The sequence below is a fragment of the Clostridioides sp. ZZV15-6598 genome, assembly GCF_020657705.1.
Taxonomy (GTDB): domain Bacteria; phylum Bacillota; class Clostridia; order Peptostreptococcales; family Peptostreptococcaceae; genus Clostridioides; species Clostridioides difficile_F.
The window spans coordinates 1-57,671 of record NZ_JAGWCS010000004.1; the positions used below are offsets into that span (position 1 = coordinate 1).

General features: G+C 28.9%; 42 protein-coding genes (1 of these 42 running past the window's edge). 4 read left to right on the forward strand and 38 right to left on the reverse strand.

The window, feature by feature from the left end:
• From KGF50_RS01215 to uppS, 5 genes are all read right to left on the reverse strand, one after another.
• On the reverse strand, positions 1 to 1,426 hold a 1,426-nt coding region (locus tag KGF50_RS01215; protein ID WP_227846448.1), incomplete at its 3' end, for an Eco57I restriction-modification methylase domain-containing protein.
• Between the two features lie 39 nt (positions 1,427 to 1,465).
• Positions 1,466 to 1,864 (reverse strand): RrF2 family transcriptional regulator, encoded by a 399-nt coding sequence (locus KGF50_RS01220; RefSeq protein WP_227434474.1) that lies wholly within the window; start codon positions 1,862 to 1,864, stop codon positions 1,466 to 1,468.
• On the reverse strand, positions 1,864 to 3,414 hold the full coding sequence (locus KGF50_RS01225; RefSeq protein ID WP_227846449.1) for a GGDEF domain-containing phosphodiesterase: 1,551 nt from the start codon (positions 3,412 to 3,414) through the stop codon (positions 1,864 to 1,866). The genes KGF50_RS01220 and KGF50_RS01225 overlap by 1 nt, the downstream gene beginning before the upstream one ends.
• A 351-nt stretch (positions 3,415 to 3,765) precedes the next feature.
• Entirely contained in the window at positions 3,766 to 4,590 is an 825-nt protein-coding gene (locus KGF50_RS01230; protein WP_227846450.1) for an N-acetylmuramoyl-L-alanine amidase, read from the reverse strand.
• 123 nt (positions 4,591 to 4,713) lie between these two features.
• Positions 4,714 to 5,358, reverse strand: a complete 645-nt coding sequence (gene uppS / locus KGF50_RS01235) for a polyprenyl diphosphate synthase (protein WP_227846451.1) — start codon at positions 5,356 to 5,358, stop codon at positions 4,714 to 4,716.
• Positions 5,359 to 5,496: 138 nt separating this feature from the next.
• Between uppS and KGF50_RS01240 the strand changes: the two genes are divergently transcribed.
• Positions 5,497 to 5,967, forward strand: coding sequence for a DUF4358 domain-containing protein (locus KGF50_RS01240; RefSeq protein WP_227846452.1), 471 nt, complete (start codon positions 5,497 to 5,499; stop codon positions 5,965 to 5,967).
• Between the two features lie 105 nt (positions 5,968 to 6,072).
• On the opposite strand, the gene KGF50_RS01245 is transcribed toward KGF50_RS01240, so the two are convergent.
• The 4 genes from KGF50_RS01245 to KGF50_RS01260 all read right to left on the reverse strand — a co-directional run bounded on the left by KGF50_RS01245 (position 6,073) and on the right by KGF50_RS01260 (position 11,942).
• Positions 6,073 to 7,335, reverse strand: coding sequence for an MFS transporter (locus tag KGF50_RS01245; protein ID WP_227846453.1), 1,263 nt, complete (start codon positions 7,333 to 7,335; stop codon positions 6,073 to 6,075).
• Positions 7,336 to 7,409: 74 nt separating this feature from the next.
• Positions 7,410 to 8,783 carry a M20 family metallopeptidase gene (locus KGF50_RS01250; RefSeq protein ID WP_227846454.1) on the reverse strand — a complete coding sequence of 458 codons (1,374 nt, stop codon included), beginning with the start codon at positions 8,781 to 8,783 and terminating at the stop codon, positions 7,410 to 7,412.
• A gap of 192 nt (positions 8,784 to 8,975) precedes the next feature.
• Positions 8,976 to 11,132 carry a sigma 54-interacting transcriptional regulator gene (locus tag KGF50_RS01255; protein ID WP_227846455.1) on the reverse strand — a complete coding sequence of 719 codons (2,157 nt, stop codon included), beginning with the start codon at positions 11,130 to 11,132 and terminating at the stop codon, positions 8,976 to 8,978.
• Positions 11,133 to 11,153: 21 nt separating this feature from the next.
• On the reverse strand, positions 11,154 to 11,942 hold the full coding sequence (locus tag KGF50_RS01260) for an HAD family hydrolase (RefSeq protein WP_227846456.1): 789 nt from the start codon (positions 11,940 to 11,942) through the stop codon (positions 11,154 to 11,156).
• A gap of 368 nt (positions 11,943 to 12,310) precedes the next feature.
• Here KGF50_RS01260 and KGF50_RS01265 point away from each other — a divergent pair, with 368 nt between their 5' ends.
• Positions 12,311 to 13,267, forward strand: a complete 957-nt coding sequence (locus tag KGF50_RS01265) for an LCP family protein (RefSeq protein WP_227846457.1) — start codon at positions 12,311 to 12,313, stop codon at positions 13,265 to 13,267.
• A gap of 338 nt (positions 13,268 to 13,605) precedes the next feature.
• Complete coding sequence (locus tag KGF50_RS01270; RefSeq protein ID WP_227846458.1) at positions 13,606 to 14,571, forward strand: LCP family protein; 966 nt, start codon at positions 13,606 to 13,608, stop codon at positions 14,569 to 14,571.
• Between the two features lie 229 nt (positions 14,572 to 14,800).
• Here the strand turns inward: KGF50_RS01270 and KGF50_RS01275 are convergent, their stop codons facing one another.
• The 21 genes from KGF50_RS01275 to KGF50_RS01375 all read right to left on the reverse strand — a co-directional run bounded on the left by KGF50_RS01275 (position 14,801) and on the right by KGF50_RS01375 (position 43,291).
• The gene (locus KGF50_RS01275) at positions 14,801 to 16,915 is read right to left on the reverse strand and encodes a cell wall-binding glycosyl-hydrolase Cwp19 (RefSeq protein WP_227846459.1); all 2,115 of its coding nucleotides are present in this window, start codon (positions 16,913 to 16,915) and stop codon (positions 14,801 to 14,803) included.
• Between the two features lie 299 nt (positions 16,916 to 17,214).
• On the reverse strand, positions 17,215 to 17,922 hold the full coding sequence (locus KGF50_RS01280) for an SH3 domain-containing C40 family peptidase (RefSeq protein WP_227846460.1): 708 nt from the start codon (positions 17,920 to 17,922) through the stop codon (positions 17,215 to 17,217).
• Positions 17,923 to 18,120: 198 nt separating this feature from the next.
• Positions 18,121 to 20,034 carry a nucleoside-diphosphate sugar epimerase/dehydratase gene (locus KGF50_RS01285; protein WP_227846461.1) on the reverse strand — a complete coding sequence of 638 codons (1,914 nt, stop codon included), beginning with the start codon at positions 20,032 to 20,034 and terminating at the stop codon, positions 18,121 to 18,123.
• Between the two features lie 84 nt (positions 20,035 to 20,118).
• Positions 20,119 to 21,210, reverse strand: coding sequence for a glycosyltransferase family 4 protein (locus KGF50_RS01290; protein WP_227846462.1), 1,092 nt, complete (start codon positions 21,208 to 21,210; stop codon positions 20,119 to 20,121).
• A gap of 5 nt (positions 21,211 to 21,215) precedes the next feature.
• Positions 21,216 to 22,583 carry a UDP-glucose dehydrogenase family protein gene (locus tag KGF50_RS01295; RefSeq protein ID WP_413926773.1) on the reverse strand — a complete coding sequence of 456 codons (1,368 nt, stop codon included), beginning with the start codon at positions 22,581 to 22,583 and terminating at the stop codon, positions 21,216 to 21,218.
• Positions 22,537 to 23,289, reverse strand: coding sequence for a glycosyltransferase family 2 protein (locus KGF50_RS01300; protein WP_227846463.1), 753 nt, complete (start codon positions 23,287 to 23,289; stop codon positions 22,537 to 22,539). Before KGF50_RS01300 ends, KGF50_RS01295 begins: the two co-directional genes overlap by 47 nt.
• Before the next feature lie 47 nt (positions 23,290 to 23,336).
• The gene (locus KGF50_RS01305; protein ID WP_227827544.1) at positions 23,337 to 24,245 is read right to left on the reverse strand and encodes a glycosyltransferase family A protein; all 909 of its coding nucleotides are present in this window, start codon (positions 24,243 to 24,245) and stop codon (positions 23,337 to 23,339) included.
• A 21-nt stretch (positions 24,246 to 24,266) separates the two neighbouring features.
• Positions 24,267 to 25,016, reverse strand: coding sequence for a glycosyltransferase family 2 protein (locus tag KGF50_RS01310; protein ID WP_227827545.1), 750 nt, complete (start codon positions 25,014 to 25,016; stop codon positions 24,267 to 24,269).
• 28 nt (positions 25,017 to 25,044) lie between these two features.
• Positions 25,045 to 26,220: a CDP-glycerol glycerophosphotransferase family protein gene (locus tag KGF50_RS01315; protein WP_227846464.1), complete on the reverse strand. Its 1,176-nt coding sequence runs from the start codon at positions 26,218 to 26,220 to the stop codon at positions 25,045 to 25,047.
• A 14-nt stretch (positions 26,221 to 26,234) separates the two neighbouring features.
• Positions 26,235 to 27,074: a glycosyltransferase family 2 protein gene (locus tag KGF50_RS01320; RefSeq protein ID WP_227846465.1), complete on the reverse strand. Its 840-nt coding sequence runs from the start codon at positions 27,072 to 27,074 to the stop codon at positions 26,235 to 26,237.
• A 2-nt stretch (positions 27,075 to 27,076) separates the two neighbouring features.
• Positions 27,077 to 28,234: a polysaccharide polymerase gene (locus KGF50_RS01325; protein WP_227846466.1), complete on the reverse strand. Its 1,158-nt coding sequence runs from the start codon at positions 28,232 to 28,234 to the stop codon at positions 27,077 to 27,079.
• 15 nt (positions 28,235 to 28,249) lie between these two features.
• Positions 28,250 to 28,972 (reverse strand): glycosyltransferase, encoded by a 723-nt coding sequence (locus KGF50_RS01330; protein ID WP_227827549.1) that lies wholly within the window; start codon positions 28,970 to 28,972, stop codon positions 28,250 to 28,252.
• A gap of 11 nt (positions 28,973 to 28,983) precedes the next feature.
• The gene (locus KGF50_RS01335; RefSeq protein ID WP_227846467.1) at positions 28,984 to 30,057 is read right to left on the reverse strand and encodes a mannose-1-phosphate guanylyltransferase; all 1,074 of its coding nucleotides are present in this window, start codon (positions 30,055 to 30,057) and stop codon (positions 28,984 to 28,986) included.
• Between the two features lie 21 nt (positions 30,058 to 30,078).
• Positions 30,079 to 31,785 carry a phospho-sugar mutase gene (locus KGF50_RS01340; protein ID WP_227846468.1) on the reverse strand — a complete coding sequence of 569 codons (1,707 nt, stop codon included), beginning with the start codon at positions 31,783 to 31,785 and terminating at the stop codon, positions 30,079 to 30,081.
• A 45-nt stretch (positions 31,786 to 31,830) separates the two neighbouring features.
• Entirely contained in the window at positions 31,831 to 33,387 is a 1,557-nt protein-coding gene (gene murJ / locus KGF50_RS01345; protein WP_227846469.1) for a murein biosynthesis integral membrane protein MurJ, read from the reverse strand.
• 114 nt (positions 33,388 to 33,501) lie between these two features.
• Entirely contained in the window at positions 33,502 to 34,557 is a 1,056-nt protein-coding gene (locus KGF50_RS01350) for a cell wall-binding repeat-containing protein (RefSeq protein ID WP_227846470.1), read from the reverse strand.
• Between the two features lie 94 nt (positions 34,558 to 34,651).
• On the reverse strand, positions 34,652 to 35,338 hold the full coding sequence (locus KGF50_RS01355; protein WP_227827554.1) for a sugar transferase: 687 nt from the start codon (positions 35,336 to 35,338) through the stop codon (positions 34,652 to 34,654).
• A 219-nt stretch (positions 35,339 to 35,557) separates the two neighbouring features.
• A complete protein-coding gene (locus KGF50_RS01360; RefSeq protein WP_227846471.1) occupies positions 35,558 to 37,582 on the reverse strand; it encodes an N-acetylmuramoyl-L-alanine amidase in 2,025 nt (674 codons plus the stop codon).
• Positions 37,583 to 37,831: 249 nt separating this feature from the next.
• Positions 37,832 to 38,983: a DUF5009 domain-containing protein gene (locus KGF50_RS01365; protein ID WP_227846472.1), complete on the reverse strand. Its 1,152-nt coding sequence runs from the start codon at positions 38,981 to 38,983 to the stop codon at positions 37,832 to 37,834.
• 109 nt (positions 38,984 to 39,092) lie between these two features.
• Positions 39,093 to 40,670 (reverse strand): cell wall-binding repeat-containing protein, encoded by a 1,578-nt coding sequence (locus KGF50_RS01370; RefSeq protein ID WP_227846473.1) that lies wholly within the window; start codon positions 40,668 to 40,670, stop codon positions 39,093 to 39,095.
• Positions 40,671 to 40,879: 209 nt separating this feature from the next.
• Positions 40,880 to 43,291, reverse strand: coding sequence for a cell wall-binding cysteine protease Cwp84 (locus KGF50_RS01375; protein ID WP_227846474.1), 2,412 nt, complete (start codon positions 43,289 to 43,291; stop codon positions 40,880 to 40,882).
• A 232-nt stretch (positions 43,292 to 43,523) separates the two neighbouring features.
• Between KGF50_RS01375 and KGF50_RS01380 the strand changes: the two genes are divergently transcribed.
• Positions 43,524 to 43,919 (forward strand): GtrA family protein, encoded by a 396-nt coding sequence (locus KGF50_RS01380; RefSeq protein ID WP_227846475.1) that lies wholly within the window; start codon positions 43,524 to 43,526, stop codon positions 43,917 to 43,919.
• A 50-nt stretch (positions 43,920 to 43,969) separates the two neighbouring features.
• Here KGF50_RS01380 and KGF50_RS01385 read toward each other — a convergent pair whose 3' ends face one another.
• From KGF50_RS01385 to KGF50_RS01420, 8 genes are all read right to left on the reverse strand, one after another.
• A complete protein-coding gene (locus KGF50_RS01385) occupies positions 43,970 to 45,802 on the reverse strand; it encodes a cell wall-binding repeat-containing protein (RefSeq protein WP_227846476.1) in 1,833 nt (610 codons plus the stop codon).
• A 32-nt stretch (positions 45,803 to 45,834) separates the two neighbouring features.
• Positions 45,835 to 46,542: a PIG-L family deacetylase gene (locus KGF50_RS01390; RefSeq protein ID WP_227846477.1), complete on the reverse strand. Its 708-nt coding sequence runs from the start codon at positions 46,540 to 46,542 to the stop codon at positions 45,835 to 45,837.
• A 106-nt stretch (positions 46,543 to 46,648) separates the two neighbouring features.
• Positions 46,649 to 48,520 carry a cell wall-binding protein Cwp2 gene (locus KGF50_RS01395; protein WP_227846478.1) on the reverse strand — a complete coding sequence of 624 codons (1,872 nt, stop codon included), beginning with the start codon at positions 48,518 to 48,520 and terminating at the stop codon, positions 46,649 to 46,651.
• Between the two features lie 420 nt (positions 48,521 to 48,940).
• Entirely contained in the window at positions 48,941 to 51,286 is a 2,346-nt protein-coding gene (gene secA / locus KGF50_RS01400; protein WP_227846479.1) for a preprotein translocase subunit SecA, read from the reverse strand.
• A 254-nt stretch (positions 51,287 to 51,540) separates the two neighbouring features.
• The gene (slpA, locus tag KGF50_RS01405; protein WP_227846480.1) at positions 51,541 to 53,694 is read right to left on the reverse strand and encodes an S-layer protein SlpA; all 2,154 of its coding nucleotides are present in this window, start codon (positions 53,692 to 53,694) and stop codon (positions 51,541 to 51,543) included.
• Positions 53,695 to 53,903: 209 nt separating this feature from the next.
• Positions 53,904 to 55,490, reverse strand: coding sequence for a cell wall-binding repeat-containing protein (locus tag KGF50_RS01410; protein WP_227846481.1), 1,587 nt, complete (start codon positions 55,488 to 55,490; stop codon positions 53,904 to 53,906).
• A 217-nt stretch (positions 55,491 to 55,707) separates the two neighbouring features.
• A complete protein-coding gene (locus KGF50_RS01415; protein ID WP_227846482.1) occupies positions 55,708 to 57,309 on the reverse strand; it encodes a cell wall-binding repeat-containing protein in 1,602 nt (533 codons plus the stop codon).
• Positions 57,310 to 57,664: 355 nt separating this feature from the next.
• Positions 57,665 to 57,671 carry the 3' end of a cell wall-binding repeat-containing protein gene (locus tag KGF50_RS01420; protein WP_227846483.1) on the reverse strand. 1,874 nt of this gene lie beyond the right edge of the window, so the window shows 7 of its 1,881 coding nt (coding positions 1,875-1,881); its start codon lies beyond the right edge, outside the window; its stop codon occupies positions 57,665 to 57,667.

Genomic DNA, 57,671 nt, shown 5'->3' on the forward strand with positions numbered 1-57,671 from the left:
ATACATCTGCACTTGAAAAATTATTATCATAATCTATAGCAAACCTATTTTCTTTAGATTTATATGGATACATTATCTTTTTTCTTTCGAAAAAAAGCTTTTCTCTACCCCATTGAAGTTCATACCACTTTCTTATTCCGCTTTTACATTCTCTTCTATTTTCTAATTTTGTCTTATATACACCTATAATTTCATCAAGTATTTTATTATTTTTAACCTCATCATCTATATCATTTGAGTATATTAGTTTATATTCACTTTTCTCTACTACATACTTGTTTATATTTTTGCTTTTTATCCAATCTTTTAAAAGCTTCTCATCTACAAGATTTAATTTTGAATCCCCTTCACTTAAAATAAATGCTTTATCACATCCTGTAATTATACCCTGAAAGCTTACAGCTATGTCTTCTAGGCTATATTTACATTTTTCTTGTATTTTATTATAAAAAGATTCATTGTCCTTATTTACAATTATCCATTCATCAGAAAGCAAGTTTTGATTTATATTAAAATATTCAAATTTACTACTGTTTAAAAGTTCTTCTAATGTTTCAAATTTATTTATAGATACATCTTCATTCTTTATTCTAAATATATCTATAGGCGTATCATTTAATTTTTTTTTATTAAAAGTAAGGATGCAACTAGAAACACCTATGTTTTTAAATATATTTGCACCTAAAAAATCTACTATTTCCATAATATTAACATTTGACTTAATATACTCTCTCAAATCTTTTCCTGACAAACTTTCTAAGAAATATCTTGGAGTTATAACACTTCCTGTTCCTCCACATTTTAAGATATCTATAATCTTTTTATAGAAACAAAAATATAAGTCAGCTTTATCTTTATAAACTTCACTGTATTTTTCTAAAAGAAATTTTTTATATTTCTTTTCAAGTTTTTTATGTCCAATATATGGAGGATTACCGACTATGTAATCAAACTTATATCGCCAGTTTTTCTTTAGACTATCACAACAAAATAGGTTAATTTTAATATCTTCATCTTTTAAATCATTTGTTGTCTTTTTGTTTTTTAAGCTATCTTTTAGTATATTTATAGCGTTTTCATCAATATCAGCACCATATATACAATGGTTTAATATATGATTGTGTATATTATCAATCTTCCAATAATTTTCATCGTATTTATTTTTTAATTCATAAATATTTTTTTCAAATAAGTCATATAAAATATCATATACTTCTAAAAGAAAGTTTCCACATCCACAAGATATGTCAAGAATTCTCGGATATGGATTTTTAATTATATCGTGATTTCTCAAGGTTTTTTTAACAATATAATCGACAATGATTTTAGGTGTATAGTATATTCCACCTGCTTTTTTAGTATCTACATCTAAGCTATTCTCATACTCTTTAGATAATAGAAAGTTATCTTGAGATATATCATCCATAACTGAAAACCTCCAACTATTAGCTAAGCTAAAAATTTATTATTCTAATATCTGTCTTATAGATTTTCTTGATAAAAGTTTATAGATTTCTTTTTCTATCTCTAGTAATTCCTGATTTACCTTGCAACCTTTTAAACAATTACTACAATTAGATACATACCTAGTACATTTATTTATATATATTTTCCCATCAATTATTTCTACAATCGTTCTCAAACTTATTGTATCCAATGATACATTTAACATGTATTTCTTTCCATCTTCTTTATTAAAAGTAAGTAAATTATTTGCACAAAGTTTTCTAAGTAGTTTATATAATGTTAATATTGGTATATCTTCATTTTTTAATATTGTTTTGACATCTATTGGATTATTTTCTCCATTATTAAATATAGCTCTTACAATTCTTATTGCATAATCTACGTCTTCTGAAATCATTATTCCACCTCCTCAACTGCCATATATTCTTTCAAAAGACTCTCTTCTAAACTTATATTACTTCTTTCAGTAAGAAGTTCCTTGTAACTACATTCATCTATTGGTTTAGAAAATACATAACCTTGTATAAAATTACACCCCATATTATTTAAAACTTTAACTTGTTCCATATCCTCTACACCTTCACATATAACAGTTAAATTTAAATCGTGCGAAAGATTCACAATGGCTTTTATCATAACCTTTGTTTTTGAGTTAGTCACTATGTCTAGTATAAGTGACCTATCAATTTTTATAACATCTACTGGTATCCCCTTAAGGTTGATAAAATTTGAGTTGCCTATGCCAAAGTCATCCAATGATATATTCATACCTAAAGATTTAATTTCATAAAGTCTCTCACTAATAAATTTTACATCATTTAAAGCTGTTGTTTCTGTTATTTCTATTTCTACAAGTTTTCTAGGAACATTGTATGTATCAAACATCAACTTAAAAAAATCTACTAAATCATTCTTATAAAGTTCTACTCTAGATAAATTTATTGAAACTGGTAAAACATTTATCCCTTCTGAAATCCATTTATCAATAGTAATAAAAACTTCTTCAATCACCCATCTACCAATATTATTTATCAAACCACTTTTCTCAGCTATAGGTATAAAATTATTTGGAGCAACCATACCTAAAGTTGGATGAATCCATCTTATTAATGCTTCTGAACCTATAATTTTATTTGTACTTGAATCAAATTTAGGCTGGTAGTGAATTATGAACTCTTTGTTTTTAATAGCTAAAAATAAATCTTGTTCTATTTTCATAAGTGATTTTATTTCTTTTTCCATAGCAACATCAAATTCCACATATTCTATATGCTTTAATCCTTTTGATTTAATTCTTGCCATATCAGCATTATCTATAGCTTTTTTTATGTCAATTTCATCATTATTAAATTTATAAATACCAATAGAGGCTTCAATGTTTATATTCATTTTAAAACTGTCAATTTGGCTTAATGTCACAATTTTATTTTTAATAAGGTTTGCCAAGTTAGGAATCTTTTCATCTCTATCTTCAAGTTTTATTATTAATACAAAGACATCGCTTTTTAACTTTCCATAAATAGCTTCATTTCCAAAATAATTTTTTAAGTTATTTGAGATATTGTCTAATACTTCATCCCCTAGCTTATAACCATATACCTCATTTATAAGTTTAAGTCTACATAAATCGAAACATACTAACACGCAATCTTCTCTCTTATTAGAAAATATATAACTTTGAATATGTTCTAAAAAGTTTTCATCCTTAGTAATAGTTATGAATTTATCTGTATTATTTGTGATATCTAAATTAATTTCATCTTCGTATATCCTAACTCTAAGATATGAAATAAACATACTTATAGCAAACAATATTAACAAAAGTAAAATTTGACTCTTAATATCTATTCCAATATGTTTTGTAAGTAAAACGATTCCCAAAACTCCAATTATAATAAAAACTATTTTATTTAACCAACAAATTTTCATTATACTTTTTTTATTCATATAAATTCCCCTATATTATTTTTAAATTATTTTACGAGCAAACTTTTTCTATATTAATTATAAATCACAATTGCTAGTAAATCAATGTAACTTAAAATTACATATAAATAAGTCTATTCTTACGATTTTATTTTTCTATATTTTACAAATATCAATTAATTTAGACAAAAAAAACCATGAAATCAGACATACATGAAATAGTCTGTAATTTCATAGTTTTTGAATCTAAATAGTATTTTTAGTATAAAGTCACACTTTTTTTAGTATAAAGCAATACTTTTAATATAATTCTCACATTTACAATTTAATTTTTACATTAATATAATAATTAAATTATAATAATTATATTATTTACTTATTTCCCTTAGAATCCAAATATGAAAGTATACCTTGAACAATTCCCTCTGTAAGTTGCTCTTGATATTTCTCATTTATTATTTTTTGCTCTTCTGAAGGCGTTGTTAAAAAACCACACTCTATTAATATAGCTGGCATATTTGATTCTCTAAGTACTTCAAAATTATTTTCAATTATTCCTCTATCCCTTACTTTAACATAAGATGCTATTGTACTTTGAACTGTTTGTGCAAGTTCTTTTGATCCATCTGTAGCTTTATTTCTATACCATGTTTCAATGCCTGTTGCTGTATTTCCATTTTTTTCTGCATTTAAGTGTATAGAGACAAGTACATCCGCAGAGCTATTTTTTGCTAAGTTTACTCTATCCATTAATGATACATATGTATCATCAGTTCTAGATACAACTACTTGAATGTCCTTTTGCTTAGCTAATTTATTTGCTAATTTCTTTGAAATTTGTAAAGTGAGGTCTTTTTCATATCTGTTACTAGTTTTACTTTGAGTTCCTTTATCATTTCCTCCATGACCTGGGTCTATAAATACAGTATATTTTTTGTTTTTATTTTCGTTTTCATCACCAAGGTCAAATTGTTCTGAATCAACTTTTTGTTGTTGATTTGTTTTATTATTTTTATCCATCCCTTTGACCAAAGCTACTACACCTTGAGTAGCCTTAAATGCAATAAATAAAAATAACACTGTAAAGCAAATCAGTAGTACTAACTTTTTTTTATTTATTTTTCTTTTTTTTCTGTTCAGATGGTTGGTATTTTTAGATTTGTTTCTTGAATTATTGTTATTATTGCTTTTCGACATTTCTTCACCCTTCTTGGTATAGATTTTTACATTTTTTCATATTATTAGTGTTATTTTACCACCAAGAAGTTTTTTTTTCAATAATTTAAAATACTCTACAATCTAAAAACTGAAATTTCTTAATTATCCGCCTAAAGTAACATCTTGTGTATCATACCAGCTAAAGGCATCTTTTATATCATTACCTTTGAAATCTGGCCAATAATTATCTATAACATAAAAGTCTGCATAAATTGATTGCACAGGCAAAAAACCGCTTAATCTACGTCTTCCACCCCATCTAATTATCAAATCCAGCCTTGACACATCAAATGACTGTATGTAATCCTGTATGTTATTCTTATTTACGTTTTCTACTCCTGATATATTGTTTAAATCCCAATACCATCCATAATTTACCAGTAAATTTGCTCTTATCTGCCCATCTTTAGCTTGAATTCGATTTGTATATGGTAATAATTCTTTTGGGAACATTGGAGATTTTGTGTTTCCAACAACTAGTAAAGCTGCACCTTCTTCTATTAGTATATTTGCTGCATCAATACATGCTTTTGTAAACGCTTTCGTCTGCACTGATGGACGTCTTGTATTATCAGTTGTAAATCCATAAAAAGTTACTTCTTCACAACCTAAATCTCTACATAATCTATAAGATTCTAGTCCAGGATCTATTCCACTCTCATATCCTCTATCCTTTGTCATTCCATTTTGACTTGCCCACCTTCTGTTTCCATCTGGGATAATTCCTACATGTTTTGGTACTCTCATTTCTAATCACCTCTTAATAGGTATTATTATCAAATTCTTACATTATTAATCAAAACTGTAACATTAAATACATTTATTTTTATATAATTATGTAGTAAACTAAATTAAGATAGAGTTAAAAAAACTTGGAGGTTTCTCATGAAAAAAATTTTAATGTTGTTTTTTTCAATAATCTTATCCTTTGGAATGGTTAGTTGTTCTTCAAGTAGCGATTATAAAAACGTTTCCACATCAAAAATTGAAAAAGCATTAAAATCTTCTGATTTGCTTATAAAAGAATCAAAAATTTTTGATGCAAAAGAATTTAATTATTTTAATGATGTGGAAGAAGACATTACACAAGGTTTTGTAATCAATTCTTCTGAAAAATTATATCTAGAAGATATCATTGTCATAAAAACTGATGATGTAAATAAAATCTATAAAACTCTAGAAAATTATAAAAGAGACATGATTCAAGCACCTTTTGGAGAAGGACATGGAGAAAAAGGCAATTCTGAAATAGCAAACAATACTATCGTTGAAAAAGCAGGTAAATATGTTTATTTGATTTCCGCTGAAAATGCATCTCAAATAGAGGACAAAATATTGAGCATCATAAAAAAATAAATATCTTTTATTGATGTTTATTAAATATCAATGTAATTTTTATATAAATAAATTTATTTTATTAAAAATTACATTGATATTTTTTGTTTATTCAATTAGTATCATTTAACTCTCTTTTATATTTTTCTTTTTTCCTAAAACTAAACTTATTAATATCAAACTGACCATAATTACAGTCAATACCAAATATGTCATCCATGCTAACGTATATCCACCAGACATATCATATAGTTTTCCTGTAACAGCTGAACCTAAAGCTGCTCCCAATAAAACCACTGCATTTACTACACCAACTATTGTTGAATAATCTTTCTTGCCAAATATCTCTGATGTGATAAGAGCAGGTACAATAGTTCCCATGCAGTTTCCAATTCCCCAACATATAATAAATACTATTATAGCTGGATACTTACTAGCAAATAATAGAGCCAATACCCCTAAAAATACCTGCAACCCAACAAATATAACACCTTTCTCACATCCAATTTTATCAAATATATAACCCAGAAGTATTTTACCTAATATAACTACTCCCATGTTTATAGAGATAACACTCGCTGCAAAAGTTGGAGAATACCCTATATCAGTTAAATAGGATGCAATATGCATTTGTACTCCCATAGCTATTATTGTAATCAGAATTAACCCTACAACCATAATCCAAAATATTTTAGTTTTTATAGCTTCTCCAAGCATAACTCCTTTTGCAGAAGTATCTAAAACACTTTTAGAAGAATTCTCATATCCATATGGCAACAAACCTTTATCACTTGGTTTTTCAGACATAAATATCAAAACTATCGGTATAGTAGTTACTAATATTATTATCCCTAATACTAGATATGATTGTCTCCAACCATAATTTAAGATTATATAATTAGCCACAGGATTGAATATCATACCTCCTACTCCACTTCCCATAAAAGTTAGACCTAGTGCTAGACCTCTTTTTTCTACAAACCAATTACTTATTATTATTGATAGAGGAGTTAGAGTTGTCATACCTAGCCCCAATCCTGAAAATACACTCATCAAATAAAAAACATATATACTATTTGCATATGAATATCCTATATAACCAATTCCTGCTAATACACATCCTACAAGCATTATATTTTTTATTTTAAATTTTTTTGCTAATTTCCCCATAAAAAGTGCTATTACCATAGTAGACAAAGCAATTACTGTATAATAAAGAGAAAACTCAGACCTAGAAAAACCTAGGTCTTCTGTTACAGGTTTTATAAATAAACTTGCACAATTGTTTACTATTCCATAAACAGATATCATTAATATTAAGCCAGCAAATACAACTAACCACCCTTTAAAAAATCCTTTTCCTGATTTAGATATGTTACTTGATTCCATCTTTTTCCCTCCAATTTTAATAAATTTAAAATCAATTTATTCTTTAAATCATAATTTTCTTCTTAAAATAAAGATTATACTAATGGTTTGTAATTGAACCCATCTAAAGATTTTGTAAACTCTTCTTTTGATTTTTCAAGTTTTTCTTCGTCAATAAGAATATCATATACAGAACAAGCAATAACCTTTGCAGCACTCAACATCGCCTCAAAGCCTATATTAGAACCAGATGCTGAACAAGCCTGCCAGGTATGAGCTGCTGTACCAATAGGCCATGCTGCCATAGCAAATTGTGCAGTTGGAACCATATAACTTATATCTCCTACATCGGTTGAACCAGACACATTTTTGTATTTATAATCTTCTGAATCGACAATATCATCATGTAAATACTTTTCTATTATATTAGGATTTCCTTGAAATGAGATTGCTACATTTCGTCTTTCTTCTTTTGTAATTGTATCTGCCAATTTATGAGCAAAATCTAGGTCTTCTGTTTTGAAATCGGGAGCACCTACTAATCTCATATTCTCAGATACAATATCTGTCAAACTTTGATTAGGCAAATAATCGTACAACGCATCTATAACTTCATACTCCATATCTGTTTCTGTCATCATAGCTGCTCCTTTTGCTACTTTGACTAATCTATCAAGTGTACTCTTTACATCTGATGCCTTTTTACCCCTTAAAAAATACCAACTTTCCGCAAAACCAGGAACTATATTTGGTCTTTCTCCCCCATTAGTTATGACATAGTGCATACGTATAGAGTCCAGTATATGTTCTCTTAGATAATTAGCACCTACATTCATAAGTTCAACAGCATCAAGAGCGCTTCTACCAGTGTGTGGAGATTGAGCTGCATGAGAAGTTATTCCTTTAAATCTAAATTTCATTGAGAAGTTTGACAAACTAGTTGGTCTCCAAGGGCTATTTACATCAAATGGATGCCAACTAAATGCACAGTCAATATCTCTAAAACATCCTTTCTTATACATATTGCACTTGCCTACACCTTTTTCTTCTGCTGGACATCCAAAATATTTTATTGTACCTTTGATATTATTATTTTCCATAACTTCTTTTAATGCTACTGCTGCTCCTACTCCCCCTACTCCTAGTAAGTTGTGTCCACATCCATGACCTGGAGCAGATTCATATATAGCTTCTTTAGTTAAAGATACTTTCTGAGATAGTCCTGGTAAAGCATCATACTCTCCTAGTATTCCTATTACAGGACTACCTTCTCCGAACTCTGCTACAAATGCAGTGTCAATTCCTTGAACAGTATTCACTTTAAATCCATTTTCTTCTAGATATTTCTTTTGTACACCGCTTGCAAAATACTCTTCATATGAAGTCTCTGGCTTTTCCCAGATTTCTCTTGCCATATCTACTAGATCTTTTTTATTCTTATCAATACAATTAATTAAATCATTTTTCATATATAACATCTCCTTGTCATAGTTAAATTTTATTTGTGACTTACTATATAAGCAACGATTATGCCAAGTACATGAATTTTATTTCAATAAACTTTGTAGATATTGTAAACACTATAATTCTAAATTTTAATTATATGTACAACAAAAAAATAAATGGGATATCATTAAATTGATATCCCATTTATTTTCTATTTATAAGTTTTCATTAACCCATTTCTTGCCTTTTTCTTCAAGATGGCTCCCATTTCTCCCAATACTTTTACCTATGTATCCTTCTAACTCTAAAAAATTCATAATTACTCTAACATTATGCTCACTTGAATTTATATTATTTGATTCTAATTTTTTTACTATATTTCTTCTACCACACTTTTCTTTATACAAAATTCTCATAATCTCACAGGCTACAATACTATCTTGATGAGTTAAATTTTCAAAATATATTTTAGTATCTTCTTGTACAATGTTAGTATCTTCGCTAGTATCTTCAAAATTTGCATCATCTATCATATTAGCCTCATCTAATCTGTTTAGATTATTTTTAGACATATTTAGATTATTTTCAGATATATTCAAAGTAAGTTCTTTATCTTCGATATATTTACTTTGATAAAAGTCTTTGTATATCATAGGTAAATCATCTATAGTGAGCAGTTCGCCACCAAAATTTCCAATATATTCAATGCAATTCTTTAACTCTCGTACATTCCCATCCCACTTATATTCATACAAAAACTTTTTCAATTTACTATCTAGCTTTTTATATTGATATCCCATGTTCTCTAGAAAATAATTACACAGTACTGATATATCTTCTTTACGTTCTTCAAGTGTAGGTATACTCAATATACAGGTGCTAAGCCTGTAAAACAAATCTTTTCTAAAGTTCTTAGAATTTCTAAGTTCATCTATAGTCTTATTGGTAGCGGCAATTACCCTTATATCCAATCTAATTTTTTCATACCCACCAATCTTAACTATTTCCTTCTCTTGTAATACTCTTAAAAGTTTTACTTGAAATAGCTGACTTGTATCTCCTATTTCATCTAAAAATATAGTTCCACCATTAGCTATTTCAAATAGACCTTTTTTACCTTGAGACCTAGCACCTGTAAAACTTCCACTTTCATACCCAAACAATTCACTCTCAAGCAACTCATCTGGTATCGCTGCGCAATTTATTGAAATAAAAGGTCTATTACTTTTATTTGAATAATTATGAATAGAATGAGCGTATAACTCTTTTCCTGTTCCAGTTTGACCCAATATTAAAACTGTTGAATCTGTTTTAGAGTATTTTTTAGCATATTCTATAACTTCTTTATTCTTTTGAGAGTTTCCTACTATATCATTGAATGTATACTTGGCTAAATAAGATTTATTTATCTTTCCAGTATTACCTTTATATGCATCAAATACTTCATCTATAAATATAGACTCTTGATAATTCTTACCCATAAAATCTATATTGTTTTTACTTACTATAAATTCTTTATTTAAAGTTTTATCTGAATAATATATATTTTTCTTGAGATTTGTATATTTAAATAAGTTGTATATGTTTAGTAATGATTTACTTTCGCTTAAATCTTTACCTAAATTACTTTCTTTTATATTAAGTAATCTTCTTGCATAGTCATTATATAGTTCTATAGTTTTATCTTGATTTAAAATTATCATCCCTATTGGTATTGAATTAATTAAATGATGTACTCTATTCTTATACATCAAATCTTTCATAATGGCTTTAATATCAATGTCATCTTCACTATATACATTATCTTTTACTACTTCTAACTTAGATGCTACTTCTCTTTGGTCTATTTCTAGTTTTTTCAATATTTCTAAATAAGCATTATATACTATTTCTCTCCAACCAATATCAATAAAGTTTGTAATAAAATCTGGAGTATAAAAGTTTTCACCCAGATAAATAGCAGTATCCACATTTTCTATATGTACTCCAAATAACTCTTTATGGTATGGTATAAATTCAACATGATTTATTCCTAATTTTTTCAATATAGTTATACATTCTATAGCATATATCCATTCAGGTGTTATAATAAGTACCCTTTTTCCCTTTGGAATTTGTTTCAACTTTTCTATGGACTTTTTTGTGTACATTGTCTTTACTAAAACTAATTTTTCTCTACTTTTCTTTACCCATGTATCTATTACATGTTCATCTAAATAGTTCATAGCTACTATAACATCACAATTTGACAAGTTTGAGTCTTCTATATCATAAGTTTCTATTTCTGCAATTTCTCCCAATACTTCTTCAAGCTGTAATTTATATGCTTCCTTTAACTTATCATTTATACCAGCCAAAATAATCTTTTTCATTTAGACCCCCATCATAGATGGCTATCCAATTTTTATGACTTCTTTTATCTTATCTACAACACCATTTTCAGTATTTCTTTTTGCTCTAAATCTAGCAATTTCTTTCAAATACTCATTTGCATTCTCCATGGCATAGCTATGATAAGCACTCTTCATCATTTCCACATCATTCAATTGGTCACCAAATACCATAGTTTCTTCATATTTTATATCTAACATTCTTTGTACTTTTTTTATGGCACTTCCTTTATTTGCTCCTTTTGCAGTTAAATCAAGCCACTCTACCCCAGAAATACATACTTGAGCTCTATCAGAAAACTTATCAAAGTAGATACTATTGTTATGTTCTGCACCTTTGAAGTCAAATATGGCTATCTTTAATATATCACCTTCTACTTTAGTCAAGTCATCTACAATTTTAAACTTTGCATAGTAAGTATTAACCTCTTCTATAAAAGATTCATCTTTGCTCTCTATATAAGCATATTTTTTACCACTCATTACAATTTTTTTCCCTTTTATACTTCTTGTTGTCTCTATAATTTCATTTACTAACTCTTTATCCAAAGGATTTGATAATATTTCTTTTCCTTTATATACTACTAATGTTCCATTTTCTGAGATAAACATCATATCATCTTTTATATCTTCAAATTTTTTTATAAGATTTTGATACTGCCTGCCACTTGCAGCAGAAAACATTATCCCCCTCTCTCTTAACTTTTTAAATACTTTATAAAATTCTGGATTTATTTCGCTCTTTTCATCTAACAAAGTTCCATCTAAGTCTGTTGCTATTAATTTTATCATACATTTCCTCCCCCAAATTATATAATTTATGATTATTTTTTATTAATTTTTATCAGTTTAAATTTTCAATTCCTATTATACACCAAAAATTCTAAATTACAATTTACACCTTTTGTAAGATGATATAACTACATTCAGGAAAATATTTTTTCCAATATATACGCCAATTTATAAAAATTTAAATCTTCATATAATTATATTCCAAGAAAATTAATAGTAACTACACACTTCCTTCTATAAAATATTATAAAAATAATTATATTATGACAAACTTATGCTAATTTATTGTGTTTTTTATTGCTTATATAACAATTTTTTAATATAATTAACTGTGTGTAATTAAAAAATTTAGAAAGTAGGGGATATTATTGTCAGGACTCAAAAAGTTCGTTATATTTCTAGCCCTTTTAGTCATAGCATTTCCTGTTAGTGTATACGGATATGTTTTTACTAAATTGAAAACTATCCAAGATGATAGTATAAATACAGAGGCTCTTAGCAGTAATGACTATAAAAATGAAGAAGATATTACAAATATATTATTATTAGGTACAGATGCAAGACCAGGGGAAGAAGTTTCTCGTTCTGATGCCATGATGATATTAACTATTGATAATAAAAATAAAAGTCTTAAATTAACTTCATTAAATAGAGATACGTATGTCAATATACCAGGACGTGGAGAACAAAAATTAACACATGCTTATGTATATGGTCAAGCTAATTTATTAATAGAAACTATAGAAGAAAATTTCCAACTCGATATACAGAATTATGCTGTAGTTGACTTTTTCTCTTTTATGGATATAGTTGATGCTCTAGGAGGAGTTACTGTTACAGTTGATAAGAGTGAGATAAGAGAATTAAACAAATTTATACCTGAAACTTATAAATGGCATAAAAGCTCTGACAAAGGCTCTCTTGAGTATATAAGAAGTTCAGGTGAGCAAAAACTAAATGGATATCAAACACTTGCATTTTCTCGTATAAGAAAAAATGATAGTACCGATGAGAGAGATAGAAGACAAAGAAGTGTTATACAAAGTTTAATAAATGGTGTTAAGGATTTACCAGTTACCAAATATCCTAATCTAGTTAATACTATACTTCCATACGTTAAAACTAATATGAGTCCTAATGAAATAATTTCTCTAGGAACAAAACTTTTAAGTATTGGAAACTTAGACTTAAAATCCATGGAATTCCCTCTTTCTACTGAAAATGGTAGAAAAATTGGTAGTGCAGGCTATGTAATTCCTTTTGAAGAATATGAATTAGATGCAATGCACGATTTCATATTTGAAGATATTATGGTTGAAGAGTAAAATATTTATTTAAAGTAATAAAAAATCATATACAGAATTTTACAGTAAGTGCATACCTTTCAAGAAGCAAATTATTTTGTAATTGACAGGTGTGTACTTATTTTTATTGTAAAAAATATATATAAATCTTATCTTTCTTTAAAATTTTAATTAATTTTTTACATAATGTACTACACATACTTTTAATTCTATATATAAATTGACAAATTTTCTTATAAATTATATCATTGTCTTTTTTTTGTAACTGAAACAAGTATTGAATATATCTCAATACTTTAATATAATTAAGTGTATGCTATTAAAAAATATACAGGAAAAAGAAGAAAGAAGGGGTACTTTTGTCAAAATTAAAGAAATTTGTTATACTACTGGCTTTCTTGGTAGTAATATTCCCTATAAGCGTCTATGGATATTTTTATTATAAATTATCTACTATTCATGACTCAAGCATAAATAGTGATTTATTAAATAATAATGACCATAAAAATGAAAATGGAATAACTAACATACTACTTATGGGAACAGATGCTAGACCAAATGAAGATTCTTCAAGGTCAGATGCTATGATGATATTAACTATTGATAACAAACACAATGATATCAAACTTACATCATTAGCTCGTGATAGCTATGTAGACATCCCTGGTCATGGTAAACAAAAACTTACTCATGCCTATGCTTATGGACAAGCTGATTTGTTAATACAAACAATTGAAGAGAACTTTAATGTTGATATTCAAAATTATGCTTGTGTTAATTTCGAATCATTTATGTATATAATTGATGCTATTGGTGGCGTTGAAGTTACAATTGAAAAAGGAGAAATAAGTGAATTAAATAAATTTATTCCTGAAACTTATGGTTGGAATAAAAGTGATGATAAAGGTAGCATACAATATATTAGGAAATCTGGAGTACAAACTTTAAAGGGATATCAAGCATTATCTTTTGCACGTATCAGACATAATGATACAGCCTTTGCAAGAGATGGAAGACAAAGAGAGATTATACAAGCTATAATCAAGAAAACAGAAACTTTACCTGTTACTAAATATCCAGGTTTATTAGATGCTGTTCTTCCATATGTTAAAACTAATATGAAGCCTAATGCAATACTTTCTCTAGGAGCTCAAGTTTTAAAAATGGGTGACTTAAATATTAAACAATTTGAATTCCCTATTGATGATGAAATTCATAGTACAGGTGGTATATATGGAAAAGCTGGTTGGGTTCTTAGATTTGACCCAGATACTTTAGATATATTGCATGATTTTATATTTAATGATATAGAATTTAAACAATAATAACAATAAAAAAACATTTAACACAAATATTGTTATTAAATATATAAAAAGAACTATATTACATAATTATTTTCAAGTTATTATCCATACTTGATTATAAAATGTATATAGTTCTTTTTTTACTTTCTACTTTGATTTAATACTTTTTAATTTAACATTTTCCAATTTGATACTTTTATTTTAATTTGCCTTTATAGCGTTTATATATAGTATCTTTATTAAATTCTTACTACTGAACTAAGTTTAATAAACTGTTTAATGCAGTTTGATTTATGCCATCTCCAGCTTCATATACTAAGCTTGTCTTTTTAGGCTCTAGAGCAGTTTTCTGAGCAGATGTTACGCTATTTCCAAGCATAACTACTGGTGATTTTAATTTTGCTGCTAAAGGTCCTGATGTTAATGCATCTACTAACTGATTACTCTTACTTACAAATATTGATGAATATTCAGCATTTGGATAGAATTTCTGTATTACTTTTCCATTTGTTTCTTCTCTATTTTCTCCAGCTATTCTATTTTTAGATACATCATTTGTAATAACTTTATCTAATTTATTTATTACTGAATCAGATATACTTAAATTACCACCTATAAAGTATGCATCTTTTACATTTAAGTCTGATACCCAATTATAGATTTCATCACTTACATTATCTTTTGATACTAATACGATTGGCTGTTTTTCTTCTCCTGCTTTTGAAGCTATAGAAAGAGAATCTGCTTCACCTGTACCACTTGTTATATATAGTTTGTCTACTGGATTAGTCTTTGCTAATTCTTTTGCTATTAAAAGAGATGTGCTATATCTATCTGAGCCACCTACTCTGTTTATTGATACATTTGATAATGTATCTTTTATTTCACTTTCAACTTTATCTCCAATAGAATTATTTCCTCCTATTAAGACAACTTTGCTTGGATTAAGTCTTTTTATTTCATTTTTAGTAGATGTTGGTATATCACCCTTATTTACTAATAATATAGGTGCATCATTTGCAGTAGCAAGTGGAGTTGATGTTATACCATCGACTATAGAATATCCATTTACTAATACTACTGTATCTGAATTTGTAGCCCATCCTTTTTTGCTTATTGCAACTGCTGTATCATATCTTTCAGCACCTCTTAATTTTTCCACCTTGACATTAGATGGTGGAGTCACTGGTTGTTCATTACTACCAGAGTACAAGCTCTTTAAATCATTTTGTATAGATGTACTATTTGCTATATCTTTAGCTGAAAAATACATACTACCTTTTATTTCACTATATTTTCTATTTAATGTTACTTGCTTCACTATTTCTTTTGCTATGTTTTGCCCATTATAACTTGATTGCCCTTGCTTATATATACCTTGTCCTATGTATAAGTCTACATTTGTTCCTTTTACTTCATTTGCCCACCATGAAACTAATTTAGAGTAGTCTGCGGCTTTAAGACCAATTGGCCAGTAAAGTTGTGGAACTACATAATCAACTAATCCTTGTTTTATCCATGCTCTTGTATCTGCATATGTACCTACATAGCTTTCATTACCTGATGTATCTGAACCTGTTGGGTCACTACTCTTGTTTCTCCATATTCCAGCTGGACTCACACCAAATACAACTTCAGGCTTTATACTCTTTATAGATGCCTTTACATCTCTAAGTAAAGTATTTACATTTTCTCTTCTCCAATTGTCTTTGTTCTGTCCTTGTCCATATTTTTGATATGTAGCAGTATCATTGAAGCTTACTCCTGGATAGAAATAATCATCAAAATGAACACCATCTATATCATAATTTTGAACTACCTCTGCTATACTATCAACTATGTACTTTCTAACTTCTGGTAGACCTGGGTCATAGTAATACTTATTTCCATGTTTAATTACCCAGCTTGGGTTTTTCTTTGCTGGATGGTTTGCTGGCAATTTATCTATGCTCTCATCTGCCATAGTTATTCTGTATGGATTAAACCATGCATGGAATTCCATTCCTCTTTTGTGTGCTTCTTCTATTAAAAATGGTAATGGGTCATATCCAGGGTCTTTACCTTGAGTACCTGTAAGATATTCAGACCATGGATTTATATTTGATTTATATAAAGCATCTGATTTTGGTCTTACTTGAACCACTGCTGTGTTTATTCCTGAACTTTTTAATTTGTCTAATAAGTCTGTGTATTCCTTTTTTTGCTTGGCTTCATTATTTTTAGTCTTAGGCCAATCTAAGTTATAAACTGTAGATATCCAAGCAGCTCTCATTTCCTTATCATTTGACGAATCAGCAAATGAACTTACACTACACATTGTAAGTGTCATTACCAACGATAATAGTAATATACTTATTTTTTTCATTTCATCCCCCTTAATTTCTTAAATTTATTTTTTTCTACAATATACTCCTTACTAAGTATATCTAAAATTCATATTATCTGTCAAATATTGAATAATATAGTTAATATTTATATTTAATATTTGATTATAATATGAAATAATTTATTATAAAAAAAACAGCAAAGAAATTTATCTTCTTTGCTGTTTTTATAACGTTCATCACTATTTTAATATTAATTAATACTTCACTCTCTATGTAAAACATTAAACATAACTGTATTTAATGTTAATATTCAATCCTATGTAAATTAAATCTATTATTATTGTAAAACACGTGTAGCAGTTATAAGTCTTCTAGCATAATTAGTTCCTGGAGCCATACTAGTAACTTTTACTACATCTCCTGTTTGTGGTGAATGTATAAACTTAGAATCTCCTATATACAACCCAACATGATTTATTGAACCACCTGAACCAAAGAAAACTAAATCTCCTGCTTTTAATTCTGCTCTAGATACTTTTTTTCCTACTGTTGCTTGTGATCTTGATACTCTTGGTAAATTAACTCCTGCTCCATTTTTGTAAACATAAGAAGTGAACCCAGAACAATCAAAAGAGTTTGGTCCAGTTGCTCCCCATCTATATGGCTTACCTTGTTGCTTAAATGCTAAGTTTAAAACATTTTGTACCTTTGCGTCTACATTTCCACCTTCAATAGTTAAATAATCTCCATTTACCCATCCTGTAACATTGTCAACTGTTTTTATTTTTATCCATCCATTTGAATGTAATTCTAAAACTTCAACTTTGTCACCTGTGTTTATCTTTCCTACTACTGCATCATTTGCACTAGCTCCACTTCTCATGTTTAAGAAATCACATTGATCTACTGTCGCAGTCATAGGTGAATTAGATAACTCTGCTGCACTAGCTGTTATTGCTCCTGCCTCCACTGTAACAACTCCTGCTATTAACACCATCGCTATAAATTTTTTCAATATATGTTTTTTATTTTTAATATTCATCATAATCTCAAATACCTAACCCTTTCGAAAATTTAACATTTTGTTCCTTCGTTTCCAATTCCTAATTAACATTCTAACTTACATCAAAATAAATTGCAACCTTTTTTGTAATCTTTTTGTAATCTTTTTGTAATCTTTTGTTTCTTTTTAGTATATATTTGTTTCTTTTTGCTCCCCCTGGTTACAAATTAGAAATATATTCTACTTCTCTCGAGTTGTTGCAATTTCTTTGATATTAGCATCTTCTGGTTTAATGTAAGTTGGTACTAATTTTCTCATGACACTATCTATTTTTTCAGTTTCTTCATTGTTTGTAATTTCTTTTAAAAGTTTTAAGTATTTTGTTATTTTTTCTCTATCAACATCTATTGGCCTACCAATAAAAATCTTTTTATGCTCTGTATCTAACAGACCTTCTTCTGACATAAGAAGTTCTTCATACAGTTTTTCTCCTGGTCTAAGACCAGAAAATTCAATTTTTATATCAACATCTGGTTCAAACCCACTAAATTTAATTAAATTTTTTGCTAAATCCAATATCTTTACAGGCTCTCCCATATCAAGTACAAATACTTCGCCACCTTTAGCCATAGCTCCAGCTTGTATAACAAGCCCTACAGCCTCTGGTATTGTCATAAAATATCTAATAATATCTGGATGTGTAACAGTTACTGGTCCACCATCTTCAATTTGCTTCTTAAAAAGTGGAATTACACTTCCATTACTTCCAAGTACATTTCCAAATCTAACTGCAACAAACTCAGTCTGACTTTCATCATTCATTGTCTGTATAATCATCTCGGCTGCTCTTTTAGTAGCTCCCATTATATTTGTAGGATTTACAGCTTTATCTGTAGATATAAGGACAAACTTCTTAGCTCTATATTTTGAAGATAAACCTGCTATATTTAAAGTTCCAAATATATTATTTTTTATAGCTTCACCAGGGCTTGACTCCATAAGAGGAACATGTTTATGCGCTGCTGCATGGAATACCACTTCTGGCTTATATTTATTAAATATTTCATCCATTCTTTTTTCTTCTCTTATTGAAGCTATTATTGCTTTTAAATCCAACTTATTTTTATATTTCCTAAGCAATTCTTGTTGTATTGCATAAGCATTATTTTCATAATTATCAACTATAATAAGCTCTTTAGGATTAAATCCTGCAATCTGTCTGCAAAGCTCTGAACCAATTGAGCCTCCTCCTCCAGTTACAAGGATTACTTTTCCTTCAATATAGTTGCTTATCTCTTTTAAATTTGTTCTTATAGGCTCTCTACCCAATAAGTCTTCTATTTCTACCTCTCTAATCTGTTTTATATCAACTTTTCCATCTATAATTTCATAAATTCCTGGTATTGTCTTTATTTTACAATTAGTATTCTTACACATATCAATAATTTCTTTTTTTCTGTGTTTTTCTATATTCGCAATAGAAAAAATTATTTCATCTACTTTGTATTCTTCAACTATATCATTTATCTTTGAAGTTGTTCCTACAATCTTTACATTATGAATTATTCTTCCGATTTTATTTTTATCATCATCGATTATAGCCACTGCTACTTTTCTAAGTTCTGGATTTCGCTTTAATTCTTGTATAACCATCTCTCCAGCATCTCCTGCTCCAATTATAAGAATATTAGAAACCTTCCCTCTAGAATATGTTTTATTCATGACTATTCTTATAGCTCTGTACCCTATTCTCACTCCACTTGTAAACATTATAATAAATATTGTATTTAATACATAAAGCATTATAGGATAATCGAGTCCCAATATTCTGTTTATCGCATAAGCTGGAACTAGATATGCTAAAGTTGCAATAAAAATCGAGATAATTTCTTCTTCTCCTGCATATCTCCACAATGTGTTGTAACACTTAAATAATCTAAATGACACTATATGAAGTACAATATATATACAAACTGAAATTATTACATTATTAACATTGAATACATCTAAATTGCCTGTCAAACTCAAAGACATTCGAAATGCTACTAGCACGCTACAAATGTCTAGAATTAATAATGTTAGTTGTCTAAATTTATATTTTTTAAAAAGCTTATTAAAAAAGCTTTCTTTCTCTAAATCTATACTTTCTCGCATAACTAGAAGCCCTCCATTAAACAGCAAAAGCTACGCACCTAAGCATAGCCAACAACATCTATCTTTTGCTGTATTTTTCAATTCTTATTTTTTATATTTATCTAATATAGAGTCGTATATTTTTTCTATATCATTAAAGTTTAAATTAACTTCATAATTTTCTCTAACAAACTGGCGCCCTTTTTTACCCATATTAAGTCTAAGTTCATCATTTTCCATTAGTTTTATTATAGCATTTTTTATTTCAGCTGGTTGCTTTGGCTCTACAATTAACCCAGTTTCATTTTCTAATACAGATTCTGGATGTCCTCCTACATTTGTAACAATGACAGGAACTTCACAAGACTCTGATTCTATTGCAGCTACACCAAAGCCCTCTCTCAAAGAAGGAAATACAGTTACATCAAAAGAATTAAAGGTCTTACTGACATTCTCTGGAGATATTCTACCTAAAAATTGAACATCATCTTCTAATCCTAATTCTTTAGTCAGATTCACTAAGTTATCCATTTGACTTCCAGAGCCACCTATTTTTAAAATTATCTTCTTTTCTTTATATTCATCTTTCAACATTTTAAATGCTTGCACTAAATATTCAATTCCATATTTCTTTTCCAGGCTCTTTATAATTCCTATTACAAAAGCATCTTCTTTTTCTACTTCCATAGGTTTAAACCTATCCATATCTACTCCGAAAAAGGTTACATCTACATGCTTAGCTGTATATTTATTAGCTTCTTTAGCCATATCTCTACTATTTGAAAATATATAATCTGCTTTTCTAAAGTTATGTTTTATAATTTGTTTTTGTATAAAACCATTGTTTGGGAAATCGTAAATATCAGTACCCCAAACAGAAATAATATATGGATGATACCCAAGTAAACTACCTATAAATCCATAGCTACTTGCATATTGTGCATGAAGTATATCTGGCTTTATTTCATTTACTAGTTTCTTTATTTGTTTTATTGAACCTAAGTATCCTGTTTTTTTAGAAATATTTTCATTTTTTAGTTCTTCTACATTAGAGCCAAAATCATATATTTTAATTCCTTCCATGTGACCTCCATTTAAAGAGATAACATGAATGTCGTATCCTTTATTTTTAAAAAAACTACACCATTTCAAAGTATGAGGATTTGACCCATCAGCCAAATAACAAACAGTCTTCATAATATTTACCTTCCTATCGAATAATACTCAATACCTAGTTCTTTCATATCTTCAAGTTTGTAACAATTTCTTCCATCTAGAACTAAAGGATTTTTCATCTTTTCCTTATACTTATGTATATCATAATTTAAGACATCTTTCCACTCTGTCATTATAAAACATATCTCTGCATCTTCTATTGTATCATCTATAGATTTAGCATAAAGTATAGAATCCCCAAATATTTTTTTAGTATTTTCAACTCCTATTGGATCAAATGCAGTGACCTTTGCTCCTCTTTCAAGTAAATATTTTATATTTGGAATAGATGGAGCTTCTCTTATATCATCAGTATCTGGCTTAAATGTTAATCCTAAAACAGCAACTTTCATATCTTGAAAGCTCTCTACTAGTTTAGATGCTTTTCTAACTAATTTAAGTTTTTGACTTTCATTTACTTCTATAGCAGCTTTTACTGTTTTTAGCTCATAGCCATTATGCTCAGACAGCCAATGAAGAGCTTTTGTATCTTTAGGGAAACAAGAACCTCCATAACCTATACCTGCTTTTAAGAATTTGCTTCCTATTCTATCATCATAGCTCATTCCTAAAGCGACATCTTCCACATTAGCACCTGCTATTTCACAAAGATTTGCAATATCATTCATAAAAGATATCTTAAGTGCTAAAAAATTATTTGATGCATATTTTATCATTTCAGCACTATTTCTATTAGTTACTATTATAGGTTGATTAAAAGGTTTGTAAATTTCTTCCAGTATTTCTCTTGCCCACTCACTTTCTACTCCTATAACAATTCTTGAAGCATGTAAAGTATCTCTTACTGCACTACCTTGTGATAAAAACTCTGGATTAGATGCAAGTTCAACTTTCACATCATTCTTTAAATTTCTATTTATATAATCTTCTATTTCTTCATTTGTTCCAATTGGTACTGTAGATTTTATTACTACTAGAGTATCTTTTGTTACAGTTTCAGCTATTTGCTTCGCAACTGCCTTTATATAATCTAAATTAGCTGAACCATCACTTCTTTCTGGAGTTCCTACAGCTATTAGTATTATATCTACATCTTCATAAGCTTTTTTATAATCTGTAGTATAATCTATTCTTCCTTTTTCATAATTTCTAACCATAAGTTCTTCTAGGCCTTCTTCATATATAGGTGCTATCCCAAGTTGCATTGATTTAACTTTATGTTCATCTATATCAACACAAATTACATTTTCATTGCCTACCTCTGCTAGACAAACACCTGTTACCAGCCCTACATATCCAGTCCCAGCTATAGCTATTTTCATTTTTTTACCTCCAAGTATATAAAACTTATACTCTTTTTTTAATGGCATTAAAAACATAGAAACAAAATACATATAGACTTTTTGGTAAACTTAAATTTTCAACATTTCTATAAGTATTCCAAGTTCGTTTTAATGCTTTTATCTTATTGCTTGATATAGAATTGCCAACTAGCCTATAATTCACTAAATCTTCCTGAATTCCATATGCATATTTTTCCTTTTTAAGTAATTGTAACCAAGTTGCAGTATCTTGTCCTCTTCTTACTAAAGGCATACTAAATTCACCTATGACATCCCTATCGATGACCACAGTAGAACACCCTATTATAGTATTTCTAAGTAATCCTTCATAGTCAATCTTTTTAGGTGCTCTTGCAACTTTACTTGTTTTTGTTCCATCTTGTCTCATATATCTATAAGATGTAAAAGAAAACCCGATATTTTCTTTTAACATATATCCTATCTGAATTTCTAACTTTTTACTCTCCCATAAATCATCACTATCTACAAATGCAATAAATCTACCTTCCGAATTTTCAATACCAACATTCCTAGATACTGCAGCTCCAGAATTTTTTTCAAGCTTTATATATTTTATTCTAGCATCTTCTTTTTGAAAACTTTTTATAATTTCACTTGAATTGTCCTTAGAACAATCATCCACTAATAAAAGCTGCCAATTTTTATAAGTTTGATTTTGGATTGACTTTATTGTCTCTGATAAAAACTCTTCTGAATTATATACAGGAGTAATTATCGATACTAAAGGCTCATTCATATTTTTACTCTCCTTATATAGCAACTAGCAGTACTATACCAACAAGTTTACTTAGATACTAATTTTCTTTGTCCAATATATTTGTAATATCCTAATGGGAATAACACTAAATACAATAATTTATCAGATATTTTTTTGATTTCGCCAAAATAATGACTGTCAGATAACAATGAGTATCTAGCTAAATTTATGTAATTCTTTATCCACATATATGGATATCTACCTAAAGGATATGTATTTTGATTTATTAAATATAAAAACTCTAATGCTCTACCTTTTAATGCATTTTTATTTAATATATTCTTAGTCAAACCATCATCCAAATAATCTCTTATTATCATAGGTTTGTTTACACATTTAACTTTATAGTATTTAGACATTTCATTCCATACTACACTTTCTGGTAAAAATCTCACTTCTTTTCTTTCTGGAAAAGGAAATTTTATAAGCTCATCAGTTACAAATACTATGCTTTTATCTCCCTTAACACCATATTTAAAATATAGGTCTGCAAAGTGACATATTTTTTTATCCTCAGGCATTTCTGTGCCTATTAAATCTCCGCTTGGGTACACACAAAGTCCAACAACACCACTAAATCCTTCTTTATTTTCTACAGAATTCCATTCATCATTAGCAATTTCAAGAGAATCTTTAATTAAACCATCATCACTATCTACAATGAAAAATAGTTCTCCATCTGCATTTTTAACACCTAGATTTATTGCAGTATGCTTTCCTCCATTTTCTTTGTATATATATCTTATATTTAATTTATCTTCTGATATAAATTTTTCAACTAATTCTTTAGTACCGTCGCTACTTCCATCATCAACAATCAACCACTCAAAGTCGTTGAAATCATATGTTTGAGCTTTTAGATCATTGTACAAATTTTCAAGTAGATGAGCTCTATTATATGTTGGAGTAAATACAGTAAATTTATATTTATACATTAATTAAATCTTCCTCTCTATCTAACTTTTTTTAATTCCATTTATTCCATAATTAATAAAGTAGTATATAGCTTTGTATAGAGGTATTTTTTCTATATTTCTATATATATTCCAAGTCCACATAGCAGCCTTTATCTTATTACCACTAAGGGAGTTACTAGATTTTCTATATAATGCTAAAACTTCATTTATTCCATGAGCGATATGTCCTCTTTTCAATATGGATAACCACAAGACATAATCTTCATGTCTTACACCACTCATTTTAATTTCAAAATCCAATTTAGACTTATCAATTACAACGGTAAGACATCCCAAAATATTTCCCTTTAATAACCTTCTATAATCTACATTAGGTGGCACTTTTATTACTTTATTTAACTTTTTATCATTTTCGTCCATCAGTTCATATGAAGTAAATGAGATTACATAATCATTTTCTAACATAAAGTTTACTTGTTTTTCTAACTTACTACTATTCCACTGGTCATCACTATCTAAAAAAGCTATAAATTGTCCTGTCGCATTACTTAATGCTAGATTTCTAGCATTAGAGACACCCTTATTAGTCTCAGTCTTTATGCATTTTATTCTACTATCTTGTTGCATATAAGATTTGACTATATTAGGACTATTATCTGTTGAGCAATCATCAATAATTAACATTTCCCATTCTTGATAAGTTTGGTTTAATACTGATTTTATGGTTGCTTCAATAAATTTTTCAGAATTATACATGGGAGTAATTATAGATACTAAATTCTTCTTCATATTACCTTCCTCATCATTTATAAAATATTTATTTAATTTTACTTAATACACAATCATATATCCTCTTGCAGTTCTTATTGTCATTATATCTGAAAAACTTATTTCTTTCATTTTTTTGGTTACCCATAACCTCAAAATTACTTTCAATAATATCAATAAGTTTATTCACAGCTTCATCATTATTATAAGCCAAAGACCCAAACATTTCACTTTTTAAATCTATATATGAATCAACTTTTTCCATATATTCATCTAAATCAAATTGATAAAATAAAATAGGTCTGTTCATATATAGAAAGTCTATGGCAACACTTGAATAATCAGTTATGTTTACAGCTGATTTTCTTATTTCATTTGCTAGAGTTACCCCTTTATCTAAAAATACAATTCGTTTACCAGTTATGTTTTCTTTTATGTCATCTATAAACTCATGCATAAGATGATGCATATAAATTTTTACATTTATATCTTTCTCATCTAATATTTTATTTAATTTATCATCATTCAAGAAATTCATTATATTTTTAAAATAATCTGTATCTGTAAATTTTCCTGAACTAAATTTTATCCAGTCTCTCCATGTAGGAGTATATAATATATCTCGTGTTTGTGCAACTTCATTTGTTGGTAAATTGTCATATCTTGCATTTCCAATTATATAAACTGAGTCATCTAACATTCCCCAATCGTTTACCATGACATCTCTTTCAAACTCAGAACTTGCTGTAACTATATTATAGCTTTTATATAAATTATCTATAATATTTTTAAACTTTTTATTCATTGGTTTTCTCTTTTTAAAACTTATCGTTCCATGATTTAAGAACACTTTTATCGTCTTTTTATGGAAATAATTAAGAACAGGTACAGCAAAGTTATAAGGTGCTATATCTGCTGATGGCGCATGTGAAAATACTATAGCTTTTGAATTGTAATAATATAGATAGTTTTCTACACTTCCTCTTATTAATTTCTTGCCTGGAATTTTATCGAATACTTTACTGTCTTTATTTACTACCCAATAAGTTTCTACATCATTATGTTCTTTCAACATATACTCATAAAAGAACTTGGCATTATCATTGTATATATCTCCTGAATGTCCACCTATAAGCCAGATATTTCTACCATTAAACTTATGCTTACTAAATGGATACATAAAAAAAGCTAAAAGCATATTTATTAAAAATTTAACCTTGTTCATAAACACCATCCTCATTATAACTTATACTGTCTAAATCCATTAATTCTTCCTTTTATAGTGGCACTATGATAATCTTTGTTGGAACTCAATATAAGACCTCCTATATTTCTTACAAGTTTTGATGCCATGACCTTTACAAACTTATAATTCTTTCTATAGACTATTTCTTTTTTGCAAAGGGCTCCAAAACCTCTTCCATAGTTATAATCTTTTTGATACTTTTCTTTAGATTTAGAATGTTTTTTTGCAGGATGGTAAATTATATCATTCCCAAAGTATTTTCCTTTAAATCCTAAACTCAATAAGTTTAAAACATAATCTATCTCTTCACCAGCACCAAAATCTCCACCAACACCTAATTTTTCATCAAATCTTGTGTATTCTTTTTCTCCAAAATCAACAAAAAAAGTTATGGATGTTATAGTATCTAAAACGTTGGAACTTGTGATATCACAAGTTCCATCATACATTTTCTTAAATGCATCAATTTTATTTGCATCCATAGTTTTACAACTGTATATTTTATAATCTTTATTTTTATTAAAGAAGTTTGTAACTTTTTCTAATGTATCATTTTCGTAGACACAGTCATCATCAGGAAAACCTATAATTTGCCCTTTAGCATTGTCTATTCCTACATTTCTATTATAACTTAACCCTAGTTTATCGCTTTTTACATACTTTATATCTAACTTATCAATGTATTTATCAACTATCTCCTTAACTTTGTTATTATCATTTTGATCTACTACTATAAGTTCAAAGTTCTTGTAAGTTTGATTTTCTAAGCTGTCCATAAGTAAGTATATATCATCATATCTATTTAATGTTGGCATTATTAATGATATTAACATTACTACCTCCTACTTTTCATTTTCCACAAATCTACCTCTCTTTTATCATTTAATATCACTTCTTTTATTAGTAATACTATTGTGAAACTAAATGAAGCTTCTAATAATAAATTTTCTGCAAAAGAATATAGTAAAAATATGAATAAAGCTACTAAATACTCTTTTTTATCTTTTTCTATAAAGCTTTGTATACCTTTATACATCAAATACATAAATAAGATGCAAGCAACTACTCCTAGTACACTAATTATATATATATAAGAACTATCTAATGGATTAGTTGCTTTTATAGCAGCACTATATGAATTTCCAAAAGGTTTCATAAAATTCCCCTCTTGAGCTAAGTATACATTCCAGAACTTAGGTCTACTTGCTAATAATCTATTTAGTACACTACTTTTAGAAAACATCATACCAATAATTACACTAAATAAAGTAAGTATTATCGGTGATGTCTTTATAAGCATTGGTAGTACTTTTATTTTTTTTAGGTCTATCACTCTTATTATCTCTACAAATATTAATCCTGCTAATATAGTAAAAAAGCCAGTTCTACTATATGTAGTTTGATAAACAAAGAATGCAGATCCAAATAAAATTATTCTATCCCATTTATTATAGTTTTTATATCTTAAGAATATATATGCTGCATATATAGTAACCATATAATAAAATACTCCATTTGGATTACCAAGTCCAAAATCCATTCTTGTAACAAGCGTATCTAATTTTCCTATATATCTGTAGTGGACTTCCTGATTAAATACTAATGAAGGAAATAAATTAAATAATAATATAGCTCCTATTAAAAAACATACAGATATTATTAAATAACTTTTAACTATACATTTATCATCTATTTGTTTCGCTGATACAGCTAACAAAACAATTAATAATATAGCTCCTTCTCTATTTAATATATAAAGTAATACACAAGCTCCAACTAGCACCATTTCTGTTATACTTTTTCTCTTATCAAATAAAAAAAGTAGCATTAGTATTCCTATTGAAGAATAAAATAACGCTGATTTAATCATCCCTATACTCATATCTGGGTCAATAAATGATATCATATACTTTCTAAGTACTATGATAAACAAAACAAATATATAAAGATATTTTTTAATCATAATATTTCTATCATCGTTTAAAGTCTTCATTTCACTTTCTCCCTTTTAGCTTCTTAAAGTATTACTTGCAAATATTTTACAACACTTCCATATCTTATTTACACCCGTTAAGTGCTTACTTTCTAAGAAATAATTTCTTTTCTTAGCCCAACTTTTTCCCCACCAATGTATTCCATAAGTATTTTCTGTAATACATTCTGGCGTAAAGTCTTCTTTAAATCCAAAAGGATAAAAATATTCTTTATCGTAGACACGGATGCCTTCTTCATAGTTATTTTGGTCAATCTTTTTATAATTTTTTTCCATAAGATAAGTCATAACCTTTGGTATTGTAAACAATGAAGAAGTAAGCACCTCTTTTTCGTAGTACTCTAATAAATCTTTAAAGAAAGGATGTCCTTTTTCTACACCTACTATGGCTGCATTCATGTATTCTCCATCATCTTCATATCCACATATAAGCCTATTATTTTCTAAAAGAGGAGTTATATCCTTCAATATCTGCATATCTGTATCCATATAAACTCCACCTTGTTCATAGAGTACTCTTATTCTTGTATAATCTGATATGAATGCCCAAAGCTTTCTTTTATAACATTCTTCCAAAAACTTATTTCCTTTTATTTCTTTCTCTATATCAAAGTTTTTTTCATTCCACTCTACTATCTCATATTCTGGAAGTTTTTCTTTCCAAGAATTTATACATATATTTTCTATATTTCCTTTTGGTCCACCAAACCATACATAATGTATTTTTTTAGGAATCAAATGAACACCTCCTACATATATTCTTGTCTATCTTCTTCTTTTAATTGCTCTACTATCTTTTTGACATCTTGAGCTTTATCTTTTTTACAAACCATAACTGCATCATTCGTAGATACTACTATCAAATCACTAATACCTATTGTCGATATTAATTTGTCATCTGAATATATAATTGAGTTTTTAGTATCTATAGTGATATTTTCACCTCTTTTGATGTTACCTTCATCATCAGTTGGATATATTGCACCTAGAGAGTCCCAAGAACCAACGTCATTCCAACCAAAATCACCAGGAACTACTATAACATCATTACTTCTTTCCATAATACCATAATCTATAGAGATTGATTGTATTGTTGGATAGATTTCTTTTATTTTTTCTATTTCTTCTTCTGTTCCTAAGTAATTACTGATTTCCTCTAATTTTTCATATACTTTTGGTAAGTATCTCTTAAAATCTTCCAATATCTTAGATACCTTCCATACGAACATTCCACTATTCCACACATATTTCTTAGAATTTACATACTCTTTAGCAATTTCATAGTTTGGCTTTTCTACAAACTCCACTACTTCATATGCAACATTTTCTATTGTATTTTCTCTACTAAAGTTTATGTATCCATATCCTGTTGATGGAAATGTAGGAGTTATCCCAATAGTTACTAGTTTATCATTATTTTCTGCTATATAAATAGCTTTTTCTAAAATAGATTTAAATTCTTTTTCATCTTTTATATAATGGTCAGCTGGATATACACACATAACACCATCACCATATTTTTTCATTATGTTAAAGGCTGCAAAACCTATAGCTGCTGCCGTATTTCTGGCACATGGTTCTGGTAGGATATTGCTATCTAAACATTTATCTTTTACTATATCCTTTAAAGCTTCCAATTGCTTCTCATTAGTTACTATAAATAAATCCTCTTTTTTTGCTAGAGAATCTATTCTGTTTATAGTTTCATTTATTAAAGCATCTTCTCCACTTAAATTTATAAGCTGCTTAGGTACTTCTTGTCTACTAAGTGGCCAGAAACGAGTTCCGCCTCCTCCAGCCATTATGACATTGTATACTTTCATCGTTTATCTCCCCTTAGCTCTTTATATAGAATCCACTACATTTAATATATAAGATATTAAATTATTCAACTTAGATTCTACATCTTCTTGGTTGTCTGAGTTTGCTCCAAAGTAAAATTTAATTTTAGGTTCTGTACCTGAAGGTCTTACTGCTATCCAAGAACCATCTTCAAGTAAAAATTTAAGTACATCTGATTTAGGTAAATCATCGACTCCATCTTTATAATCTAAAATCTTATCCACTTTTACATCAGCCACATTATCTATTTTAACACTTCTAAAGTAAAGCATCATCTCTTTTATTTTTTTTATTCCATCTATACCTTTTAAAGTCACTGACTTTAAGTCCTCTTTATAGTATCCAAATTTATTATATGTATCTATCAAAGCTTCATACAAGTTCATACCTTTTGAAGAATAGTATGCTGCCATTTCACATATCATAAGTGAAGATACAACACCATCTTTATCTCTAGCATGAGTTCCAATTAAGTAACCATAGCTTTCCTCATATCCCATTATAAAGCTTCTATTATTACTTTCTTCAAACTCTTTTATTTTTTCTCCTATAAATTTGAATCCTGTTAAAGTATTTAAACAATCTACATTATAAGCCTTTGCTATTTTAGCACCTAGTTCTGATGTAACTATAGTTTTTATTATTGTAGGATTGTTTTTAGGAAGTTTATTTTCTTCAGCTAAACTCTCTACTATATATCTAACTAAAAGTGAGCCCACTTGGTTTCCATTTAAGACTATATACTCACTACTTGAATCTTTTACAACCACACCTACCCTGTCACAATCAGGGTCTGTTCCTATTATCAAATCAGTACCATTACTCTTTGCCATTTCAATAGCTATATTAAATACTGATTTTTCTTCAGGATTAGGATTCTTAACTGTTGAAAAATTAGAATCTGGTAATTCTTGCTCCTTAACCACCATTACATTTTCAAAACCACATTCATTTAAGACTCTTCTTACTGGTTTATTTCCAGTTCCATGAATAGGTGTATATATTATCTTTAATTTTTTTCCATATTCATCTATAGTATTTTGTCTTAAAACTTTATTCTTAACAGCTTTTATAAACTCATCATCTACTTCATTATCTAATATAGTTATTAAATTTTTAGATAAAGCTTCTTTAAAATCTACACTTTTAATAAGACTGTAATCATCAATCTTATTAACTTCTGAAATTATATCATTTGCCATATCTATACATATTTGACCACCATCTGAGTCATATACCTTATATCCATTGTACTCTTTAGGATTATGACTTGCTGTTATTACTATTCCCATAGCACATTTTAAATATCTAACAGCAAAAGAAAGTTCTGGTGTAGGCTTTAATTCTTCAAAAATATAAGCCTTTACACCATATGCACTTAAAGTCTTTGCTACTTCTATACAAAACTCTCTTGACATGTGTCTGCTATCATGTGCTATAACGATTCCCTTTTGCTTTCCTTCTTCACCTTGCGTCTTCATAATATAATTTAAAATTCCAAGCGTTGCACGTCTAACAGTATAGATATTGATTCTATTAGTTCCCGCTCCTATTATACCCCTTAGACCACCTGTCCCAAATTCTAAATTTTTATAAAATCTATCTTGTATTTCTTTTTCATCATTCTTTATACTTAATAGCTCTTCTTTAGTTTGTTCATCAAAATAAGGAGAATTTAACCACATCTCATAATTGTTTTTATAATCCATATTTTCATCCTTTCTGACTCTATTTTAATTTTTTAAGGTAAATGTCTATCTTTTAAGTAGTTTTTGTTTTCCTTTTCTTAAAAACTCAAAAGCTAAATCCATCTCTTCTACCTTAAATAAAACTATCAATATTGTATATACAGAAGCCCCACCTAATACTCCAGTTCCAACTGCTATAATTTCTTTAATTGTTCCTGCACCTATAAATGCATATAAATTGTTATATATCAATAAAGTGACTACTGCCATTACACCTGATGCTACCAAACTTTTAAGACCAGTCTTTATGATTTTATCTCCTCCAAAATATCCATTTTTCTTTTTAAGAGATATAAACAATAATATAACTGTAATTATATTAGATGTACTAGTTGATATAGCAATACCTGCATGACCAAGTGGTTTTATCAATATTAAATTAAGAACTATATTTATTATTAAGGCTATACTTCCATTTATCATTGGTGTCTTTGTATCTGAAAGAGAGTAAAATGCCCTATATAAAACATCTCTTACTCCACAAGCCAATAAGCCTAGTGAATACAATCTAAGTGCTATAGATGTAAGGTCTGTTGATAATGCATCAAATTTACCCCTTTGGAATAATATTCTAACAAGAGGTTCTGCTAATATAATAGCTCCTATAGATATTGGAAGCACCACCAATATAATACAATTTGATGATTTTACAATAGTACTTATAAATCCTTCTTTATTATCTTTACCTGACATTTTTGCCAGCTTAGGATATATAACCGTTATTATAGATGTAACAAATAATGCCATAACAAACTCATTTAGTCTATTTGCATAGTTAAGGGCGGATAACTTTCCATCCCCCAAAGTAGTTGCCAATAACCTGTCAACAAATATATTTAATTGTCCAACAGCTACACCTATTAACATAGGCAAGACTAGATTCACTAGTTCTTTTATGGACTCATCCTTTAAATTTATATACGGCTTATACTTATAGGACTTCTTAAATGCAAATGGAAGTTGAAACAATAGCTGACTTGCCATAGCAACCAGTGCTCCTGCTGGTAGTATCCATATATTCTTTCCTGCACTTAGTGCTATTGCTGCTATTATTATGATATTATATGGAATTCCTATAAGACCTGGAATTACAAAACTGTCATTCACCTGTAAAAATGAACTGAATATTTTACTTCCACTCAAGAATAAAACTCCTGAAATCATTATTTTAGTAAATAATATTGCTGCTTGAAACTTAGCAGGGTCACTTCTAAATCCTGCTGCAAATACTGTAACAAATTGCTCTGTAAATAAAAGCCCAAGAATAGCTATTATTATAGCCATTATATAGCATATATTTAAAACATTATTAGTAAATTTTAAGGCACCTTCATCTCCGAGTCTTTTCTTTGTCTCAAAGTACATAGGTATATAAGTTGTAGCAATTGCAGAACCTATGACTGCTATGATTAACCCAGGTATATTTAATGTTAATACAAATACATCTGCATACATACCTGTTCCATAGAAATTTGCAAGTACAAGTTCTCTAAGGAAACCTAATACTTTTGAAAACATAGTGGCTGCCATAATCCACAATGCTGCTTTAGCTGTTTTTGACATTTTCTTTCTCCTTATCTAATTTAAACTCTAAAAGTAGAACTTTTAAAACTGCTTATAAACATTATTCTGATTAAGTAAATTTAACCTATGAAAAGTTTCCCTATAAATTAAAGACTATCTTGACTCATATCTAAGTGCCCTAAATACAATCAATAATAATAATAGTATTAATACTATACAAGATAAAGATGTTAGATTAAGCATACTCTTTAATAGACTATAATTACCTACTGTATATCCAACTTCAATTACATCACTTATGTTGTTATCTTTCAAGAATTTATCTTGTGCACGACTTAAATTATCACTACAAATCAGTATTGGCATATTTTCTTTAGCCGATACTACTCCCAAAGAAATATATTCGTTTACATCAGATCTACTACCAAAGTCTAATTTAGCAGTATAGATTTTCTTTATATCTTTTTCATCATAAAACTTCTTTATTAAATCGACATTCGTGCTTGACTTATTTATTTGCTTTATACCTTCTATATTCTTTAAGCTAGAATCAATATCTGCAACAAACTCTTTTGAATCACCTAATGCATATATTTTTTCAAGGTTTTTACTCTTTAAGAAGTCAATTTGTTCTTCAAAACCTTCATCTTGAGCCCATATTATTGGCATTCCATTTTTAGCCGCATAAGAATATACAGATATGGCATTCTCTAATCCTGTAGTTGAGCTAAGTAAAAATGCTTTATCAAATCCTACTGTTCTGTACATTTCTCTAGCTATCTTTAAAGATGTATCATATCTGTCTTTTCCTCTTATTCTTTCTACTTTAATTCCCATTTTCTCTATATTACGTTCAGCATCTTTAGATACTGCCTTTAAACCACCTATTATTGTAACCTTCTCTGGACTTAGTTCTTTTAGATAATTTCTTGTCACTCTACCAACGTTTTTACTCTTAGTTACAACTATTGGAGCATTTTTTACATATGCTAAAGGTGTTGCACTTATACTATCTACAATTGACTCTTCATTTACAAGAATTACTTCTTTAGAATTCTTAAATACTCTTTTATTTAATTCTGTTGAAATCTCTGGTATACTACCTTCTATCAACTCTTTTTTAGGGCTTACATCTGCAAATACTCCCACTGTACTAGAAATAGAGATTAGCAAAACTAACGATAATATAGTAGAAATTTTTTTAATCATAAGTTCTCATTCCTTTTCTTTTTGTATTTTTTGACAATAAAAAAGCTCTTTTTTAAAGAGCTTTTTCATTGATTAATAATCTAATATTTTAAAATTATCTAGCTCCGTCTCCTGTCAATACTACTTTAACAGTTTTAAAGAGTATCTTAAAGTCAAGTAATATACTCCTATTTTTTATATAGTAAATATCTTCTTTAAGTTTTTCTTCAGGAGTGATTTCGTATCCACCATTTACTTGTGCCCAACCTGTAAGTCCAGGTTTTATAGCAAGCCTGTTGATAAATCCAGGTATTTCCTCATTAAATTGAACAGTAAAGTTCGGTCTCTCTGGTCTAGGGCCTATTAAGCCCATGTCCCCCTTTAATATATTAAACAGCTGTGGAATCTCATCAATTCTAGTTTTCCTAATAAACTTTCCAACCTTAGTTATTCTAGGATCATCTTTTTCAGCCCATTGTGCGCCAAATTTTTCTGCGTCTGTTCTCATAGATCTCAATTTATATATATAGAATCTTCTCCCGCATTTTCCTAGTCTTTCTTGCTTATAAGTTATTGGTCCTTTGTCCTCTATTTTAATAAGAATTCCAAATATTGCTATTAAAGGTAAACCTACTACAAGTCCTAATATAGATAAAACTAAATCCATAACTCTTTGGTACAAGTCAAACAACACTGTCCCTTTTACTATGCTATAGTCAATCTCGCTTGCAATTTCTTTATCTGCCCCTGGATAGCTTGTAACTTTAGGTATTTCACATTCATCATTAGTATATCCAGACATAGTTACCTCCATATTGGAATAAAAATTTTTTAAATTCTTAATTTCAACGTATTTCTATCTTATTTTTGACTTATTTCTATATTATACTCAATAATGAGCAGTTTATCAATACAATAAACGTCATTGTAAACAATTTGATTCTTTGCAAAAATATATCATCTCTTGCTATATTTTACATTATAACAGGAGATGATATATTTTGCTTTAATATTTTCTATTTTATTTTACTGTATCTTCTATTCCTATTCCAATTTGAGTTCCCATTGTCTTTACTTTTTCTGCTGTATTTAACTTGTCCATATCGCTCTTATTGTCTATAAATGCACATTCTACAAGTATTGCAGGATATTTATTGTTTCTTAATACATATAGGTAATCATTTCCATTTGCAAGTGTTCTTGTCTTGATTCCTCTATTTTGCATATTAAATTTCTCTAATATTCTTTTTAATATATTTGATGCAGCAGTCTTAGTTGTTCCACCATTTTTATCTTTTACTTTGTAAAAAATTTCCACACCATTACCAGCTCCGTTAGATGCATTGTAATGTATGCTTGTAAATAAATCTGGCTTTATAGTATTTGATAATGTTGTTCTTTCTCCCAAAGCCATCGTTTTATCTGTATCTCTAGTCATAACAACATTTATACCTTTTGAACGTAAGTATTCAGTAGTTGCTAAAGCTGTATTAAGAGTATATTTCTTTTCTTGGGCTCCACCATTTAATCCACTTGTTGCTCCTGAATCAGACCCCCCATGTCCTGGGTCTATTACTACAGTTTTTCCTGCTGCTGAACCTGGATTTTCTGGTTCTGTTGGTGCATTGTGTTTTGATAAACTAGATGCTATAGAACTTATAACACTATCTTTCATTCCATCACCAATTTGATATACTGTTCCTGCTGTTTTTTCTGATAAGTTTGTACTATGATATGCAGAAACGTAAGTTTTTGGAGTTATAAGTATTGGAGACTTCAACTTAGCTGCTAAAGGTCCTGCTGTTATTGAGTCAACTATTATGTCAGATTTTGCAACTAACATTGCACTCAATTCTTTGTCTGGATAGAAAGTCTTAATTACCTTTGCATTAGTTTCATGTCTATCAGCTCCAGATACTCTGTTTTTTGAAGTCCCATTTTTTGCTATCTTAGATATTTTATCTATAAGCTTTGATGATAAACTTTGGTCTCCACCTATGTAGTAAGCTTCTTCTAAACCTTGTGAAGATAGCCAATTATATGTACTTTCTGGTACAGAATCTTTATTAGCTAATATTATAGGTTGTTGGTCTTCACCTGCTTTTGATGAAATATTAAGAGCATCGTACTCACCAGCATATCCATTCGCTATATATATCTTATTAACATCATGATACTTATCGATTTCTTTTGCTATAAGTAAAGATGTTTCATGTCTATCAACTCCACCAATACGAGTTACATTTACATCTACAGCAGATTTAATTTGAGATACTGCCTTTTGTGAAACTGAACCATCATCGCCTATAATTATTACATCACTTGGGTTTAGTCGTTTTAATTCAGCCTTTGTGCTTTCTGGTATATCATCTTTATTTGCAAGTAATATTGGTGCATCATATGTAGAAGCAAGTGGAGTAGCTGTAATTCCATCTGCTGCTAGTTCTCCATTAACTATTACAACCTTACTAGCTCCATCTTTCCATCCTTGTTTACTTATCTCAGCAGCTGTCTCAAATCTAGTAGCTCCTGCAAGTTTTTTTACTGGTGCAGAGGTTTTTCTCATATATTCATTTACTGCTTTTGTTGAGTTAGCATCACTTATTATAAATTCTTGTGTAACATTGTAATCATCAAGATTTAATCCCATAGACTCTAAATCTTCTTTGTTTAAAACTTTTTGTTCATCTTTACCATTTACTTTTATACTTTGAAGTTCCCATACATTTAAGTATTCTGGGTCTTTATTGTAGTTTATTACACCTTCATATGCATCTGTTTTTTCATTATAATTTAAAGTAGCTTCAAGTGGCATATCATAACACATAAAGTTTAATGTTATTGAATCAGCATTTAATTTTTCCTTAAATTTTACACTTGCATTCGATTTACTTCCTAACACTACACTTTTTCTTTGTAAATTTATATTAATATCTGAATTAGATTCTGTATTTGCAGTAGTATTTTCCGCTGCTAAAGCCACGTTTGGTGCCACCATTGCTATAGACAACATTCCTGTTGCTAATAATTTTGTTCTCTTTCTCATTGTATCCCCCCTAGATTTTTTAGACCTTTAAATCTTGCTTAATTCGTCTTGAACTTGTTTTATATTACATAAATTCAATATTATGTAAATCTTTTTTCATTATAGCACAAAAGATTACAAATTGTAATCTTTTTGTAATCTTTTATGGCATGTTTTTTTAATTTTCGCTAGGGAAAAACTGGACAATTCCTGAGAATTTCTGCATATTTGAACAAAGTAAAGAAATATTTTTTTAAACAAAACACTACATTAAATTTTAATAAATATTTTCTTTTTATACATAAACGACATTATTATAACCCAAAACAATACATACAAGAGAGAAAATACAAGAGAATCCCAAGTTGTACCTGCCCAAGGTGTTATAAGTTCATATGTAGTCCATTCCACCAAAGTAGTAGGATAATCTACTTTATCAGTAAGTTTTGGTAAATTCCAAAACACATGGCTGAGTATTTCAAGACACATATATGTAAAAATAGGGCTACTTCCAAGTGCTATTATTGGAGTAAATATTTTACTTTTATTTTTGATGTCACATATAAAGTAAAATATTGCCAATAAAATTCCATAACTTCCAGCCATTAAAAGTACAAATGAGCTTGACCATAACCTCTTATTAAATGGAAAATATTGATTAAAAACAAAAGCACATATAAGTAAAATGATACTCATAATTAATATTTTAAAGAATTTTTTATACTCTCCTATATTTTCTTTTAGAAGTACACATCCCATAGTACAGCCCAACATTCCTGAAGAAATAGCTACTATACTTGTTAAAAATCCATCTGGCTCAAATTCTGGCTTGTACAAATGTCCTTTAAAGAAATGGAAATCCACTAATTGTGCAAGAGAGCCTTCTAACTCAAATCCATATGGTTTTGCCACTATATAATATCCCACTATGATAAATGCAGATATACATAAGAAAGTAATTATAGTTGCGGTGCTTCCTACATGTAGTTTTTTTATTAGTAAATACACTAGACTAGTTACAAGATATACTAATCCCATACGTTGAAGCACCCCAAGTATTCTAACAGTACTTAAGTCATGATTTCCTAGGTAATTTAAGAAAAACCCAAACAGCATTAGTAAAATACTTCTCTTAAATATACTTAGTATTATTCGTATTGTAGATTTATTATTCTTTAGTTTACTATTTATTGATATTGGAATTGTAACACCTAAAGATATAACAAAGAAAGGAAATGCAAAATCTGCAAGTGTCACACCATGCCATATAGCATGTCTTAGTTGTGGATACATTCTCATCCAAGTCCCAGGATTATTACAAACTATCATGAGGGCTATTGATAGCCCTCTTATTATATCTATTGATTTAACTCTATTTTTTATAGTTTTAGTATCTAATTTACCTTCAAATCCACTTTCCATATTACCTCCCCCAAGATTTAACTGTATATTTATCTTTAGCTATGAGTCTATCTAACTATATATCTTCATACATAAGTCTAAAATATAGTTCTCTTAAATATACATCTTTTTAGCTAAGAAATTTCTTTAGAAATCCAAGTTTATCTAGTATGTCTTGTATTTTATTGACTTTCTGACTTATAGAATCTATAGCTTTTTCAATAGAATCAACCTTAGCCTCTAAATCCTCAACCTGATTTACTTTTTTGTCTATAGTACCATGATTATGTATATCACTATTGGATGAGTTATCTATAAGTTTTCCTATATATCCATCATTAATCAATTTTGTATCATTAGCAGATGCTAATATCATCAATGTATCTATATCTGAATTTCTAGTATTTTCTATAACTCTACCATTTTTGTCACGAACTGACAATATAGTTATTGTATCATGATTATTAAATCCACCTTCTCCAATATTTCTAACTATAACATTTACTAAAGTAGCATAGTTATTTACCTCACCATTAGGCATATCAACAGTGATAGTCTTTGAGCAATCTCCTTTTATATTCACTGTTATTGGCTTATTTGTTACCATTCTAAAAGCTTCATTTACAGTATCCTCTTTTGGATTAAAGTTAATAATGTCATTAGGACTTGCAATATTTATCATATTAGTTAATTCCTCAACAGTTTTAGCTTCAAATATAGTTTTATCTTGTAAAGTCTTAATCTCATTAAAAGCTTCTTCATTTCCATTTCCGCCAACTTGTGTTACAGTACTTAATTTTTTAGTACTAAGTATATCTCTTTGCTTTGTATTTAATTTATCACCAACCAAAACAACAGGCGATTCATTCTTTGCTGCCAATACTCCAACTGCCAATGAATCAATAAGTTGATTTTCATTTTTACTTCCATCTTTGGTTACATATATATTATTTAAATCTACATCAGAATAAAACTTTTCTATAACCTTGGCATTAGTTTCATTTCTATCTTTTCCACTCAATCTTTCTGCATTAGGAAGGCTCTTTTCTACAGCTCTTGAAACAGAATTTGTCCCTCCAATTACATATGCTTTTATAACTTTCTCATCCTTTATAAATTTTTCAAATGGGTCTACCCCATCCTTTGGACTAGATAAAACTACAGGCATATTATTTTGAGCAGATGGTGCTCCAACACTTACAGCATCACTTAGCCCTTTTTCTCCATTTACAACAGCTATCTCCTTAACATCTTTAATATCTTTTAGTTTATTTGCTAAAAGCAATGAAGTCTCATATCTATCATTACCACTAATTCTTTCTACATTTAATCCATCATTTTTTAATTGATTCTCTATATCCTTATTTAACACAGCAGTCCCACCAATTAAATAAATATCCTTAGATCCCAAACGCTTTAGCTCTGTTTTAGTTCTATCATCCAATTTATTACTTTCTGTCAAAAGTATTGGAGCTCCCTTAGCTTTTGCAAATGGTGTAGCTGAAAGAGCATCAGCTAAAGAACTATCATTGACTAATACAGCATTATTACTAGAACTATATGCTTTTTGACTTATCTTTACAGCAGTTTCATATCTCCCTTCACCTATTAATTTTTCTTCTGTAAGTGCATATGATGAAGTTATAGAAATCCCACTCAAAGTAAGCGCTATTGTCAATATTGTTAAAATAGTTTTTGGTGCTTTCATTTTATTACCCCCTTATTTCGTTTAAAATCTTACTATATTATATTATAGAACATCTTTACACTATTTTACAGTTTAAAATTATTACATTTTCTAGATAAAAAATTTCTCAAGAAATAAGCCCCAACCATAATAACGATTGGGGCTTATTTCTTTTACATATTTTTAAACATGTATTAAATATTTTTTAAACTAGAAGATATTTAAGTTTATTATTTTCCTAAAAGACTATTTAATTCATTAAAAGCACTTTCATTTCCATTTCCGCCAACTCTAATTGGAGTTTCAATCTTCTTAGATTTAAGTACTGTCTTTTGACTCTCATCTAATTTATTTCCAACTAAAACAACTGGGGAGTCTGTCTTAGCACCCAATGCTCCCACTGCTAGTCCATCTATTAAGTCACCTTGACTTTTTGAACCATCTTTAACAACAAAAGCATATTTTAAATCTGAATTAGCATAGAACTTATCTATTATCTTAGCATTAGTTTCATTTCTATTGCTTCCTGCAAGTCTTGTTGGATTCGAAAGCTTACTTTCTAAGTTTGATGATAAAGTAGCTGTACCACCAATTATATAAGACTTAGTTATTTTTGATGAATTAAAAAACTCATCAGCACCTTGTAACTCACTCTTTTCGTTAGTAAGTATTATTGGCATATTGTTGTCAGCTGCTGCTGCACCAACACTTATTGCATCTGCAAGCCCATTGACACCATTTGCTACTGCAACTTGTGAAACTGATTTTATACTATTTAGCTTTTGAGCTAGTGATATACTAGTTTTGTATCTATCACTACCACTAATTCTCTCTATTGATATACCCATATTACTAAGCTGAGTTTGTATATTCTTACTTAAAGAGTTTTCTCCACCTATTAGATAAACTTTTTTAGTTCCTAATCTTTGTAACTCAGCTTTAGTTTTTGAATCTAAGTTATCTTTTCCTGTTAAAAGAATTGGAGAATCAATTACTGCTGTAAATGGTGTAGCTGTTAAAGCATCCACTATAGCATTTCCATTTACTAGTACTGCATTTTGTGAAGATTTCCATCCTTTTTGACTAACTTTAACTGCTGTTTCATATCTATCTGCTCCAGTTAAAGATTCTCCTGAAGTAGCTTGTCCAGAAGATGTTTTTGTTATAGCTTTTATAACAAAGTTACAAGGAGAGAACTCACTGTATGTATTTATATCTTCAAATTTATTATTTTGAAGTATGTAACTTTCACCTAAACTTGCTTTAGCTTCATATAGATAGTATCCATCTATGTTAGTTTCATATGCTAAAGTTGATTTTTCTCTATTAGGATTTGCTGTGTTATCTATAACTACCACTATTGCTCCTTTACCTTTTGGTAAGTTATAAGAGTTGGTAGGTACATTTATGTATCCAGAGTATGACACTGTTCCATTTGCAAGTTTTGTCATTGAGTTATTTTGAGGAACTCCATTTACTACTGGTGCATAATATACTTCATATTTTGCTCCTACTGAATCTGTTTCAAACATAACTGAGTCAAGTTTTTCAGAGTCTCTACTAAAATCAAATACATTTGCTGCTGTTATTTTATTTGACATTATTTTACTAAGACCAGCGTATTCAAGTTGATACATTTTTTTGTCACTATCTGGCTTTGATACTGACTTCATTGCATAGTTATCTGTATCTGTAAGTAAAGTTTTATCTTCATAAGAAATCCAGAAGAATCCTTTCATAGAATTGAACTCTCCCCAGCTACTTTTTACTAACCATGCTCCATTTGATTCTGGTTTAACATCTGAAGCAAAGTTATCTTTTGAATAATTGTCATCCCATCCTACTATTGCTACAGAGTGATTTAAAGGAGCTCTCTTATTTGTACAGTTATATGCTGTTTCATCATCATTAAAATAATTTGAATAATGTGCATATCCTGATGTCACTGAACCATATTGCATTATTGCATTTTTTACAGTTTCTTTATCTTTTCCAAGACGAATAACATCTGTCACATTAAATTGTGTAGGTGCAGTATCCATGTTTGAAGGTCTAGTTGCACCTTGCTCTTCAGACTTAAGATTATATGGTATATCTTTATCTAATTTAGGGCCTGCCCATGCAGTCAAATATCCTATAGCTGTTACATTTGAACTACCTGACATATCGTCTAAGTTCCATCCATATGTTCCACCAGTTGACCACCATCTAAAGTGTTCTTCTGAAAGGTCATAAGTTCCATAACCTTTTAGCTTTAGGTATGACTCTAAAGTTGACATACTAGAAAATGCCCAACAAGTATTAAGGTCTCCTTGATTTTTTGCTGGTGTAGTCAATCCTAAGTTCATTGGATTGTATGATGCACTTGCTTTGTATGTTGATGGAAGACTGCTTCTTCCCTTATTTTGAAGTGTTGTACCTTCCATTTCATGTGGAACTGGTATTACTCCATTGTACTTTACTGTGTCTCCATTTTTGACATCTTCTAGATATTGAAGATAGCTTTCAGAGTACTCTGCAGTTTCTACTCCATCTAGAGTTTTATTGTTTTCTGCTGAGACAGGTATTGTTGACACTATTAAAAAGCAAACTGTCAACAATGCCAGTAGGCTTGACAATTTTTTTGATTTGTACTTTCTCATATTTACCCCCTTGTATGTATTTAATTTTTATTATATCAGATTTCTAAATTTAGGTCATATTTTATTTTGATAAAATATAGATTATTGGTGTATATTAAGTGTAAAATATTATAATTTTATTTTTTATTGTATTTTACAATATATTGATTAGTTAATGAATGTGTTATACTAAAATGTGTTAGTAGTCTTTAAATAAATTGTATTTGATTAATTTAGTTTAGGAGGGTTATATTTGATTTTTAAAAAGCATAAGGAGACAATATTATATTTATTTTTTGGAGCATTTACTACCCTTGTAAATATAGTTTCATATTTATTTTTTACTAGAGTTATTTCATTTAATTTTATGGTTGCAAATGCTTTGGCATGGATACTTGCTGTTTTATTTGCTTATGTTACTAATAAGTTTTTTGTGTTTGAAAGTAAGAAAGTTGAGATAAAGTTTTTATTTAAGGAATTTTTGTCTTTTGTTAGTTTTAGGTTACTTTCTGGTATTATTGAAATGGTTATTATGTATATAACGATTGATTTGATTTCTTTAAATGATATTATAGTTAAAGTCTTTACTAATGTAGTTGTTATAGTTTTAAATTATTTATTTAGTAAAATGATAATTTTTAGAAAATAAAAAGTAGACTACTAGAAATAGTAATCTACTTTTAAAATTTTATTTAATCTTTAAAATCCATCATCAGTTACATTTGATCTTCCCCATCTAGAAACTTTATTAGTTGAAGTGTTTATTTCAACAACTTCTATATATGATCCATTTTTAGCCTTTTCAATAAATCCATCATTATATGAAGAAACATCCTCCCAATATCTAGGATTAATTTTATCCCCTACATACATAGCTGATGGTTTATCATCAACAACTCTATAATAAATTTTATAATCAGAATTTCGAGGTTTACTTGAAATTGTGACCAATACATAATCTTCTTCTTTTACATATAAAGGCTCTGTTTTTACAGAAAGACCTCTTGCAAGTTTATCATCAACCTTAGTATCATTAGTTTTTGGCTTTGTTCCACTTATTGCAGGTTCCTTACTACCAGTTACTGTATCTATCTTACCTGAGTTTTTTATTATAACATCAGAAGAGTTATTGGATATTTTAGTTATTTCCCCATCATTTACAATATATATATTCTTAGCATTTGGCAATATAGTTATAAGCCAAATTTCACCAGAGCTCTCATTTTCTACTTTACAACCATTTTCAGTATAGATATCTAAGTCTTGTATACTACCTTTATTTAGCATTTTATTATTTTTTATATCTCTTATCTCTATAGTACCATTGATTTCTCCTAAATTACTAACATCGCCATTAGGCATATTTATAGTTATTGATTGTTTATATACTCCATCAAATTCAACTTTTATAGCTTTATCAGTTTCTATTTTAAATGAGCTATTTATCCCTGTATCTTTTTCTGGTTTAAATTTTATAATATCATTTGCATCTGCTTTTTTTATAGCTACACTAAGTTCATCAATAGTTTCAACAGTATACTTAGTCTCTTCTTGTATATCCAGTATATCTTCTACAACATTTTCATTCCCTAAACCACCGATTTGAGTAACCTTGTCTATAATCTTAGTATTTAACACATCCTTTTGAGTAGTATCCAATTTATTTCCTGCTAATACTATTGGGGAACTATTTTTAGATGCTAACACACCTACTGCTAAAGAATCTATTAAATCATTCTTATTCTTTGTACCATCTTTTGTCACATAAATATTTTTTATATCAGTATCTTTATAAAATTCTTCTATAATCTTTGCATTTGTCTCACTTCTACTACTGCCTGCTATTCTTGTTGAATTTGGTAGATTTCTTTCTACAGAACTAGAAATAGAGTATGTACCACCTATTACATATGATTTTTCTATATCTTTACTATCTATAAAATTGTCAGCCACTTCAGTACCATTATTTGAATCAGAAAGTATTATTGGCATATTTTCTTGAGCAGCTATAGCTCCAACACTTACTGCATCAGCAAGCCCTTTTTCCCCATTTACTACAACTATTTTAGATATAGATTTTTCCTTATTTAGCTTTTCAGCTAATTTTAAAGAAGTATCATATCTACTATTTCCAGATATTCTTTCAAAATTTATATTTTCTTCATTTAACTGCTTTTCAATATTTGAACTTAGTGCAATTGAACCGCCTATCAAATATACATTTTTTACACCAAGTCTTTTTAATTCTGTTTTGGTTCTACTATCTAATTTATTACTTTGGGTTAATAATATTGGTGCATCTTTTGCCTTTGCAAATGGAGTAGCTGATAAAGCATCTGCTATTGAATTATCATTTACTAGCACAGCACTCTCAGACTTTGTCCATCCAGCTTGACTTATTTTTATTGCAGTTTCCCATCTTCCAGAACCTGTTAATGTGTCTTTTGTAGATGCATTAGATGTATTTCCATGTAATGTAACAGTTAAAAATGTTATAGTTAACAAAGACACTATCTTTTTTGATATTTTCATTAATTCTTACCTCCTAATTTTTTCATAATATTTTATGGAGCATGTACATACTGTATTTTATTTGTAGCTAGCTCATCAAAATGAGATTTTACTGAATGATATCCTATAGCATAATGACCACTTTCAGGATTCCATTTTTTATATGCATTCATTGCACTTAATAACTTCTCCTCTTGACTAGGTAATACCTCCCATACCTCTACATTTGGATTAATTTTTTTAAAATCATTATAATCATATGGTTCTACATAAAATCTTAAGTCTTTTATTTTACCTTCTTTATATAACTCTAATGCGGCTTCTCCTAATGCTCTATGGTCTTCATGTATACCACTAGCCTTAAATGGAGTAACAGTCTTTACCTTTGCATCTGGATATTCTTTTAAGTATTTAAGAATTATTTCCCTTGCTTTTTCTTTATTTAACTCTCCATCATGAGCTCTATTATCTTCTATATGTATATTACTTTCTTTTACGCCCATTGCTTCACAACTGTCTTTAAACTCTTCATCTCTCTCTTTTGAAAATGTACTCTCTGATAGAGAATACTTATGCACATCTTTAATATGATAAGAACATGACCCTCCATCATCTAAGACTTTTCTTATTATCGATTTACTACCATCTGTACACAATATTACATGTGTATCAGTCTTTTCAACATGCTCAATTATAGCACTACCCATACTTAAAGTTTCATCATCTTGATGTGGTGTAAAAAATAAAGTTGCATCTACCACTACTATATCCTCCTATTTCATAAAATGTTATAATTTACAATAAACAGCATAACTATAGAAAAAGATTCCTCTGTTTATTAAGGAATCTTCTCCACAGTATAAGTTATTACCAACCTAGTATCTTAGCTATCTTTTGTATTACTGTCAATTCAACTCCATTACCTATTTGAGTTACTTCTGCACCAAGATTTAATTTTTTACCAAGGGCATTCTTTTGTGAGTCTGTTATATCAGTTTTAGCTAGAAGTATTGGACCTTTACCTGCTGCTAGAGGTCCTGCTGCCAATGCATCTACTAGCATACCATTATTTCCATATCCATCTTTTGCTATATATAGTTTATCTAATTTATCATAATATGTTTCTATGACTTTAGCATTGGTATCGTGTCTTGTTTCTCCTTCAACTCTTTGAACTTTTCTATCTTTATCAATATCAACAAGTTGATTTTCAATTTGGCTAGATACATTATTAGAACCACCAACTATGCCAATCTCTTTTCCATCCATCAACTTGATTGCTTCTGCTGAGAGATCATTCCAACCATTTACTATTATAGGAGCCTTAAGTTCAGCAGCTTTAGCAGCTATACTCATAGCATCTGCTTCCCCTTTTGCACCTACTACAAATGCCTCTTTAAAAGAACCCATAGCTTTTGCTACTTCTACAGAAGTTGTATGTCTATCATCTCCAGCTAGTCTTTCAACATTCTTAGTTATTGATTCTAATTGCTTTTTAGCTGTGTTTGATACTGCTGACTCTCCGCCTACTATATATATTTTAGCAGATGGGCTTTTCTTAATTATATCTTTTATATAGTCTAAAGTTACTTTTGGTATTTCATTATCAGCTGCCAGCAGTATAGGTGCTTTTTTAGATTGAGCTAGTGGTGTAGCTGCTAACCCGTCAACTAATTTATTTGAATTAACTATAACTACATTATCAGTATATTTTGTTTGTTTTGCTATAGCTACTGCTGTTGCATATCTATCGTCTCCAGCTATTAATTTAACTTTTGAATTTCCTTCTAATGCTGACTTAGTATCTTTTAACTCTTTTTCGTTAGTGCTCTCTACAGTGAGCTCTATCGCTTTTCCAGATGCATCAGTATATTTAACAGTAAATTTATACTTTCCTGTTTCTGAATCTTTTGCTGAAATATCACTAATTGATTTTGATGTACCATTTACTACCATATTACCTTGAACAGTTAATCTATATCCATCGTATAAATCTTGTGGTGAAACTGTGTTTAAATCACTATTTTTTATAGTTATTTCAGCTAATTGAACATCATCAATATTTTTAGCTCCTGCTACACCTAATTTATTTATTTTATTTACTTTAAAACCTTCTGCAGAAGGATCTAAATTTGTCCCAGTTGAATCAACTGGATTTACTGTTAAATCAACCTTTTCATCACCAATACTAACTAATATAGTTTTAGAAGTTACTGTTTCTGCTTTATCTCTTAGTGTTATAACTAACTTATCATTGGCACTATCATATGAAGCTTTTACATCTGCAACTTTATAAATTCCATTAGTTTCAGTTTTAGCTTTTTCTGTTATTGAATTAGCTTCAGCCGAAAGGTCTGCTGAATTTTCATATTTTTCAATTGCTTCAGCAACTACTTCATTTGCACTATTTGTTGTATGCCCTTTGTCTGTTATAGTTACAAGAAGTTCTTTATTTTCTCCTAAAGCATTTACTAGTTTTTCTAATTCATCTATATTAGTTATTATTTTTAATTGTGATGAAGTTTCACCAACTTTTATTTCATATATTGGTTGTCCAACTTGAGAACCTCCAGTATATTTTTGAGACATTAGGTCTCTAACCTTTGAAACTAATTCTGTAGCTTCTTTTTTAGTTATTGTTTGTTTTTTTACCTGTGTAGTTTCTGCAGCAAAAATTGGAGCTACTGATGTACTTATCATAGCAGCTGCCATAACTACTGAAAGATTTTTTCTATTCATGGTATTCTCCCCCTAAAAAATTCAGTTTTTTATCAATTTTTCCTTATTTACCAATTATAATATATATCTGACATTATTTCAATAAATAGGATGTATTGTAATAATTAACCATTGACCATAAAATTCATTTTAGTGCTTTATTTTATAAATATTTATGTATACAAAAAAGTAACAAAATTGTAATTTTTTTTTATAATCCAGTTTATAACTAATAGACTTTTCATCTTCTTTATAGTATAATATTAAATGGAAGAAAGAAATTTCAAGCATCTCTTTTTTCCGTATTTCTCACACAGAAAAAGAAGCTGATTTTCAGCTTCTTTTTCATTTATATATATAATTATTTGACTGTAATTAGAATATAAAAAGTCAAAATGCTTTATTAATCTTTTCATTTAATAAAAATTATATGAATATTTCTTAGTTAAATTTATATAAGTATTGTACTGTTGCTTCCCTTATATTTTTATTTAAAGCTTCAAACATATCATATCCCTCTAAAGCATATTCTTTAAATGGGTCTTTTTGTGCATAAGTTTTAAGACCTACATACTGTCTTAACTGTTCCATAGCATCTATATGATCTATCCAGTATTGGTCAACTACTTTTAAAAGCACTGTCTTTTCTAACTCAACAACCTTATCAATACCAATCATCATCTTTTTCAAATCATATACTCTTTTGGAAATTTCATAAGTACTATCAATTATCTCTTGAACACTTTTTTTATCTACACCAGGTATTAGTAACGTATCTGCTGGCATAAATGTACTATATAAATATTTAAAATATCCATAATAATCTCTTTTTCTTCCAACTAAATAAGTTTCTCCTGCTTCTTGTATGATGTCCTTAACCATTTTTTGAATATCTTCTTGGATATCCTCATCATTTAACACTTTGTTTCTTTCATTATATACAACTTTTCTTTGTTCATTAATAGTATCATCATACTTAAGGACGTTTTTTCTTATTTCAAAGTTTTTACCTTCAACACCTTTTTGTGCTCTTTCTATAGCTCTTGTAAGTGCTTTACTTTCAATAGCTATATTTTCCTTTGAACTCGTTCTCTTCATAAGTTTCTCTATAGTCTTTCCACCATAAAGTTTTATCACATCATCTTCAAGACTTACAAAAAATCTTGATGTTCCAGGGTCTCCTTGACGACCAGAACGACCTCTGAGCTGATTATCAATTCTTCTTGATTCATGTCTTTCTGTCCCAATAACATAAAGACCACCTAAATTTTTAACTTGCTGTTCTTCTTCTTTATCTCCTGCACCTAGAGAAATATCGGTACCTCTACCTGCCATATTTGTAGCAATCGTTATAGCATCTAATTTCCCAGCTTTAGAAATTATTTCGGCTTCTTTATCATGTTGCTTTGCATTTAGTACTTGATGCTTAATACCTTGCTTTTTAAGCATTTTAGATAATTTTTCAGACTTTTCAACAGAAACTGTTCCTACAAGTATTGGCTGTCTAGTCTTATGTATCCTTATTATTTCTTCTACAACAGCATTATACTTTTCTTCTTCAGTTTTAAACACCTTATCATGTAAATCTCCTCTAATAACTGGTTTATTAGTTGGTATTTGAACAACATTTAATTTATAAATTGACTCAAATTCCCCTTCTTCTGTCTTTGCAGTACCAGTCATACCAGAAAGTTTTTCGTATAGTCTAAAGAAGTTTTGATAAGTAACAGTAGCCATAGTCTTAGATTCGTTTTTTATCTCAACACCTTCTTTGGCTTCTATAGCTTGGTGAAGTCCATCTGTATATCTTCTTCCATCCATTACTCTTCCTGTAAATTCGTCAACTATCATTACTTCTCCATTTGAAATAACATAATCAACATCTTTTTCCATAAGCTTATAACCTCTTAAAGCTTGATTTATATGATGATATAGTTCTATGTTCTTTATATCAGTAAGGTTTGTTATCCCAAAAAATGACTCAGCTTTACTTATGCCACTTGCTGTTAAAGCTATAGTTTTGTCTTTTCTATCCATTTCAAAGTCTTCTTCTTTAACAGTTTTTATAAAGCTATTTGCCAATTCATAAAGTTTTAAATCTTCATCACCATCTCCTGCAATAATAAGTGGAGTTCTAGCTTCATCTATTAATATTGAGTCTACCTCATCTACTATGGCAAAATTTAGTTCTCTTTGTACTTTATAAGATAAATCTGGTACCATATTATCTCTTAAATAGTCAAATCCAAATTCACTATTTGTACCATAAGTTATATCACATTTATATTGTTGTTTTCTTATACTTGGGTCTTGGTTAGCTATAATTACCCCTACTGTCATGCCAAGAGATTCATAAACTGGACGCATAAGCTCTTTATCACGTTCTGCCAAGTAATCATTTACTGTGATTACATGTACACCTTTACCTGTAAGGGCATTTAAATATACTGGTGCTACTTCAACTAGTGTTTTACCTTCACCAGTTTTCATCTCTGCTATCTTACCTTGATGTATTACTATACCACCAATTAACTGCACTCTATATTGTCTCATGCCTAGTGTTCTTCTTGATACCTCTCTTACAACTGCAAAGGCTTCAATTAGTATATCATCTAAAGATTCACCCTTACTCAATCTATTTTTAAATATACTAGTCATTTTTTTCAATTCATCATCAGATAAATTTTGCATTTTATCTTCTAATATCTCTATTTTATCTACTATTAGATTTAATCTTTTAATTTCTTGCTCATCTGCTTTATCTAGTATTGTATCTAAAACTGACATATATTTCTTACCTCCTTATTTATCATACAACTATTATTATACCTTAAAAAATCAGAATAGTAGACAACTTTTTTTATTTATAGTATAATAATCATACTTAAATGAATTACATCCTTTAATCATTTGAGTATTTCTCACAAAAAAGAGAGTCTAAATATTTAGGCTCTCTTTTATTTTTCTATTTTAATGTCAAATATAAAAAGGATTTCTTATATAAGAAATCCTTTTTAATACAATTTATTTTAAAATCTCTATTACATATCTAATAAATCTTTTACTTTTGTTATAACTGAATTAGCTATTCCTTGACCAACTTGAACTAAATTTTTAGTATCTTTAGCTGCACTCTTACTTATACCTACATGTTGGTCAGATGATAAACTATCAGTCGCTAATATTATTGGAGCTGGAGATACAACAGTAGCACTTCCAGTTATTGGTTTACCATCTGAATCAAGTGTTACACCGAAATTACCAGCCACTGCTGCTGCTGCTAATGCATCAACTAATTGATCTTCCTTAGTAGAACCATCTTTAGCTACAAAGTAATTTTCTACTTCACCTTGTCTGAAGTAATCTTCTTCTTTCATAACTTCAGCATTAGTTTCTTGTCTGTCATCTCCACTTATTCTATCTGGTGAATTACCAGTTGCATCATCTATTGCTTCCATTACTTCTTTAGAAACACTATTTACTCCACCTATTATATCAACTTTTGCATCATCTAAGAAATCTTCTGCTTCAGCACTTAAAGTTTTTGCTTTTCCATCAACAACAACAATTGGAGTAGCTTGACCTTTTGTATCTAAATCACCACTAGAATTTCTTAATTGAGAAGCAACTGGAGCTATACTCATAGCATCAGCAAGTCCTGTTCCTCCTACTACAAATGCTTTATCATTATCTAAACCTATTTCATCTGCTATTTCTAGAGAAGTTGCATATCTATCATCTCCAGCTAGTCTTGTAACTTTAAGACCCATATCTTTTAATTCATTTTCTACATCTTTAGATATAGAGTTTACACCACCAGCTAAGTATACCTTTTTAGAAGTATTTACCCCAGTTGTAGTCTTTAGATCCATAACTCTCTTTATTTCTGATTTAGTTGCTGAATCTAACTTATCTTTTGAAGTTAATAATAATGGAGCTTTTTTCTCTGATGCTAAAGGTGAAGCAACAAGACCATCTACTATTGCTTGAGAACCTACTAAAACAACATTATCAACTGCATCTTTAAATAAAGCATTATCATCATTTGAATTATAATATTTAGAACTTAATTCCACTGCAGTTTCTATTCTGTCATCACCAGCTACAACTACATTATTTGAATAACCATTATTATAATTTTTTAAATCTTTTATATAATCTGTTAAATCTTTTATTTTATCAGCTTTTATTACTAATTTTGCTGGAGCATTTGTATTGTCTCCACTTGCAGATTTAGTTTCTAATCTTTTACCTTCTGGATAAAGAACAACTTGATATTTTCCACTAACTGTACTTACAGCGTTTGAATTAGTTCCATTTGCATCTAAGTCATCATAAAGATCATTTAAATCACTTTGCTTAAATACATATTTTTTAGCTAAGTCTTGAGCAGTCTTACTTGAACTTGCATCTATATCTATTGACTCTTCTTTAGCATTTATAACTCTAAGAACTTCTGTTTTATTTGCATCTGGTGTAACTTTTGTAAATATACTAATTGTTCCAGCACTTGTATCTACTTTAAATGATTCATTCATATCTACCTTTGGTACAGCAGTATCACTAACATCAAGTTCACAAGTTGCAAGAGTTAATGTTTTTGCATCAGCAAATGCAGCAGTTCCATCAGCTACTCCAACTTTATATTTTGCTGCTGCATCTGCATTTACTGTAACAACAAGTTTTTCTGCCCCTGTTGAACCTGTAATATTAAAGTTAAACAAATCAGAACCTTTAAGGTTTTTCCCTGCTGTAACATTAAGTTTTGCAGATGTATCACCCTCTATAACTGCTCCTAGCTTAACAGTTGTTGCAGCGTTTAATATCACTTTATTTTCAATAGCTTTTTGCATTGCTTTTAAGTCATCTACTGTTACACTTTGTTTATCAGCATTGTAAGTAATTGTGAAATCTACAAAATCTCCATCACCTAATCCGTCTAGTTTAGCATCAACAAGATTAAATAATGTTTTTGAATCCTTAACCTCTGCAGCTACTGTTTTTCCTTCAAAACTAACAGCGATATTTGATATTATTTTTTTATCTAGCCCATCTTGTAATTCCTTAACTGCTTTTTCATATTTCCCTTGTACTACAGTATAATCTGCAGGTTCTACAGTTGCAGCAAAAACAGGCGCAGCCGAAGCTAGTACTGTTAAACCTGACATAGCTATTGCTATATTTTTCTTATTCATTTCTTAAATTCCTCCCAACATTATATTAAATTACATCTCTTTATTATGTACATAGAATAATCATCCATATATTCCTAATATTTCTCACATCTCTATAATAATCCATTTTTATTCTTTTTGCAAGCTATTTTTTTAAATTATTATTTTCTCCAAATATATGAGTTTTTATACCCAAAACTTTAAGATGTAACAAACTAATAAATTTAATTTTACTTATTTAAAAATTCTTGAGTTGCATACACTTGTCCATCTGGTAATATGTATAATCCAAATCCAGTATATGCAAACTTAGAGTTCAACATGTTTTCATTATACTTATCAGACTTCTTCCAGACTGTAAATATTACATTTGCCACTTCCCTAGCATCTTTTGTTGTATAAGTACTCTTTGTAGTAAGTGGTACAAAAGCTATATTTTCTTCACTTCTCACTCCTCCAGAAAACAATTCCGCAGCATTTTTACCATTTATTACATGTGCAAATTCACCTTTATCAGCCATATACTTAGACCAATAATTTGCCATTCCTTGTAAGTTTTTAGACATTTGTAATGCTTCTTTACCTTTTTCTTTTCTATAAGAATTCACCAAATCATACATTTCACTAGAAACCATCATCTTAAATTCAGCACTATTCATGTCATTAGTCTTATATTCAAGTACATTTACCTCTACTGATATTGATGTAGTTTTTCCACCAATATCAGTAGCCTTTATAGTCACTTTATATTTACCAACCTTATCAGTGTTAACCTCTCCTATGAGTTCTGGCTTCAATTCATTTCCTTTATTGTCCTTTGCAACTATATTTAGTTTGCTTACATCAAACTTATCTCCTTGATAGATATTTAAATTTCCAACAGTTATTATTGGTGCACTTGCGTCTAATGCTGATGCACTTAAGCATTGCTCTAGTGTCTTTTCATCTATACCACCTAATGCTGTAACTTTATCAGCACTTCTAAGTACAGATTTATCACTGCTTCCATCAACCAATACTATTGGTGCATTTTTAGCTATAGAAGAACCAGCAACTGCATCCACTAATTGAAACCCTTTAGAAAGATAGAATTCTTTTGCTGAACTGTAAAAATGTTTTATGACTTTTTTGTTAGTCTCAAATCTATCTTCACCAGCCAATCTAACTGCATTAGTTTTTTTAACTAAATCATTACTTATTATCTCTTCTGAACCAAGTGCATAACATTGTACACCTTCTTTTTTCTCAAATGGTACACTTTTCCCATCAGTTAAAATTATAGGAGCTCCATCTCTTGATGCTACTGATGATGCACTCATAGCATCTGCTTCACCTGTATACCCATTAGTTATAAAAACCTTATCTATAGGCTTTATTAAAGCTATTTCTTTTGCTATAAGATAACTTGTTTCTATTCTATCATTACCACCTATTCTTTTGACTTCTATTCCTTTTTGCTTTAATTTATTTTCAACTGATTTTCCTATTGAATCTTCAGTCCCTATTATGTAAACTTTTTTTACACCTTTTAACATGTTTTCTGTATCTGATGGTATATTATTTCTTTGTGATAATAATATAGGTGCTTTAGCTGCTCCTGCTAGTCCACTTGCACTAAGTCCATCTGCTAAAGTATTATCTGTATTTACTAGTACTACATTTTCATATGTTTGCTTCTGTGCAATTTTGGCAGCTGTCTCATATCTATCTTTTCCTTGTATTTTTTCTATACTTGAAAGTGCATCAATATTCATTGTCCCTGCCATTATTAATGATATTACTAATCCTGTTGATAATATTCTCTTATTTACCTTCATAAAATTCCTCCTACCAATCTTTTAATAATTCAACTATTATAAATTACATCCTCAGTAGTTATTCCCTTAAAATTTATAAATGTCTAAAATAAAAAACATCTAAAATACCATAACCTATAAAGTAATAACAAAATAGACTACAAAAAGTACTTTAGATGTGATTTTAAATTTTATGATACCAGTAAATTAATAAAAAAACAAGATTTATGGTAGTTTTTTACAAACTACCTTCATTACCATTTAAAAATTCTTGAGTAGCATGTACCTGACCATCAGATAATATATAAAGTCCAAATCCAGTACTAAAAAATTCGTCACTAAGCATATTTGCATTGTATTCTGGTGACTTCTTCCACACTTCGAATACAGTCTTTGCCAAATCTTTTGCATCTTGAGTCGTTTGGACATTCTTAGAATTAATATAAATATATGCTATATTTTCCTCGCTTCTCATTCCAAAATCAGAAAATACTTGTGGCGCATTTTTGCCATTTATATAATGTGCAAAAACTTTTTTATCCATCATATACTTAGACCATGCATTTGCCATACTTTCTAGTTTACTAGATACTACTAAAGCTTCCTTACCTTTTTCTTTTCTATAAGAATTAATTAAGTTATACATTTCAGTAGAAACCATCTTTTTAAATTCTGGGCTATTATAATCATGAGTTTTATCATCTAGTACTTTTATTTCTACTCTTTTTTCTGTACTTTGTCCCCATTCATCTGTAGCCTTTAGTGTCAATATATATGTACCTACTCTATTTGTATCTATAAATCCATCAACTTTTATTGGCAATACTTTTCCTGTATTGTCTTTAGCCACTATATTCAACTTACTACTATCAAACTTTTCACCTTTATATATCTCTGTAGCTCCTATTGTGATAGTTGGACGTTGTCCATTTGACTTTGATGCGCTTATACATTGTTCTATTACCTTGTCACTTAACTCACCTATAGAAGTTATGTGTTTAGCTCCTTCTAATACAAGCTTACTACTACCATCATTAACTAATACCATTGGAAAATCTTTAGTTAGTGGTGCAGCTGCTATAGCATCTACTAATTGATAGCCATCTGATACATAGAATCCATCTGAATTTTTATAAAAATAGTCTATTACCTTCTCATTAGTTTCAAATCGGTCAGTTCCTTCTATTCTTACTGAGTTTGTATTCTTAACTATAGCACTACTCATTATTTCTTCTGAGCCTATACAATATGATTGTATACTTTTAACATCAAAGGGCACACTCTTCCCATCTGTAAGTATGATTGGAGCACCATCTCTAGTAGCTACTGATGATACACTCATAGCATCTGCTTCTCCACTGTAGGCATTAGTTAATAGTACCTTATCCACTTTTTTTATAGTTGCTATTTCTTTAGCTATTAGATAACTTGTTTTTAGTCTATCTTCTCCACCAATTCTCTTGACTTCTATATTTTTAGAATTTAATTCTTTTTCTACTGATTTACTTATAGTATCTTCTGTACCTATTATGTATGCTTTTTTGATATTTTTTAAACATCTATTTGTATCTGTTGGTATCTTGTTTTTTTGTGTAAATAGTATTGGTGCTTTTGTTGCACCTGACAATCCACTTGCACTTAATCCATCTGCAAGCGATTTTTCTGTATTCACTAAAATTACTGTTTCATAAGTTTGTCTATCAGCTATCTTTGCTGCTGTTTCATATCTATCTTTACCATATATTTTTTCTACTGTTGATGATGCATTTACATTTTTAAAGCTCACCAATATTAATGCTACTGCTAGACCTAATGATAATATTTTTTTGTTCATTTTCATATCCCCCTGATGATTTTTATATTTTATATTTATAAAAGAAGTACTGTTTCTTTATTTTTCCTTTATTTTCTATACATTATAAAGTATATCTTATATAAATATCTTTCGTCTAGATATTAATGTCTTATTTCGTCAAAATTTAGATAAATTATTTTTAGGTATATTTTTAATATCTTAAAACACAATCTATGTATAAAAACTATTTTATATCATATATATGTAGTTAATATTATATTATTCTTTTAACTACATTTTTACTAAAATAGATTAAATAAAAAATAAGAATGTATTTTAGATATATAAATTTATATATCTAAATACATTCTTATTCTAGTTCTTACTAATCTTAGTATAGTTATTTT

Coding starts and splice junctions, on each gene's coding strand:
- KGF50_RS01375 (WP_227846474.1), bottom strand. CDS start 43,291: ATGAGAAAGTACAAATCAAAAAAATTGTCAAGCCTACTGGCATTGTTG.
- KGF50_RS01315 (WP_227846464.1), bottom strand. CDS start 26,220: ATGAACAAGGTTAAATTTTTAATAAATATGCTTTTAGCTTTTTTTATG.
- slpA (WP_227846480.1), bottom strand. CDS start 53,694: ATGAATAAGAAAAATATAGCAATAGCTATGTCAGGTTTAACAGTACTA.
- KGF50_RS01305 (WP_227827544.1), bottom strand. CDS start 24,245: ATGTATAAATATAAATTTACTGTATTTACTCCAACATATAATAGAGCT.
- KGF50_RS01250 (WP_227846454.1), bottom strand. CDS start 8,783: ATGAAAAATGATTTAATTAATTGTATTGATAAGAATAAAAAAGATCTA.
- KGF50_RS01335 (WP_227846467.1), bottom strand. CDS start 30,057: ATGAAAGTATACAATGTCATAATGGCTGGAGGAGGCGGAACTCGTTTC.
- KGF50_RS01365 (WP_227846472.1), bottom strand. CDS start 38,983: ATGGAAAGTGGATTTGAAGGTAAATTAGATACTAAAACTATAAAAAAT.
- KGF50_RS01325 (WP_227846466.1), bottom strand. CDS start 28,234: ATGAAGACTTTAAACGATGATAGAAATATTATGATTAAAAAATATCTT.
- KGF50_RS01255 (WP_227846455.1), bottom strand. CDS start 11,132: ATGAAAAAGATTATTTTGGCTGGTATAAATGATAAGTTAAAGGAAGCA.
- KGF50_RS01275 (WP_227846459.1), bottom strand. CDS start 16,915: ATGAAAAAAATAAGTATATTACTATTATCGTTGGTAATGACACTTACA.
- KGF50_RS01280 (WP_227846460.1), bottom strand. CDS start 17,922: ATGATGAATATTAAAAATAAAAAACATATATTGAAAAAATTTATAGCG.
- KGF50_RS01220 (WP_227434474.1), bottom strand. CDS start 1,864: ATGATTTCAGAAGACGTAGATTATGCAATAAGAATTGTAAGAGCTATA.
- KGF50_RS01395 (WP_227846478.1), bottom strand. CDS start 48,520: ATGAATAGAAAAAATCTTTCAGTAGTTATGGCAGCTGCTATGATAAGT.
- KGF50_RS01300 (WP_227846463.1), bottom strand. CDS start 23,289: ATGAATGAGCCTTTAGTATCGATAATTACTCCTGTATATAATTCAGAA.
- KGF50_RS01260 (WP_227846456.1), bottom strand. CDS start 11,942: ATGATAAAATTAATAGCAACAGACTTAGATGGAACTTTGTTAGATGAA.
- murJ (WP_227846469.1), bottom strand. CDS start 33,387: ATGTCAAAAACAGCTAAAGCAGCATTGTGGATTATGGCAGCCACTATG.
- KGF50_RS01320 (WP_227846465.1), bottom strand. CDS start 27,074: ATGTTAATATCATTAATAATGCCAACATTAAATAGATATGATGATATA.
- KGF50_RS01370 (WP_227846473.1), bottom strand. CDS start 40,670: ATGAAAGCACCAAAAACTATTTTAACAATATTGACAATAGCGCTTACT.
- KGF50_RS01410 (WP_227846481.1), bottom strand. CDS start 55,490: ATGAAGGTAAATAAGAGAATATTATCAACAGGATTAGTAATATCATTA.
- KGF50_RS01355 (WP_227827554.1), bottom strand. CDS start 35,338: ATGTCTGGATATACTAATGATGAATGTGAAATACCTAAAGTTACAAGC.
- KGF50_RS01225 (WP_227846449.1), bottom strand. CDS start 3,414: ATGAATAAAAAAAGTATAATGAAAATTTGTTGGTTAAATAAAATAGTT.
- KGF50_RS01285 (WP_227846461.1), bottom strand. CDS start 20,034: ATGCGAGAAAGTATAGATTTAGAGAAAGAAAGCTTTTTTAATAAGCTT.
- KGF50_RS01340 (WP_227846468.1), bottom strand. CDS start 31,785: ATGGATTATAAAAACAATTATGAGATGTGGTTAAATTCTCCTTATTTT.
- KGF50_RS01310 (WP_227827545.1), bottom strand. CDS start 25,016: ATGAAGAAGAATTTAGTATCTATAATTACTCCCATGTATAATTCTGAA.
- secA (WP_227846479.1), bottom strand. CDS start 51,286: ATGTCAGTTTTAGATACAATACTAGATAAAGCAGATGAGCAAGAAATT.
- KGF50_RS01245 (WP_227846453.1), bottom strand. CDS start 7,335: ATGGAATCAAGTAACATATCTAAATCAGGAAAAGGATTTTTTAAAGGG.
- uppS (WP_227846451.1), bottom strand. CDS start 5,358: ATGAGAGTACCAAAACATGTAGGAATTATCCCAGATGGAAACAGAAGG.
- KGF50_RS01290 (WP_227846462.1), bottom strand. CDS start 21,210: ATGAAGACTGTTTGTTATTTGGCTGATGGGTCAAATCCTCATACTTTG.
- KGF50_RS01350 (WP_227846470.1), bottom strand. CDS start 34,557: ATGATTAAAAAAATTTCTACTATATTATCGTTAGTTTTGCTAATCTCT.
- KGF50_RS01230 (WP_227846450.1), bottom strand. CDS start 4,590: ATGTCGAAAAGCAATAATAACAATAATTCAAGAAACAAATCTAAAAAT.
- KGF50_RS01240 (WP_227846452.1), top strand. CDS start 5,497: ATGAAAAAAATTTTAATGTTGTTTTTTTCAATAATCTTATCCTTTGGA.
- KGF50_RS01415 (WP_227846482.1), bottom strand. CDS start 57,309: ATGAAAATGAACAAAAAAATATTATCATTAGGTCTAGCAGTAGCATTA.
- KGF50_RS01360 (WP_227846471.1), bottom strand. CDS start 37,582: ATGAGAAAGAGAACAAAATTATTAGCAACAGGAATGTTGTCTATAGCA.
- KGF50_RS01385 (WP_227846476.1), bottom strand. CDS start 45,802: ATGAAAATATCAAAAAAGATAGTGTCTTTGTTAACTATAACATTTTTA.
- KGF50_RS01295 (WP_413926773.1), bottom strand. CDS start 22,583: ATGTATTTTGTTTCTATGTTTTTAATGCCATTAAAAAAAGAGTATAAG.